This is a genomic window from Leucobacter massiliensis (assembly GCF_002982315.1).
In the GTDB taxonomy this organism is placed as follows: Bacteria; Actinomycetota; Actinomycetes; order Actinomycetales; family Microbacteriaceae; genus Leucobacter; species Leucobacter massiliensis.
This window is the reverse complement of record NZ_MWZD01000017.1, coordinates 680,661-737,351: the sequence shown is the minus strand read 5'-3', so window position 1 is coordinate 737,351 and position 56,691 is coordinate 680,661. Positions and strand designations below refer to the sequence as shown.

Genomic DNA, 56,691 nt, shown 5'->3' with positions numbered 1-56,691 from the left:
GGTCGTCCCAGAAGAACTGCGTGCCGTCGGGCGCCTCGACCCCGCGCAGTCGCTGCTCGCCCTCCAGCGTCCACCGGAATGCCTCGCTCGCGCCGATGGCGCCGGCCCGCCGCACGGCCGCAGCAGCGTCGTCGACGCGCAGGCCGATTCCGGCGAGCCGGGCCTCGGATCCGCGGTGCTGCTCGTTGAGGACGATCCGCGCCTCCCCCGCCTCCCACAGGCGCACGCGCTTGCTGCGGTGCTCGCCTGCGAAATCGAATCCGAGCTGCTGCAGCAGGCGGTCGACGTCCGAGAGATCCTCTCCCGCGATCTCGACGAAGTCGACGCCCCGCGGCGGCTGGAGCGGTTCGAGCCGGTCCTGCTCCCAGCCGCCCGCCACCGCGGCGCGGTCCGCCAGCCACCGCAGCGAGCGGTGCGCGTGGCGCGCGGTCGCGACCGGGTCGGTCTGGCGGAAGACGTCGTTGAAGACCTCGAGCGAGAGCGGGCCGCGATACCCCGCGCGGAGCACGTGACCCAGGAAGGCGGGGAGCTCGAAGCTCCCCTCCCCGGGGAAGAGCCGGTGATGCCGGCTCCAGGAGAGCACGTCGAGCTCCATCTCGGGCGCATCCGCCAGCTGGAGGAAGAAGATCCGGTCCCCGTCGATCTCCTCGATGGGGGCGGGGTCGAGGCCGAGCGAGAGGATGTGGAAGCTGTCGAGGCAGAGGCCCAGATTGGGCCGGTCCGCGAGCTGCACGATCCGCCACGCGTGCCGGTAGTCGCGCACGAAGCGCCCCCAGGCGAGCGCCTCGTAGGCGATCCGGATGCCCCGCGCGGCCGCCCGGTCGGCGAGCTCCGCGAGCTGCGCGGCCACGAGCTCGTCGTCGTCGGCCGTTGCGGTCGCCACGTTGCTGCACAGCAGCAGCAGCTCGGCTCCCAGGCGCTCCATCACCTCGAACTTCGCCTCGGCACGCCGGAGATTGTCCGCGAAGGTCTCCGCATCGACGCCCTCGACGTCGCGCATCGGCTGGAACATCTCGATCCGCAGCCCGAGTCGCGCGCAGAGCGCCCGGATCTCCTCGGGCGACTCGTACGCCGCGGTGAGGTCGGAGTCCATGATCTCGACGCCGTCGAATCCCGCGGCGGCGCAGGCGTGGAGCTTCTGGGTGAGCCCGCCCGAGAGGCAGACGGTGGCGATGGAGGTGTGCACGGTCTGGGAGCTCCTTGCTGCTGGATGGGGTGTCGGGATGTCGCGGCCCGCGCGCGGCTACCGCTGCGCCGTCTCCGGGGCGGCGGGGAGCCTGACGCCGAGCGTCGCGGTGGGCACGTCCTTCGTCTCGCGCGCCGTGAGCGCCGCGAGCGTCACGATCAGGCAGATCACGGCCGTGAAGGCCGAGATGACCACCCAGCCGCCCTGCTGCACGCCGCCGAAGGCAGCGACGATGGACGGGGCGAAACCGGCCATGAGGAAGCCGAGCTGGGTGCCGATCGCGAGCCCGGAGAAGCGCACGCGGGCGGGGAACATCTCGCCGTAGAAGGACGGCCAGACGGCGTTCGCCGCGGCGTAGCCGCAGGAGAAGGTGAGCACGGCCAGCGCGAAGGTGAGGAGGGTGCTGCCGCCGCTCATCGACAGCATGTAGAAGGGCATGAAGACCGCCGAGGAGATCGCCCCGTAGATGAACACCGGCTTGCGGCCGATCTTGTCGGAGAGCATGGCGAACAGCGGCTGGGTGCCGAGCGCGAAGACGTTCGCGACGACCACGAGCCAGAGGGTGAGGCTCTCGGCCAGCCCGACCTCCTTGCCGTAGGCCAGTGCGAGGTTGCCGAACACGGTGGAGACGGCCGCGATGAACGCGCAGAGGACGACGCGCAGCACATCTCGCCAGTGGTCGCGCATGAGCTCGACGAAGGGGATCTTCGCGAGGCGGCCCTCCGCCTTGGCCTCCTCGAACGCCGGCGGCTCGTGGAGCGTGCGCCGGATGTAGAAGGTGACGACCACGACGACCGCGCTCAGCCAGAACGGGATCCGCCAGGCCCACTCGTACTTGAAGGCGCTGTCGTCGGGAAGCAGGGTGATGGGCAGGAAGGCGAGGGCCGCGAGGATCTGCCCGCCCTGGGTGCCCGAGAGCGTCCAGGAGGTGAAGAAGGAGCGCCGGTGGTCGGGCGCGTGCTCGAGGGTCATCGAGGAGGCGCCGGCCTGCTCGCCCGCGGCGGACAGGCCCTGCATGAGCCGGCACAGCACGAGCAGGATGGGGGCGAGCCAGCCGATCTGCTCGAAGGTCGGCAGGCAGCCGATGATGAAGGTGGCGGCGCCCATGAGCACGAGCGTGAACATGAGGATCCGCTGGCGCCCCACGCGGTCGCCGAGGTGGCCCAGGATCACCGCCCCGACCGGGCGGGCGACGTAGGCGAAGCCGAAGGTCGCGAGGGACATCACGAGGGCCGCCTGATCGCCGCTCGGGAAGAACACGCTCGGGAAGATGAGGGCGGCGGCGGTGCCGAAGATGAAGAAGTCGTAGTATTCGACGGCGCTGCCCATGAAGCTGGCGAGCGCCGCGCGCACGGGGGTTTTCGCGGGGGCTGCGTCGGGTGTCGTCGTTGACATCGGCTGAGGTCTCCTAGTCGTGGGGGTGGGTTTCGAGGTCGATGAGCGAGCGGAAGCTGCGCAGCATGCGTGCCGGGTCGGCTTCCCGGCCGGTGATGAGCCGGAAGGCGTCGACCGCCTGGAACACGGCCATTCCGCCCCCGTCGAGGGTGGCGCAGCCGAGGGAGCGGGCGGCGCGCAGCAGCTCCGTGTCGAGCGGACGGTAGACGATGTCGGCCACCCAGAGCCCGGGGCGCAGCAGGCCGAGGTCGATGGGGGCTCCGGGGTGGGCGCGCATGCCGCGCGGCGTGCAGTGGACGAGGCCGTCACTGTGGGCGAGCGCCTCGGCGACGCCTGCGGGGGAGGCCGGCTCGACCCTGGCGCCGTGGCGCTCGGCGAGCTCGGCGGCGAGCGCGGTGGCGCGTCCGGGATCGATGTCGACGAGGGTGAGCCGTCTGGCTCCCAGTCGCAGCAGCGCGTCGGCGACGGCGGAGCCGGCGCCTCCGGCCCCGAGCTGCGTGACGTGACCGAGGGCCGCGCCGGGCAGGCCCGCGCGGAAGGCGGCGGCGAAGCCGGTGGTGTCGGTGTTGAAGCCGGCGCGGCCCTCGGGCGTGAAGAGCACGGTGTTCACGGCGCCGAGCGCGGCGGCGACGGGATCGACGCGGTCGAGGAGTTCGAGCACGGCACGCTTGCAGGGGTGGGTGATGTTGAGCGCGGTGAATCCGAGGCGTTCCGCCCAGTCGAGCACCTCGGGAAGCTGCTCGGGGCGGAGTCCGAGGCCGGGCAGGTCGATGGGGCGGTAGACGTAGGCGAGGCCCTGCGCCCGGGCCTCAGCCATGTGCATCGGCGGGGTGAGCGAGGGCGTGACGCCGTCTCCGACGAGACCGGCCAGCACGGCGGGCTGGGCTTCCGGTGCGGGCATGGCGCTCCTTCGCGTCTGGGCGGTGCGTTTCCGGCTAATGTACTAACCGGTACGTCCATGTTACGCGCAGATGCGCCGCCGTCAAGCCGGGCGCCAGATCCGACGGCGAATCACCCGTACGCACAGCACCGCCCCCGGCCCGCTGAGGGGTCGGGGGCGGTGCGCGTGCGGGGGATCAGGAGCGGAGCCCGGCCCGCCGGGATCCGCCGGAGGAATCCGCCGCGGCGCTCAGAGCGGGTACTGGCCGGGCTCCCGGCGCAGGGTGATCCACCGGGTCTCGGTGAAGGCCTCGACGTTCGCGGCGACGCCGCCGTGGCGAGATCCCGTGCCCGAGGCGCCCACGCCGCCGAAGGGCGCGTTCGCCTCGTCGTTGACCGTCTGATCGTTGATGTGGACGATGCCCGTGGGGATCCTGCGGGCCAGCTCCAGCGCGCCGAGCGCGTCACGGCTCACGATCCCGAGCGACAGCCCGTACTCCGTGTCCGTCGCGATCTCGACCGCTTCGTCGTCGCTCGCGTAGCGCACCACGGACGCGACCGGGCCGAAGACCTCCTCGCAGAAGGCCTCCGCATCGCGCGGCGGATCGACGAGCACCGTCGGGCGGTAGCACAGGCCCTCGTAGCTTCCGCCAGCCGCGAGCCGCGCGCCCGCGGCGACCGCCCGCTCCACGAGCCCGTGCACGCGGTCCCGCTGGGTCTCGTCGATCAGCGGCCCGAGATGCACCTGCCCCGCGGCTGGATCGCCGACCACCATCGAGTCGGCCTTCGCGGCGAGCTTCTCGACATACTCGTCGAAGATGGACTCGTGCACGATGTGCCTGCCCACGGTCATGCAGATCTGCCCCTGGTGCAGGTAGGCGCCCCAGGTGGCGAGGTTGACGGCCTGGTCCACATCGGCGTCCTCGCGCACGATGAAGGCCGAGTTGCCGCCGAGCTCAAGGTGCGCCCGCTTCAGGTGCCGCCCCGCCAGCTCGCCCACGCTGCGCCCGGCACGGGTGGAACCCGTGAATGCGATCACCCGCACGAGCGGCTCGGTGACGAGCGCCTCGCCCACCTCGGCCCCGCCGGGCACGAGCTGCAGCAGGCCGGCGGGCAGTCCGGCCTCCTCGAAGATGCGGACCATCGCGACGCCGCCGGTGATCACGGTGCGCGGGTCGGGCTTCAGCAGCACGGCGTTGCCGAGCGCGAGCGCCGGGGCCACCGCCCGGATGCCCAGGATCAGCGGCACATTGAACGGGGAGATCACGCCCACGACGCCGACGGGCACCTGCTCGGCGAGCGAGATGCGCGGTTCCTCGCTCGCCAGGATCGAGCCGAGCGGCGCGGAGGGCAGCGCGGCCGCCTCGTAGCACTCGGACGCCGTGACGTGCAGGGCGAAACCGGCGAGCGGCGGGATCGCCCCCACCTCGCGGATGTTCCAGCCGCCGATCTCCTCCGCGTACTGCTCCCACAGCGCTCCGGCTCGGCGGAGCACGGCCGCCCGGGCCGGGTGGGGCAGCGCGGCCCACTCGCGCTGGGCGGCGGCCGCGCTCTGCGCCGCGCGGCGCACATCGTCCGGCCCGGCGAGCCCCACTCGGGCCAGGGTCTCCCCCGTCGCGGGGGCCACGGAGGGGATGCTGCCCCCCGCGCCATCGACCCAGGCGCCGTCGATGAAGATGCGGCCCTCGAAGACCGAGGGCTCGATGAGCCGCGCCGACTCCGTCGTCGTTCCACTCATGGTGTCCGTCCTATTCTCTCGTGTGCGGATTGCGAACACCCCGGCTCCGTCGCCGGGGCGCGTCCTTCGGCCCCGAACACCCGCGATCACCCCGTCGCGCGGAGCGCCTCCCGCGCCGCCGGTCCCGCCGCGCCGCCGAACTCGGCACGCCGTTCCCGGTACACCGCGAGCGATCGCGGGGCCGGCCAGTCCTCGCCGAGGTAGTGCTCGGGGAGACGGGGGTCCCGCCGCAGCAGCGCGAGCCAGTCGGCGACGAGCAGCGTGCGCCCCACGAGCGGTTCGAGCTCGGCCACCTCGGGACCGGCTTCGCCCCACTGCTCGAGGAAGCGCTCGTGCGCGGCGCGCACCTCGTCGAGATCCCACGCGCCCTGCACGCGCCCGCCCATCGGGAACGCCGGCAGCTCCTGCGCGCGGAAGGCGACGATGTCGGAGTCGTCGAGCTCGTCGCGCAGAGCGCGGAGCGCGTACTCCGGATCGCGGTCCCCCGCCGCCACCCAGACGCCGTCGCGCAGCGCCGCGAACCCCGCCCAGGTGAGCGCGGAGCGCAGGCGGTGCCGCAGGCCGCGACGGCCCTCGGGCACCGAGAACGTCACGATCGTCCAGCCCTCCCCGCCGGGCGCGAAGGGCTCCCCCGCGTGGACGCGCGCGGAGCCCTGGTCGATCACCTCGCGGCCCGCGGCGGTGAGCCGGTAGACGACGCCGCGCTCGGCGCGATCCCGTTCGAGGAGCCCGTGGAGCACGAAGCGGTCCAGCGCCGCCCGCGCCGCCGGCCGGGTGACGCCGGCTCGCTCCAGGATGCACACGAGATCGACCGCGCGGTAGGGCCCGTCGAGCCCGTCGAGCCGCAGCTCGCCGATCAGGGCGAGCACGAGGCGCCGCGGGTGCGTGGGGGGCGGCACCGGCCGGGAACCGGTGGCCGCACCCGTCGCACTCATAGCACCAGTTCTACCACGCGTCATCGGCGGACGGCGTCACCGAGCTTCGCCCGCTGGATCTGCTCGTAGACGTGCGTGCGCAGCTCCGTGAAGCGCGGCAGCGCGCGCGTCGTGATCTGGTCGCGCTCGGAGGAGAGGTCGATGACGAGATCCTCCTGCACCCAGGTCGGCGACTTCGAGAGCACCACGACCCGCTCCCCCAGGTACACCGACTCGTCGATGTCGTGGGTGACGAACAGGATCGACATGCCGCGCTCCAGGTGCAGCTTGCGCACGAGGTCCTCGAGGTCGGCGCGCGTCTGGGCGTCGACCGCAGCGAAGGGCTCGTCCATGATGAGCACCTCCGGCTGATAGGCCACGGCGCGGGCGATCGCGACGCGCTGCTGCATGCCGCCGGAGAGCTGCCACGGGTACTTCGTGTCGGCGTGGTCGAGCCCGACGGCGACGAGCGCGTCGTCGACGATGCGGCGCATCTCGGCCTTCGGCAGCTTCTTGTGGCGCAGCGGCAGCTCGACGTTGCCGCGCACCGTGAGCCACGGGTAGAGGCTGCGGCCGTACTCCTGGAACACGAGCGCCATGTTCGGCGGCGGCCCGGTGACGGCCTTGCCGTCGAGCGTGACGCTGCCGCTCGTGGGCTTCAGCAGCCCCGAGATGCACTTCAGCAGCGTCGTCTTGCCGCAGCCGGAGGGGCCGACGATGCAGATCAGCTCGCCACGGCGCATCTCGAAGTCGATGTCGCCGATCGCCTCGACGCTCCCGGTCGAAGACTCGTAGACCTTGCGCAGGTGCTCGACCCGCAGCAGCGTGTCAGCCACGCTCCACCTCCCTTGTCCCGTGGTACCAGCGCAGCACGCGCCGCTCCACGAATCCGAATACCACCGCGAGCAGCACGCCCACGAGGCCGAGCAGCACGATGCCGCTCCACATCTCAGCGACGAGATAGTTGCGCTGGAAGAACACGATCCGGTAGCCCAGCCCCGACGAGGAGTAGAACATCTCCGAGATCACCATGAGGATCAGGGCGATCGACAGGGTCTGCCGCACCCCCGCCATGATGCGCGGGCTCGCAGCCGGCAGGATCAGGTAGCGCACTCGCTCCGCCCGGCTCAGCGAGAAGGACCGCGCGGTCTCCTGCATCACCGAGTCGGTGGCCTTCACGCCGTCGATGGTGTTCAGCAGCACCGGCCAGATGGCTCCCGCCACGATCACGACGACCTTCATCGAGTCGGTCGCGCCGATGAGCACGGCGATGATCGGGATGAGGGCGGGCGGCGGGATCGCGCGGAAGAACTCGAGCACGGGCGTGGTCAGCTCGCGCAGCCAGCGCACCCGTCCGATGATCGCGCCGGCGATCACGCCGACGGCGACCGAGAGCAGGATGCCGAGCACGAGACGGCCGAGGCTCGGCAGCACGTCCGCGAAGAACGCCGGCCCGACCCACGTCTGCACGAATGCGTCGAGGATGGTCAGGGGCCCGGGGAAGAACTTGCCGGGCGCGAGGGTGCCCCAGATGCCCCAGATGATGAGCAGCAGGACCGGCAGGCCGAGGGCGAAGGCGGTGTTCTCGCCGAGCTTGGCCCACACCCGCGAGCGCTGCCGCGGCACGACGACGGTGCTGGTGTAGAGGGTCATGCGGGGTCCTCCCCACGGACGGACTGGTGCCAGAACAGGGCTCGCCGCTCGACGACGCCGAAGATCAGGTTGACGACGAGGCCGATGAGGCCGGTCACGATGACGATCGCGAAGACGCCCACCTGGTCGCCGTTGCTGTAGTTGAGCATGAGCCGGTTGCCGAGGCCGGGGTTGCCGATCGTCATCTCGGCGGTGACCGCGAGGATCAGCGCGACGGATGCGGCGAGCCGCAGGCCGGTCATGAGGTAGGGGAGCGCCGTGGGCAGCACGAGGCGCAGCAGGCGCTCGCTCCGGGGCAGTCCGAAGCTGCGCGCGGTGTCGCTCGCGACGGCGTCCACATCGGCGACGCCGTAGAGCACCTGCACGAAGACCTGCCAGAAGCTCGCGAAGACGACGATGACGAGCGCCGCCTGGAGCGAGATGCCGTAGCTCAGCACGGCGAGCGGGATCAGCGCCACCGAGGGGATCGGCCGCAGGAACTCGACGACGGTGTGGGTGGCGCGTCGCAGGAACGGCACCATGCCGATGATCGTGCCGAGGACGAGCGCGAGGGCGGTGGCGAGCGCGAGGCCGATGGCCCACGCGGTGAGCGTGCGCCCCACATTGCGCCAGAACTCGAGATCGCGGACCTCGCCCGCGAGGCGCGCGAGCGTCTCGAAGGCGCCGGGGAAGTGAGCGGCGTTGACCGCGCCGGTGGCGGGGAGCGCCTGCCAGGCGAGGAGGAAGGCGGCTACCCCGAGCAGTCCCAGCAGGGGCTTGCGCAGGGAGCCGAGGGTGCGTCCGCCGGCGCCGGGCGGGGAGGTGGAGACGGTGGCCATGCCACTCCTTCGGACACGGCGGGGCCGCCCCGCCGCGCGCGCAGGGGCGCGACGGGGAGGCTCCGCTGGGCGGATTCGATCAGTACTGCTGGAAGATGGCCTCGATGTCGGGCTTCGTGTCCAGCGAGCCGTACTTCACGGCGAGATCCGCGAGCTCGTCGATCTGCTCGATGTCGAGCTCCGGGTCGAAGGTCGGGAGCGTGATGCCGGCCGCGACCTCCTCGGGGATCTCCAGGTGCTTGACGATCGCCGCGCGTGCGGCGTCGTCGTTGTTCTGCGTGAACTCCAGCGCCTCGGCCACGGCGGCGGCGTAGTCCTTCACGAGCTCCGGGTCCTTCTCGATGAGCTCGTCGGTCGTGATGTTCGTGAGGACCGTGAGGCCCGGGAGCACCTCCTGGTAGGGGTGCATCACGATGGTGCCCTCGGCGCCGATCTTGGACATGAAGGGATCCGGGACCCACGCCGCGTCGATGTTGCCGGCTTCGAGCTGGGCCTCCGCGTCGGGGAAGGCGACCTCGACGAACTCGATCGTGGAGGAGTCGCCGCCGTCCGCGTCGACCGCGGCCTTGATGGTCAGGTCGCCGGCGGCGCCGAGCGAGTTCACGGCCACCTTCTTGCCCGCCAGGTCGGCGGGGCGCTCGATGCCGGAGTCCGCGAGCGCGACGACCGCGTTCACGTCCTTGCCGGTGGGGAGGCTCGAAGAGAAGTTGCTGATGACGGTGACGCCGAGATCCTGCAGGCCGGCGCGGAACGGGCCGAAGGGCTGGCCGATGGCGAACTGGATGTCGCCGCTCATCAGGGCGGGGATCGCCTGGGCACCGCCCTGCGAGGGCACGACCTCGACCTCGAGGCCGTGCTTCTCGAAGATGCCCTCGTCGATGCCGACCTGCAGCGCGATCTGGTCGCTGATCGGCAGCGAGGCGACGCGCACCTGGCGCAGCTCGCCGCCTGAGTCTCCCGCGGAGCCGGTCGCTGCGGGATCGCTCGCGCCGGAGTCCGTGCACCCGGCGAGTGCGAGTGCGGCTGCGGCGAACATGCCGAATACGGCGATTCTCTTCTTCATTGAACAGACCTCTCAGGAGTGCAGTCGTCGTTGACCTGGATCCGCCCGCCCCCTGCGCGGCGGATCGCTTTCAAGTGTGCCCCGAAAACTCGGAGACTTCGTCCATTGTTGCACGATCGTCACAAATGTGTAAATCCACGCCGACCGTCACGGACCGCCCCGGGGCGGCGCTCAGCTCACCTCGACCACCACCCGGGAGCCCCGGCCGACCGGCCGGTACCCTGCGGCCGCGGCGGCCCCGGCCCCAGCACCGGCGGGGACGCTCGCCCCCGGGACGGACCCCGGAACCGCGGGCGCGCCCTCGATCACGCGCGAGACGCAGCAGCACATCTTCGAGTTCGGCGCCTTCTGCCGCTCGGAGTAGAACACGTCGCGGTGATCCACCGCCCCGTCGAGCGACAGGATGCGCACCTCGCACAGCCCGCACTCGCCGCGGCGGCAGTCGAACATCATGTCGACGCCGGCCCGCTCCAGGGCTTCGAGCATCGACTCGCTCGGCTGCACCTCGACGGTCACGCCGTACTGCGGCACCTCCACCTCGAAGGCCTCCGCCTCGAACCACCCCGAGTTGCCGAAGGTCTCGTAACGCAGGGCCGTGATGTCGCGATCGCTGCGCTCCCAGCCGCGCCGGATCGCCTCCATCAGCCGGATCGGACCGCACATGTAGAGCTCCGCGGTCGCGGGCACGGTGGCGAGCAGCCCGTCGACGTCCATGCGCCCCGACTCCTCGGTGATGTGCGGCACGAGCCGTTCGCCGTGCTCGGCGGCGAGCTCGTCGAGGTAGGCCATGCGCTCACGCGAGTGCCCCACGTAGTGCAGCGTGTAGTCGGCGCCCAGCCGGCGCAGCAGCGAGGCCATGCCGCGGATCGCGGTGATGCCGACGCCGCCGGCGACGAGCGCGTAGCCCGGGGCTCCCACGCGCAGGGGGAAGTCCTGCAGCGGCCGGGTGATCCTGATCCGGTCCCCCGCACGCAGGGTGTGCATGTACGCGGAACCGCCGCGCGAGGCCGGCGTCCGGAAGACGCTCAGCGCAATCCGCTCACCGCCCTCGCTGGCGCCCGCGATCGAGTAGGAGCGCTCATCGCTGCGGCCCTCGCCGAGCGTCACGACCACGTCGACGTGCTCACCGGGCCGGGCGGGCACCGGCCGCTCCGGCGCGAGCACGATGCGCCGGATCCCCTCCGCGATCTCTTCCGACTCGACGACCGTGGCGTCCTGCCACTCGATGTGCTTGTCGGCCATGCGCTACGCCCCGACCACCGCGGCGGCGGCCGCTCGCGCAGCGCTCGCCGTCAGCCGGTACTCCTGCGGCTTCCCCGTGCCGCGGCCCTCGGCCTCCAGCGCCCGCTCCAGCAGGCGCCGCACCCACATCCCGCCCGCGTCGATGTTCAGGTGGGTGAACTCGTAGTCGGGGTTCGCGTCGATCGCCTCCTGCTGCGCCTTCAGCATGGCCTCGTCCTCGCCGAAGACGCCGTGCACGCCGTTGCGCAGCTGGGTCGTGATGAGCTGGCTGTCGAGGCGGTAGTTGCGCATGAACGCCCAGAAGTAGTGCGAGCTGCGGTCGTGCTCGGGGCTGATCGTGTTCATGACGTAGCCGTTCACGCCGCGCGAGCGGTCGCCCTCGAAGGCGCCGGTGCCGGCCTCCGCGACGCCGACGTCGATGCAGATGGTCGACGGGTAGGTGTAGTGGATGATCTGCCAGCGATCGACCTTGCCCTCGAAACCGGGGAACTTGTCGCGCATGTTCTTCAGCCAGAACGGGGGCGCATCGATGTCGAACATCCAGCGGGTGACCGTCACGGTGCTGGCGTCGTGGGTGACGAAGAACTCCGATTCGCTCAGCTCCTCCTGCCCGATCGAGGAGGAGTGCACGAACTCCTCGTGCGTGAGGTCCATGAGGTTGTCGAGCACGAGCTGGTAGTTGCAGGGCGCGGCGATCGTCTCGCCGTCGCCGGCCCACTCCGGGGAGTCGAGCTGGTGCATGTCGGGGATCGTGGCGGGGTCCGCGAGCAGCGGGTCGCCGAGCCAGACCCAGAGGTACCGGTAGCGCTCGACGATGGGGAAGGAGGGCACGCGCGCGGAGGGGTTGAGCGTCTCCTGCGCGGGCATGCCCGTGCAGCGGCCGGCCGAGTTGAAGCGCAGGCCGTGGTAGGGGCACTGGATCTCGTCCGTGCCGACGAGCTTGCCCTGCGAGAGCGGCGCGAGACGGTGCCAGCAGGCGTCTGCGAGGGCCACCGGCCGGCCGTCCTGCGTGCGATACAGCGCGAGTGGGCGGCCGGCGATGGTGCGGGAGAGGATCCCGCTCGATGTCAGCTCGTGATCCCAGGCGGCCACGTACCAGGCGTTGCGCGGGTACGTGAGCAGCTTGGCGGTGGATGTCGATGACGCCTCGACGGTCATGGGTGCACTCCTTCGTGTCTGCCGGGCCCAGATCCCGGCCCAATAACTATATAGATAGTTATTGGGCGAGCATAGCGCACCCGCTCGGGCTACGCTGGGCGGAGGTCCCCGACCGTCGCCCCGCGCCCGCGCGGAGCCGATCCCGAACCCGACCCCGAAGAAAGCACCCGACATGAGCCTGCGATCCGCGCTCCTCGCCCTGATCTCCGGCGGGCCGATCACCGGCTACGACGCCGTGAAGCACTTCCACAGCTCGGTCGGCCATCTCTGGCACGCCCCCGACTCGCAGATCTACCCGGAGCTGCGGCGCATGCAGGCCGAGGGGCTGCTCGACGCGAAGGCGGTGCCCTGGGGCACGAAGCAGTCGACGAAGACCCAGTACTCCCTCACCGACGCGGGGCGGGCGGCGCTGCGCGAGTGGCAGGAGACGCCGCTGCGCTACAGCCCCGAGCGCGACCACGCGCACCTGATCGCTGCCTACTTCGAGTACGGCACCCTCGAGTCGGCGCGGGCCAGGCTCGAGGAGCACATCGCCTTCTTCACCGAGGCGCGGCGAAGCGCGGAACGGCAGGCGAACGACATCCAGGACCGCTCGAGCGCTTCGCTGCTGCGGCGCTTCGAGGTGATCGACCGCTCGGACTGGGATCGGAGCGCGGCCTTCAAGCGCTTCGCCTACGAGGGCAAGATCGCCCGCGCGGACGCCGAGATCGCGTGGGCCCGCCGCGGACTGCGCCTGCTCGACGCCCTCGCGGCGGAGGAGGCGGAGCACCCCGAGGCCCTCCCTGGGCGCAACGGCCTCCGTCCTGCCTCGCCGCAGCATCCGTCCCTGCCCCGTTCCGCCCCCGGGTGCTGCGCCGGTGTCACAGCGCAGCACCCGGGGGCGGAACGGGGCAGGGACGGATGCTGCGGCGAGGCAGGACGGAGGCCGTTGCGCCCAGGGACGAGCGACTGGTGGCGAAGCCGACGGCGACTACGCGGCAAGACGGGCCGCCAAGGGCCGCGCAGCAGGCGCAGGATTCAGCAGGCACACCCTACGGCCGGGAGGCGGCGAGCCGGGCGGCGCCCACGATGCCCGCGTTGTTGCGGAACGTCGCCGGGGCGACCGGCGCGCGCACTCCCGGGAACGGCAGGTAGCGGTCCGCGGCCTTGCTGATGCTGCCGCCGAGCACGAAGCGGTCCGGATTGAGCAGGCGCTCCACGTGGGCGACGTAGCGGGCGGCACGGGCGGCCCACGCCTCCAGCGAGATGCCCTCGCGCTCGATCGCCTTCGCCGAGGCGTGGCGCTCGATGGAGGGGTGTCCGTCGAGCTCCAGGTGCCCCAGCTCGGAGTTCGGCACGAGCACGCCGTCGCAGACGATCGCCGAACCGATCCCCGTGCCGAAGGTGAGCACCACGGTCACGCCCGGAAGGCCGCGCACCTCACCGAACGCGGTCTCGGCGATGCCCGCGGCGTCGGCGTCGTTGACCACGGTGCAGGCCGCTCCCGTCACCCGGCTGAAGAGCGCGGCGGCGTCGAGGCCGATCCAGGCGGGATCGACGTTCGCGGCCGTCAGCATCACGCCCTCGCGCACCACTCCCGGCAGGGTGACGCCGATGGGCGCACCGGCGACGGCCTCCGCTCCGGCACCGCCGTCCGCCGCGCCCAGCTCGGTGCGGATCGCGGCCGCCATCGCGCCGACCTCCGCCGCGATCGCCTCCGGGCGCCCGCCGGGCGGCGTGGGGACCCGGTGCCGCCGCCCGAGCAGGGCTCCCGTGGCGGGGTCGACTGCGGCGCCCTTGATGCCGGTGCCGCCCACGTCGATCCCGATCGCGACACGCTGCTCCATGAGCACGAGTCTAGTGTCCCGCGCCAGAGGTTCGTTTCCGAGGTCGCGTGCAGAGTGCGTGCATCGCAAGGCATGTGAGCGAAGGCTTGCTGGCGGCAAGTCGAGCGATCATGCCGCCGCGAGGTGCGTGCTCGGCGCGCGAGATCGGGAGCGAATTTCTGGCGCGGGACACTAGAACACCCCGCTACAGCGCGCGCAGGATCACCGCGCTCCCCTGCCCGCCGCCGCCGCAGATGCCGGCGGCCCCGAGCGATCCGCTGCCGTGCTCGGCGAGCTGCCGGGCGAGCGTTCCCACGATCCTGGCGCCGGAGGCCCCGATGGGGTGGCCGAGCGCGATCGCCCCGCCGTGCACGTTCACGATCGCGGGGTCCAGGCCCAGCTCTCGCGTCGAGTGCACCCCGACCGCGGCGAAGGCCTCGTTGATCTCGACCGCCGCGAGCCCGGACGCCGACGCGCCGGGCAGCTTCGCGAGCGCCGCTTCGATCGCCCGCGCCGGCTGCGCGTGCAAGTGCGTGTCGGGTCCGGCGACGAGCGCCGTCGCCTCCACGCGCGCGAGGGGAGAGACGCCGAGGCGCGCGGCCGCAGCCTCGCTCACGAGCACGAGCGCCGCGGCGCCGTCGGTGATCTGGGACGCGTTGCCCGCCGTGATCGTGCCCCCGGCGGAGAAGGCGGGACGCAGCGTCGCGAGCGTCTCGGCGCTCGTGTCCGCGCGCACGCCGTCGTCGGCGGCGACCACCGTCCCGCCGCGGCGCGAGGCGATGGCGAGCGGCGCGATCTCGCCCGCCAGCCAGTCCGCCGAGGCGGCGGCGCGGCGGTGCGACTCGGCCGCGAAGGCATCCTGCTCCTCACGGCTGAGCCCGAGCGGCCCGTTGCCGGTCTCGGTGAGCGCCCCCATCGCCACGTGATCGAAGGCGTCGGAGAGGCCGTCGCGATCCGCGGTGTCGACGAGCTGCGCGGGGCCGTACTTCACTCCGGCCCGCATCGGGATGACGTGCGGCGCGAGCGACATGGACTCCTGGCCCACCGCGACGACCACCTCCGCCTCCCCCGAGCGGATCAGCCGGGCGGCGTGCGCCACGGCCTCGGCACCCGAGAGGCACACCGCGTTGAGCGTGACCGCCGGAACCGAGAGCGGCACCCCGGCGCCCACCGCCGCCTGCCGGGCAGGATTCTGCCCGGCGCCGGCCTGCAGCACCTGCCCCGCGACGACCGCGTCGAGCTGCTCGGGCGCGACTCCGGCGCGCGCGAGCGCCGCGGCGATCGCGTGCGCGCCGAGCGCCGTCGCGGGCTGCGAGGCGAGCGCTCCGGTGAAGCGCGCGAAGGGGGTGCGGGCGTATCCCGCGACGAGTGCGGTCATGTGGTGCCTCCTGAGCTCGGAACGGGCGGGCGGTCGGGCGCTGTCCCTGCGGCCGAGGCGCGGCCCGCCTCCCGGTAGTCTGCCGCACCCGCGCCGGCCGGGGTCCGGCAGTCGCGCACAGCCGAGCCCGCCCGGGCTGTGCAATGGAGTCGAGCGCCGCCCGTGCCGGGCCCGCGCCGGAGGCGTCACGGCTACGCTGAGGGGGTGCCAGCATCACCCCGCCCCCAGGTGTCCCGCCGGCACGGCCGACGGCGCCTGCGGCGCGGCGCCGCCGCCGCCGGGACGGTGCTCGCGGCGCTGCTCGCCGGCGGCTACACCGCCGCGGTCGTGCTGACCCCCGCGCCCGCGCCCGCGCTCGAGGCGAGCGGGGACGCGCGGCGGACCTTCCAGGCGGACCCGGCCCCCGCGCAGGCGGCAGTGGACGCGCAGACCCTGCCGACCGCCGCGGGCTGGCTCGACGGCGAGGAGGTCTGGGTGAACGCGGGCGCCCCGGGGGCCGAGGATCCCCAGCCCATCGCCAGCATCACGAAGCTCGTCACCGCCCTCGTCACGCTCGAGCAGCAGCCGCTCGCGCCCGGCTCGGAGGGGGCCACTCATCTCTGGAGCGAGGCGGATCTCGCCCGCAGCGCCGCCTTCCTGGCCGAGGACGGCGTCGCCTTCCCCATCCCCGCCGGTACCGCGGTGACCGCCCGGCAGATGCTGACGCTCGCGCTCATTCCCTCGGCGAACGACTTCGCAGCGGCCTACGCGCTCTCCGTCTTCGGCGACGACGCCCGCTTCGCCGCCGCGGCGGCCGACTGGGCGGAGCGCCACGGTCTCGGTTCGCTGACCGTCGTCGAGCCCACCGGCATGGACGAGCGCAACGTCGCGAGCGCGGCGGACGTGCTGCGGATCGCGCGGCTCGCGCTGCGCGATCCCGTGATCGCGGAGATCGTGCGGCAGCCCAGCGCGGAGCTGCCCTGGGGTATCGGCGTCGTCGAGAGCACCAATCCCCTCTTCGGGGTGCTGCCGGGGGTGCGGGGCGTGAAGACCGGGCGCACGAGCGCCGCCGGCTACAACCTCGTCGCCGCGCAGGCGGCCGACGCCGGGGGCCGGGAGGCGGTCCAGCTCGCCGTCACGCTGGGCCGGCCCAGCGAGGAGTCGCGCCTGGCGTCGAGCCTCGACGTGCTCGGCGCGCTCCGGACGGCGCCCCGGCGGGTCTCGCTCGTCACGGAGGGCGAGCGCCTCGGCACCGCCGTGACCGCCGACGGCGCGCGGGTGCCCCTGATCGCGGCGGAGGCCGCGAGCGCCGTGCTGCTGCCGGGCGAAGCCGCGGAGCGCGTCGCCGAGCTCGCCCCGCCGCAGCCGGGAACGGCCGGGGCGGCGGCGGGGGTGCTGCGCCTGGACTCCCCCGCCGGCCGCCAGACCGTGCGGATCGTGACCGCGGAGCCCCTGGCGGAGCCGGACCTCTGGTGGCGGCTCACGCACCCCGGCGGCGCGTTCGATCTGCCCTGACGCGAGCACGCGGAGAAGCCGGCGTACCCCGCTGGGCGGCCCGGGGCGTTTTCCAGGTGACGCGTCTACAGTCGGGGACATGAACTGCCCCAGCGACGGAACCGTGCTGCTCATGAGCGAGCGGCAGGGCGTGGAGATCGACTACTGCCCCCAGTGCCGCGGCGTCTGGCTCGACCGCGGTGAGCTCGACAAGATCCTGGAGCGCGCGCAGGCCGAGTCGGAGCTCCAGGCCCCGCCCGCCTCCCCGCCGGCATCGCAGCCGCGAGGATACGACGAGCGGCGCTCCCCCGAGGACCGGCGCGACGATCGTCGATACTCGGACGACCGCCGCTACTCGGACGACCGCCGCTACTCGGACGACCGCCGCTACGGCGACGATCGTCACCGCGACGGCTACCGCGGCGATCCCCGCTACCGCAAGAAGAAGAGCCCCTTCGAGTTCCTCGGCGACTTCTTCGAGTAGGGGCTGCGCTCAGCCCACCCGCTCCCGCACGATCAGCCGCAGCGCGGCGAGGGACAGCGCCACCGACTCCACGTCGATGCGCTCGTCGTTGCCGTGCACGCCCTCCCGGTAGCGCTCGTAGCTCCAGCCGGGCGCGAGCAGCCCGAAGCCGTAGGCGGGAATGCCGAGCTCCCGCAGCACCCGGGCGTCCGAGCCGCCGGCCGCCATGATCGGGACCACGGGAGCCCCCGCGACTTCGCCGACGGCGCGCTCGATCGCGGCGAAGAGCGGTTCCCGCGGACTCGACGCGGTGGCGGCCCATCCCCGCAGATGCTGGATCTCCACCTGTGCGGCGAGCGGGCCGAGCACGGCCGCGAGCAGCTGGTCGACGTCATCGTCGCTCGTGCCGGGAAGGGTGCGGATGTCGAGGTCGATCGTGCCGACCGCGGGGATCACGTTGTGGGTCGCGCCGGCGCGCAGCACCGTCGGCGAGAGCGTGACGCGGGAGACGGCGTGCGCGTACCCGGCGATGCCTCCCAGCTGCGGCAGCGCGGCGTCGACGCTGACCGGGTCGCGCAGCCGCTGCGCGAGCACGGGATCGTCGATGCGGGCGTCGACGAATGCCCCCCACAGCTCCCCGAGCTGCGGCACGGGCGCCACCTCGCCCAGCCGTTGCAGCACCTCGCCGACCCGGTACGAGGCGCTCGCGGCACCGTAGGGGATCGAGGCGTGCCCGGGCTTGCCGCGGACCACGAGCCGCCGCCCGGCGGACCCTTTCTCGGCGACCTCGATCGCGACGTGCCGCCCCATCCGCATGCCGCCCGACTCCGAGATCGCCTCGCTCACGCGCACCGTCTCCGGATGCTCCCGCGCGAGCCAGTGGATCCCGTACTCGCCCCCGGCCTCCTCGTCGGCAACGGCCAGCAGCACGAGCTCGCCGCGCGGCCGCTCGGGCGCCAGCGCGAGCTCGCGGATCACCGTGGCGAAGGCCGCGGTGAGATAGAGCATGTCGACGGCTCCGCGCCCCCACACCTCGCCGTCGACGAGCTCGCCGCCGAAGGGGTTGCGCGTCCAGCCCTCGGGATCGACGGGCACCACGTCGAGGTGCCCGAGCAGGCCGAGGGACGGAGCATCGGGGTCGGTGCCGCGCACCCGCGCGACGAGCGAGGCCCGTCCCGGGGCGGACTCCAGCACCTGGGTCTCGAGCCGCCCGGTGGCGACGGCGGGCGCCAGGAAGCGCTGGAGGACCCGCACGCTGCGGATCTCCTGACCGGACTCGGGGCGGCCGTCGTTGACGCAGGCCTCACGGATCAGCGCGCGCAGCAGCTCGATCGCGTCCGATTCCAGCGCGCCGCCACCAGACACCGGTCTCCACCTCCGCTCGCCCGGGCCGCACCCGGTCCACCCCTCCACCCTACTCGCCCGCACCCGCGGACCCGCGAGCTGCTCGCGCCCGCGCTGCCCGCTGCGTCCGCGGGGCGCGCGCAGGCGGTGGCTCCGCACCCCTGCGGCAGGTGCTACGCCACGGAGTCGAGGATGGCGGAGACCCCCGCACGATAGACCGCCATGCCGTCGATCGCGAGCAGCGCGTCGCGGTGCCGGCTGACGAGCGGGAAATCGCTCAGCTCGACCGAGCCGAAGCCGCTGATCCACGGGATGGAGCCGTCGCGGGCGGCGCCCCGGCGCGCCATGACCTCCTGGGCCATCGCCGCGGACTGGGCGAGGGCGAAGCCCGAGACCGCGGCGTAGGCGCGGATCAGCTCGGCGCCGTCGAGACCGGCCTCGCTGAGGCGGGCGAGCACGAACTCGTCCCCCGCCACGTCGCCGGGGCCGGCCGGATCGAGGATGGCCCCCTCGGCGGCGATCGAGGGGTGCTCGAGGCTCAGCTCCGCGATGCGCAGCAGGTGCGCCTCCAGCCGCTCCCGCCACCCTCCCCCGCTCGCCTCCGCCTCGGCGACGGCGATGGCGCTGAGACGGTCGAGCGCGGCCCGGGTCAGCTCCTCCTTGTTGCGGAAGTGGCGGTACATGGCTGTGGCGTCGACGCCGAGGGCCTCGCCGAGGCGCTTGAAGGTGACCCGCGCGTGCGGCTCCTCGCGCGCGAGGCGGAGGATCGCGTCGACGATGACCCGCCGGTCCAGGCGTGCGCGCTTCGGAGCGCTCTCCTCGCTCATCTCGCCTCCTGCCGGCCTCGGGACCCGCTGCCAGTGTATCCGCCGGCACGGAGACAGGCTCCGCAGCGGGCGCGGCCGCATCGGCGGAGAGCCGGCCCGGCGAGCGCTTCGCCCCTCAGGACCGCTCGTGCAGGGTCTCCTCGCCCGAGCCGTCGACCACCTGCACGACGCGCAGCGCGTCGATGTCCTCGGCGCCGTAGCGGAAGACGTCGTCCACGAGCCGCTCGCGCTCGGCGTCGGTGAGCGTCTCGCTCGTCACGACGCGGACGCTGTCGGCCGCAACGTTCTCCACCTCGTCGATGTCGCGGACGGGACTCCCCTCGGGCACCGCGTCTCCGGCGTCGCGGAGGTTGATCTCGATCTGCTCCGCGATCCCCTGGCCGACCTCCTTCATGTCCTGCACTTCGCCAGAGCCCTCGCTCGGGACCGCTTGGGTGCAGGCGGAGGCACCCGCGAGGCCGACGAGCGCGATCGCTCCGGTCGCGGCGAGACGGATGGCCGATGCGGTGGTTCCGTGGGCGTGCTGAGTCATGCCCCGAGGCTAGGGCGTCGCCGGCTGCGGCGGGGAGGGGCTTGACTTCGGCGGTGGTAGCATTCTTCGCGTGATGAGTACGCTGTTCCCTGCCTCCGGGCGTGAGGAGGTCGGCGGCGGGTCTTCCGCCGTCGAGGCATGAGGCGCGTCCGCCGGCATCGCGGACGCACGAGACGACACCACATCCACTCCGGCGCGCGAGCCGCGAGGCACGCCGCGCGTGCCCGTTCCGACGGCCCGTCCCCGCGCCCCCGACTCCGGGAAGCCTCATGCTCGAACTCACCGAATCCACCATCCGCCGCTGCTTCGTCAACGCCTCGCGCAAGGAGGTCGCCTCGGCCGGCCTCCCCGCCGATCTGGAGACCCGCCCGTGGGCCGATCTCGACTACCTCGGCTGGCACGACCCCAAGTTCGCCAAGCGCGCCTACGTGGTGCTGCCCGCGCTGGACGGCAAGCCGATCGGCGTCATGCTGCGGCTCGGCGACGCCCAGCCGGCAGGGCCCCAGATCTGCGAGTGGTGCCGCGACCACCGCACCCTCGCCGAGGTCGCGTTCTTCAGCGCTCGCCGGGTCGGCGAGTCCGGCCGCCGCGGCAACACGGTCGGCACCCTCATCTGCCGCCGCTTCGAGTGCTCGTGGAACGTCCGCAACGACCCGCCGCTGCCCTACGACGGCTTCGACCAGGACGCGGCGCGCGCCGCGCGCATCGACGCGCTCCGGCTGCGCGTCGCCGCCTTCGCCGACATGCTGCTCACCGGGCGCTAGTCAGCCCTGCTGTGCACCGCGCAGCGCGGCCGCGCGGGCGCGGTAGGCCACCAGGGCCTCCGCCCGCTCCCGCGCGGCCTCCGGGTCGACGTCGTAGGCGTCGTAACCGGCAAGCACGGAGTCGAAGTGCTCGCGCAGCCCCTCGCGGGTCTCCGTGAAGGGCAGCACCCAGAAGCGCTCGTGCTCGATCGCCGAGCGCAGGTGCTCGGCGAGCTCGACGGGGTCCATGCCGCCCCGGTAGAGCTCGTCCTGCAGTGCGACGAACTCGGGCGAGTCGGTGAAGCTCGACCCCTCGGCGAACTCGTCCGGCCGGCTGTCGAGCGTGTGCGCGATGCCGCTCCGCACGCTCGCCGGGCACACGACGGAGACCCCGACGCCCTGCGGCGGGAGCTCGAGCGCGTAGCTCTCCATCAGGTTGATCACCGCGGCCTTCGAGGCGGCGTAGATGCCGGCCACCGGGCTCCCCTGGAAGCCGGCCATCGAGGCGACGGAGGCGATGTGGCCGCCGCGGCCGGCCGCGAGCATGCGCGGCAGCACCGTGGCGATCCCGTTGATCACGCCGCCGAGATTGACGCCCATGATCCAGTCGAAGTCCGCGAAGGTGGCCCGGTCGAGCCGGCCGAAGCCGTTGACGCCCGCGGTGTTGAAGAGCAGCGTGACGGGATCGCCGAAGCGGTCCTCCACGGAGTCGACGGCTGCCGTCCACGCGCCGCGATCGCGCACGTCGAGCGGCACCGGGTGCACCTCGATGCCCGCCGCCGACAGCTCGCCCGCGGCCCGCTCGAGCATCTCCGGCCGGACGTCGGCGATCGCGATGCGGCAGCCGAGGCGTCCGAACACCTCCGCCTGGCCGAAGCCGACGCCGGAGGCACCGCCAGTGATGAAAGCCACCCGTCCTGTGAAGTCCCGCACGCCTGATCCTCCTCGATCGCTTCCGCCCGCCGTCGCACCGCGGGCCCCTCACCCCAGTGTGCCCGAGCCCGCCCGGCCCGGCGCGTCTCACTGTGAGACCCGCCCGGGACCGGCTCGCGGCGTAGCTTCTTCGGTGATGCTTCGACGAGGAAGGAACGCATGATGACCGCTCCGAGTGAGTCCGCCCTGAGGTACGGCATCGATCTGGGGTTTCCCGTGGTCGACGAGAACGTGTTCCGCACCGTCGTCGGCCACTTCGCCTCCGGGGTCACCGTGATCACCACCGCCGACGGCGAGCGCAGCTACGGCACCACGGTCTCCGCCGTCTCCTCGCTCTCGGCCGAACCGCCGATGATGCTCATCTGCCTCAACCGCTCCAGCGCGACGCACGACGCGGTGTCGCGGGCGGGCCGCTACGCGATCAACATCCTCACCTCCCGGCAGGGCGAGCTCGCGCGGGCCTTCGCCCGCAAGGGCGACGACAAGTTCGCCGGCTTCGGCCACCACCTGAGTGAGCACGGCCTGCCCCTGCTCGACGACACCCTCGCCTCGATCGAGTGCGTGGTGGAGGAGACGGCGGTGGGGGGCACGCACACGATCTTCCTGGGCCGGGTGCTCGCCGCCGAGGCGCGCGACGGCGAGCCGCTCGCCTACTACCGGGGGGCCTTCGGGAATCTCGAACGCGCGCTCGAGACCGCGGCCTATGAGGGGGCGCGGGACTGGGTGCTGCGTCGCCGCACGCCGCTGCACGAGACGATCGAGGTGGAGGCGCTCGCCGCGGAGCTGCGGATCGAGCCGGCGCTCGTCGACAACGCGCTCATCCGGCTCGCGACCGAGTCGCTGGTGCGCGCGGTCGACGGGGGCCGGCACGAGCCCGCGCCGATGACGAGCGAGCTCGTCGACCAGCTCTACGACCGGCGCGCGACGATCGAGACGGGCGTGCTCGAGCGCTACCTCGCGGACGCCTCCGAGGAGGAGCTGCGCCACATCGCCCGCCTCGGTGAGCAGGTGATCGAGCTCGTGCCCGACTCGCCGGAGGTGCTCGACGAGTTCCTCGACCTCAACCTCGACTTCCACGCCGCGATCGTCGACCTCGCGGGGTCGAAGCAGCTCACGAGCGGCTACCGCGCACTCAACGTGATGACGGTCTGGCGCGAGACCTACGAGCCCGAGGACTGGGCGCAGCAACTCGGCCCGAGCTTCGTGCCGCGGCTCGTCGCCGCCGTCGAGGCGCGCGACACGGCGGCAGCACAGGCCGTGGTGCGCGAGCAGGTGGCCTTCGTGAAGGCGGGCGCGAAGCGGATCATCGCCGCCAACGGCGGCCAGGTGTAGGCGGGGTGCCGGGCGCGACCCCTGGCGCTCCTCCCGGCGCACCCGGAGTGCGCCCTGCGGCGTGCGCGCCGGGTCAGCGGCTGCTGCGCAGCTGGAAGCCGAACTGGCGGATCCGGCGGTACATGGTGGCGCGCGAGATGCCGAGCGCCAGGGCGGCCTCCTCGCGATTCCAGTTCGCCGCCTGCAGCGCCTCGAAGATCAGCTCCCGCTCGGTGCGCTGCAGGAGGCCCTCGCCGCCCGGGCGACGGCCGCTGCCCGCCATCTCCCGCGGCAGCTCGTTCACGGTGACCGCGTCGCCGCGCACCGCGACGAGCGCCGTCGCGAGCACCCGCCGCAGCTGGGCGATGTTGCCCGGCCACGGGTGCTTCGCGAGCACGCTCATCGCCTCCGCCGAGACGCGCACCTGGGCCGCGCCGAGCTCGCGCATCACCGAGCGCACCAGCTCCGAGAACTCGGCGCCGCGTTCGCGCAGCGGCTCGAGCTGCACATTCACCGGGAAGGTCTCGCTCCACTGCGGCGCGGGGGCCGCCGCCGTGGCGCCCACCCAGTGGGGGCTGGCGCGCACGAGCTCGAGCACTCGCGGCCGGAACTCGGGGTGCAGCACGTCGATGTTGCGGATCAGCACGCGGCCGGACGAGGTGAGGGCGCGCAGGCGCGCAAGCCAGTCGGCCCGATCCGCCTCGGCGCTACCGGCCTCCAGCTCGGCGGGGTGCGCCGCGAGGCGGATCCGGTGCGCCCGCCCGCAGCCCCGCTCGCCCGTGACCAGGGCGGGGAGCCCGAGCGCCACGGCCCGCTCGACCGGGTCGGCCGGGGTGGCGGAACCCGGGTCCGCGGCACCGGAGCCCCCTGCGGGGCCGCCCGGTGCGCCTTCCCGGGCGGCGCGGGCGGCGCGGCGGAGGGAGACGACGGCGCCGAAGCGGCCCCGCGAGAGTTCCACGGAACGGCAGTGCGCACGGAACTCCTCGCCGCCGAGGGAGACGCGCACCGTGCGCGTGGCGCCCTCGCGCACGGCGTCGAGGGCAGTGGCCCGCAGCGCCTCACCGTCCGCCTGGCCGCGCGCGAGCTGCTGGGCGGCGTTGTTGGCGACGAACAGCTGCTCGCTGACGCCGAGCACCGGCAGGGAGGGCCGCCGGGAGTGCCGCGAGAAGGCCTCGAACAGCGCGCGCTCGTCGGCGTCGACGGCCTCGGTCAGCCGCTCCTCGACGGCGTCCGCGATGCTCTGGGTGTAGGGCACGATCAGGTGGTTCGACATGCGCACGCGCTGGCACATCACCAGGAAGCCGGTGAGACGGCCGAAAGGGTCCCGGAGCGGGGCGCCGACCGTGACGAGCCCCTGCTCCGCCTCGCGGTAGTGTTCCTCGCCCACGACCAGGAAGCTCTCGAGGCGCTCGGCCGAGATGCCCGCCCCGTTCGTGCCGACGAGGGCCTCCCGGAACGTCGCGCCCACGCCGCCGCCGCGCGCGAGCCCCGCGCGCACCAGCTGCTCGTCGCCGACGGTCGGGGCGACCTGCACGCAGTCGCGATCCAGGAGCATCGCCCAGGCCTCGGAGCCGCGGCTGCGCTCGCCGAATGCCCGCAGCACGGGCGTCGCCGCCTCGGAGAGTCGCCGCGCGCGGGAGGCGCCCGGCACCAGGCTGGGCACCTCCGCCCGTGAGGGGTCGACGCCCAGCTCGCTGGAGCGCAGCCAGGAGTTGAAGATCTCGGAGGAGATGATGCTCCGGTCCGTCGCCCTCCGCGGGCTCCCCGCATCCGGCCCGCCTCTCAGGAACGCTTCGCGCTCCGCGGCGACTCGCCTGCGCCGGTCCGCGTCGAACCGCAGCGTCACCCCCGGCGGCGCGGCCGTCGCCAGTGCCGTTGATCCCATGTCTACCCCCTCGTGGACACGATGCCGCCCGCGCTCCATCGTCTGCGGGCTCCTCGATTCTAGGCGCCGGCCGCCGGTGCGCCCGAGCCGTTCCGCGGCCGGCCCCGCACCCTCCGCCAGATCGATCTGCATCCCACGGCGATGAGGTGGGTGAGGCCGCGCGGTTCGAACATCAGGATGAGCACCAGCAGCAGGCCGTAGATCACCACGGGGAACTGACCGACCGGGATGCCCCACGTGCCGTCGGGAGTCGAGGAGTCCGCCTTCAAGAAGGGGATGACGTCCGCGTAGCGCGTCGCGAGCACCGGGATGGAGCAGATCACGAGGCTGCCCAGGACGGGGCCCCAGGCCGTGGCGAGGCCGCCGACCGTGACGATGATGATGAAGTTCAGTCCCATCGCCAGGTTGAACTGCTCGGGGCTCACGAATCGCAGCTGAGCAACGTAGAAGGCCCCGCCGAGCGCCCCCATCGCGCTCGACACGGCGAAGACGCCCACCATGCTCCGCGACGGATTGACCCCGGCGACCCGGGCTGCCAGCTCCGAGTCCCGCAGCGCGACCACGGCGCGGCCGGCCGGGGACTTCATGAGCAGGTGCACGATGAGCATGCAGAGCGCCACGAAGAGCCACACCAGCATGAAGAGCCCCTGGTGGTAGCTGTACTCCATGCCACCGATCCGGAGGGCGGCGAAGTCGAGGCCGCCGAGCGAGAGGTTGAGGGGCGCCCTGCGACCGCTCACGCCGCCGGTGAGATCGCTCCAGTTCACGAAGATGTACTGGCCGATGAAGATCAGGCCGAGGCTGAGCACGATCTGGTAGACGCCTTTCAGGCGCAGGGCCAGGGGCGCCACGAGCACTCCGGCGAGCGCGCCGACGATGACGACGGCGAGCAGCCAGACGGGCAGCGGCAGGTCCATGATCGAGCCGAAGCCGACGGCGGTGAACGCGCCTACCGCGAGGAAGAACGGCTGCCCCATGTTGATCTGCCCGGCGTAGCCGTTGACCACGTTCAGGCCGATCGCGGCGATCGAGAAGAGCCCGACCGTGATCCCCAGGGACAGCAGGAAGGAGTCGGCGGTGCTCAGCGGGAGCACCACCGCGAGCGCGACGAGCAGCAGCGCCCCGAGGCGGGTGACGGGCCCCCGGAAGAGCCGGACCTCCCGCCGGATCCGCGCGTCGAACGCGCCCTGCGTGCGCAGTGCGCCGGTGCTCGCGTAACTGGTCTGGGACATGTCAGGCCCTCCGGAACTCTCGTGTGGCGAAGAGGCCACTGGGGCGGACGAGAAGCACGACGATCATGATGATCCAGGGCAGCACCGTCGCGAAGTGCTGTCCGAAGCTCGCGGGAGCGTAGCCCGCGGCGAGCTGCTGCACGATCCCGAGCAGGAGGCCGCCGGCCACGCAGCCCGGCAGGGACCGGATGCCGCCGAGGATGAGCGCGGGGAGGGCGGTGAATGCCACCACGTCGAGCGTGGGCCGCAGCCCGCCTCCGGCCTCCGTCGCCATCAGCACGCCGGCGGTGACCGCCGCGCCGGAGCTCATGAGCCAGGCGTAGGGGGCCACCCGGCGGGGGCTGATGCCCTGCACGAACGCCGCCTGGTGGTCGCTCGCGAGCGCCCGCATGCCGATGCCGATGCGCGTGTGCTGCATCACGACCCAGAAGATCGCGAGCACGAGCAGGCCGAGCCCGATCACCCACACATCGCGTGCGGAGACGCTGATGCCGCCCGGCCGGAAGGTGCTGAGCCCCCAAGGATCGCCGAGCAGGAGCACCTCGGCTCCCCAGCTGGACACCGCGGTCGCCTGGCTGAGGCTGAGCACGCCGATCGTCACGAGCAGGATCGCGAGACCCGCGGCGTGCTGGTCGGCGGTGCGGTCGATGCGCTGGAAGATGAGGGTGTGGATCACGAGGCCGAGCGCGGCGACGATGACGATGGCGAGGAGCAGGGCGAGCCAGAAGTTGAGGCCCATGTTCTGGTGGAGCTGGTAGAGCGAGTAGGCCCCCAGCAGCACGAAGGAGCCGGGCAGCAGATTGAAGTGCCCGGTCGCCTTCAGCAGCACCACGAAGCTCAGCGACACGAGGGCGTAGAGGAAGCCCAGCGCGATGCCGGAGATCAGGATCTGGACGAAGGTATCCATCAGGCGGTGCCTCCCGTTCGCAGTTCGGCGGACGCATCCGGTCCGCGTCCGTCGCCGGCCGCCGGGGCGGCAGCGGCCCGCGCCCCCTCGGAGCTGCCGAGGTAGGCTTCGACGACGCGGGGGTCGGACTGGATCTCGCTGGGGGTTCCCAGGCCGATCGGCTCACCGAAGTTCAGGGCGAGGATCCGGTCCGCGACGTCCATCACGAGGAAGGTGTCGTGCTCGATGAGCGCGATGGTGAGGCCCATCGCCTCCTTCAGCGCGAGCACGGAGCCCACGAGCTCCTCCGTCTCGCGGTGGTTGAGCCCGGCCACGGGCTCGTCGAGCAGCAGCAGCTGCGGCGAGGACACCGCCGCCTTCGCCAGCTCGATCCGCTTGCGAGTGCCGTAGGAGAGGCTCGCGATGGGCGTGTGGGCCAGCTCGGCCAGACCCATCACGTCGAGCACCTCGTAGGCGTGCTGGCGCGCGTCGATGTCGGCGCGGCGCGCCCGCCCGAACCAGAGCAGGCCCGAGGGGAAACCGGAGTCGATCTTCGCGGCACGACCCACGAGCACGTTCTCGAGCACCGTCATGGACGCGAAGAGCCCGAGGTTCTGGAAGGTGCGGGCGATGCCGCGGCGGGCGATCTGCTCGGTGCGGCGGCCGGTGATCGGGGCGCCGTCGAAGTCGATCTCCCCCGAGTACTTCACGAGTCCGCTCAGGCAGTTGAAGAGCGTGGTCTTCCCGGCCCCGTTGGGACCGATGATCGCGAAGAACTCGCCGCGGCGGACATCGAAGCTCACCCCGCTCACCGCCGTCACTCCGCCGAAGCGCACCGTCACGTCCCTGACCGTCAGCAGGATGTCGCTCATCGCGCACCTCCCCGGGCTCGTGCCTCGTGCGCGGCGCGGAAGGATCGGCGGCCCTCTCCCGCGATCCCGAGGTACAGCTCCTGGACCGAGGTGTCGGCGAGCAACTCGGCGCCGGTGCCGTGCTGCGCGATCGTCTTGCCGTCGAGCACATAGGCGTAGTCGGCGATCGAGAGCGCCATCGCGGCGTTCTGCTCGATGAGGAGCACGCTCGTGCCGCCGGCGTTGATCTCGACCACGAGCTCGCGGATGCGCTCGACGATGAGCGGTGCCAGGCCGAGCGAGGGCTCGTCGAGCATGAGCAGCGTGGGCCGTTGCATGAGCGCACGGGCGATGGCGAGCATCTGCTGCTCACCTCCCGAGAGGAGGCCGGCGAGCTGCCGACGGCGCTCCGCGAGGATCGGGAACATGCCGTACATCTGCTCCCGCGTCTCCCGGGTCTCCCCCGCCGCACGGCTGAAGCCGCCGGCGATCAGGTTCTCCTCGACGGTCAGATCGGGGAAGACCCTGCGCCCCTCCATGACCATCGAGATGCCGCGCTGCACGCGCGCTGCGGGGGTAGAGCCGCGCAGGTCCTGGCCGTCGAGGAGGACGGCGCCGGAATCGAGCGAGCCGCCCGAGTAGGGCAGCAGCCCCGAGATCGCGGAAAGCGTGGTGGTCTTCCCGGCGCCGTTGACGCCGAGCAGCACGACGATCTGGCCGCGGCGCACGACGAGATCGATGCCCTGGAGCGCCTGCACGGCGCCGCCGGAGTAGGTGACGGAGACATCCGTCAGTTCGAGGAGGGGCCGCTCGCGCGTGCCCTCGGGGACGTCGGTGGACAATGGAAACCTCCCGGTGATCCGGCGGGGCCGGCGGGGCGGGCGCCCGGCGTCGGTGCCGGGCGCCCGCGCCGGCGGCTACGGACGGATGGACTCGATGTAGTCGTTCGTGACCTCGGACTCGTAGTAGTAGCGTTCGAGCGCGAGCCCCGTGGGCACGTCCGGGTCGATGCGGAACATGGACAGCTTGGACGGCGGCACGTTCCCGGCCGCGGTCTCGCCGACGACCACGTCGCCCCCGGCCAGGCCGAGCTCGTCCTCCCAGGTGCCGATCCCGGCCGCCGCCGCCGCGATTCCCTCGCGGCTCAGATCACCGGCGTCGATCGCCGCGGCGAGGATCTCGGCCGTGAGCATGCCGTTGACGTAGCCGGTGAGGTGCGCATTCGCGGTCGGCACGAAGTCGGGGTTCACGGCGGTGAGGTCCTCGATCATCATCGCCTGTCCGGGCGCGTCGGTGCCGAGCCACTCGTCGCCCGGCACGGAGATGATCGCGTGCTCGGCCAGCCAGTCGGCGCCCGGGCCGGTCGCCAGGGTGACGTTGTAGGAGGAGTTGCCGGCCAGCACGAGCGGCGCGTAGTCCTGCTGCACCGCCTGGACGGCGAAGGTCTGCAGGAAGGAGCCGGTGCCGCCCGTCATGACGACGTCGCACTTCCCGTTCTTCAGGGCCGTGATCTGCGCGGTGAGCTGATCGGTGTTGGGCGCGAAGGTGGTCTCGACGCCCTTCGTGAGGCCGAGCTCCTCGACCGTGAACTCGAAGTTCTCGACGACGTACGCTCCCAGGGTGTCCTCGACGGTGAGGGAGCAGAAGGTCGCGTCGCCGACGTCGTAGTTCTCGATGGCGTAGGGGATCAGGCTCGAGGCGTGCGCGCTCGTCATCGGCAGGCTCGGCACGATGTGCTCGGCGAACTGCAGATTGGGGGTCGTGCCGCCGGGGATCAGCGTCACGCCGTCGGTCTCGATCGAGGGCAGCATCGCATCGATGATCGTGGAGCCGAGCACGATCGAGATCATCGCGACGTCGTCCTTCATGCCCTCGTAGAGGGGGATCGCGGTCGCGGCGTCGTATTTCGTGTCCTGGTTGACGACCTCCACCGTCCAGCCCTCCAGCGCGCCGCCCTCGGATGTGGCGCGGTGGAAGGCGGCCTCGATCCCCTCGATGTTGGTGATCGCCCCGGCGAACACGCCGGACACCGGCACGAGGGTGCCGATGCGGATCGTCTTGGCGTCGACGTCGACCCCGGGGCCGCCCACGAGCTCGCCAGAGGCGCCGCCGCCCCCGGTGCTCCCGCCCGTGGGCGTGCCCGCGCAGCCGCTGAGGGCGAGGCCGGCGACGGCGAGGAGGCTCGCCCATCCGGCCAGTTGCGTGTTCTTCTTCATCGGAGACTCCTTTGTCATGTGTGCTGCGGGGGAAGTTCATGGGTGGCGAGCGCCACGGTTCCGGGGCAGGGGCGCTCAGCTCGGGGAGGGCACCAGCGGGAGGATGATGCGCGAGGGATGCTCCGCGTCGTGCAGGATGCGCTGCGTCGCCGGCACCCGCTCCGAGGGGGCGATCTCGCCGTGGTTGCCGGAGCGGCCGCTGTTCACGTCCCAGTTGGGGAAGCTGGAGGAGCAGACGTCGACGCGGATCCGGTGGCCGGGACGGAACAGCCAGCCCGTCGCCCACAGGTCGATCTCGTACTCGCAGACCCGGCCGGGCTCGACGGGCTCGGCCCGGTTCTGGCCGTTGCGGAACTTCGCGCGGACGACGCCGTCGACGATCCCGATCGCGCGGCCGTCGGGATGCACGTCGATGAGCCGCGCGACGAAGTCCGTGTCCTCCGCGGTGGACGCGGCGAAGACGATCGCGCGCACGGGGCCCACGGCCTCGACGGGGGCTTCGAGCGGCTCGCCCACGAAGCGCAGCACGTCGTCGCGGTCGTCGAGGGGGCGCTGGTCCCGCGGGCCCGGAGCCCACTCGCTGCCACCGTCGACGCCGCCGGCGAAGATGCCGGACTGGCCGCCGCGCATGGGCACCGGGTCGGCCGGATCGTGCACGTAGCCCGACTCGCCGCCGTCGGCGGGCGCGGGCTCGGGGGCGAGCGCCCCGCCCGGCTGCAGATACCAGGGGGTGAAGGCGGTGCCGGTGAGCGGCCACCGGGTGTCCTCGCGCCAGCGTCCGGCGTTCATCACGTACACCCGCACCGGCGGACCGGGGATCTCGCGGCCCGCCGCCGCCGCGGCGGCGAACTCGGCGACGCGCTGCTCGAGGCCGATCCCGGCCGCCGAGGCGCTCGCGCCGAAGCTGAGGTCCCCGATGACCCCGCTCTGGTCGATGTGCTGCCAGGGTCCGAGGATCAGCCGCTGGCCCGCGCGCGCCTCGGGGGTCGCGGCGTGCTCGGCGAGATGGGCGAAGTTCGCGACGGTCCCGCCCAGGAAGAGATCGAACCAGCCGCCGATGTGCAGGGCGGGGACCGCGATCCGCGAGCGGCGGTCCCGGTAGCTCAGCGCGGGCCAGTAGTCGCCGGTGGTGTCGTGCTCGATCCAGCGCCGCCACGTCGGCAGCACCTCGCTGAGCACCGGCGCGTCGATCAGCGCGCCCGAGCCGACCGAGGCCCAGGGGTCGGCGGCGTGCGCGCCGAAGCGCGGCATGAGCTCGCCGAGCGGCTCACCGTGCTGGGCTCGGTACTGGAGGCTCTGGATGGTCTTCATCGTGTACCAGCCGGTGAGCTGGCCCAGCTGGAATGCGCCGCCGCGGTAGGCGAGTCGGGTCTGGTAGTCGTCGGGGGCGACCACGGGGATGATCCCCGCCAGGCCCGCCGGCCGGTTGACCGCGGCGGCGAGCTGCACCATGCCCGAGTAGGACGCCCCGTACATCACGACGACGCCGTTCGAGTAGGGCAGGGCAGCGCACCACTCCACCGCCTCGACGGTGTCGCGCTCCTCGTTCTCGAAGGGCACGAACTCGCCGTCCGAGGCGGCGGTGCCGCGGCAGTCCTGGATCACGACCGCGAAGCCGGCCTCGAGGAGCGCCCAGATCGGCAGGCCCCGCGTCAGCGGCTCCCCGTAGGGGTTGCGCACCAGCGCGACCGGGCCCTGCTCGCGATCCGCCATCCGGTGCACGACGGAGCGCAGCACGGTGCCGTCGCTCGCCGTCATCTCGACGCCGCTCTCCACCAGCCGGGTCGACGCGACCCGCACCTCCTCGCCCATCTCCGGCCCGGCCATGCTCAGCGCGCCTTCTCGCCGGCGGCGACGCGCGCGTCGTAGCGCTCACGCACCACCGGGGCGACCCGCTCGGCGAACAGCCGCAGGCTCTCCTCCGCCATCGCGTGCGGCATGCCGCCGAAACACGGCGCCACCACCAGTTCGAAGCGTCCCATCACGTCCTGGATCCACGACAGCTTCTCGATGAGCTGCTCGGGCGTGCCCGAGAGCGCCGCGTCGGCGTAGTCGCGACCCGCCTGCTCGACCCCCCGCTCGCGCAGCGACGCAGCCTTCTCGGCGTAGCGCTCGTAGCCCTTCTGCGTCGCGAAGTGGCCGCCCAGGAACTCGTAGTGCTCCACGTTCTGCTGCCAGAAGTTGCCGAGGTACTCGTACATGCGCGCCCGGGCGAGCTCGGCGTCCTCGTGGCAGTACATGTTCACGTTGATGCAGATGGGCTGCGGCTCGTCGTCGTAGCTGTCCCGCCACAGCCGGTTGTAGACGTCGAAGGTCTCCGCGAGCTTGTCGACGGGGCGGAGGATGAACGACATCACGCTGACGCGGTTCTTCACCGCGGCGATGATCGAATCCTCGGAGCCGGCGACCGTGTACATGCGGTCGGCGAAGCTCTTGATGGGGCCGGGCTTGAGCTGGCGGCGCGGCTGCGGATAGTGCGGGCCGTCGCCCTCGATGAAGCCCGTCTCGAGGGCGCCGACGATCATGGGGATCATCTCGTCCATCCGCTCGCGCGACTCGCCGACGGGGATGCGCAGTCCCTCGAACTCGACGCGGGCGACGCCGCGGCCCATGCCGAAGATCACCCGCCCGTCCGACATGTTGTCGAGCAGCAGCAGCTTGGAGGCGACGCGCAGCGGGTCGTTCCAGGGCAGGATCACGGCGCCGGTGCCGAGCCCGATGCGCTCCGTCTTCGCCGCGATATAGGACAGCCACTGGAGGTTGTCTGGCATGAAGGAGTAGTCGGTGAAGTGGTGCTCGACGGCCCAGACGCTGTCGTAGCCGAGCTCCTCGGAGAGCACGGCGAGGCGCGTCTCCCCGCGCACCACGTCGTATTCGGAAACGCTCGTGTCGAAGCGGCCGAAGCCGAAGTTCACTCCGATGTGCATCCTCGATGCTCCTTTGCATTCGTCGAGGCCCGCACCGGGCGGGGTGCGCGCCTGAGGGCGTGTCAACAGGCTAGTGAGACGCCCCTCCGGCTCGACGTCTCATCGTGAGACAGGACCCCGGGCCCCCCCGCCTCGGCGATCGCGCCCACAGAATAGTACTGGCACGACCATCACCCGCCGGCGAGGAGCACGCGATGACCCAGCGAACCGCGATCGTATTCGACGAGCCCGGCGGGCCGGAGGTGTTCCGGGTGGAGCAGGCCCCGGCCCCCGATCCCGGGCCGGGAGAGGTGCGGCTGCGCGTGGCGGCGTCGGGCGTGCACCCCACCGATCTGGTGTCGCGCAGCGGGGCCCGCCCGCTGAACGGGCCGGGGCCGCACGTGATCGGCATGGCCGTCTCGGGCGTGGTGGAGCAGGCAGGGCCGGGGAGCACGTGGCGGCCGGGCACGCGGGTCATCGGGATGGCGCTGCCGTCGAGCCGCTACGGGGGCGGCTACCAGTCGCGGCTCGTCGCGCCCGACGACACCCTGGCCGCCGTGCCCGATGACCTCGATCTCGTGACCGCAGCCGCGCTGCCGATGAACGCGCACACCGCGATCCAGGCGCTGCGCGAGCTGGGGCGCGGACCCCGCGCGACGCTCGGCGTCGTGGGGGCGGCGGGTGCGCTCGGGACGGTGCTCACCTCGCTCGCGGCGGCCCGCGGCATGCGCGTCGTGGCGCTCGCGCGGGCGGAGGACCGGGAACGGGTGCTGGAGCTCGGGGCCGATGCCTGCGCTGCGGCGGCGGATGGAGCGGGAGCGGATCCGGCGGCCCTGCTGCTGGACGCGGCCGGCGGGCCGCTCGACGCGGTCGCCGATCTGGCGGTGCTCGACGGCGCGCTGCTGCCCGCCGTCGCGGACGGCGGCACGCTCGTCACGCTGCGCGGCTGGCGCGGCGAGGAGCAGGACCGGGTGCGGATCGCTCCCGTGGCGGTTCCGGAGGAGTGGCACCGGGGTGCGCAGCTCGCCGAGGCGCTGCACGGCCCGCATCTGAGGCGCCCGCTCCGGAGCTTCGCCCCGCACGAGATCGCGCAGGCGCACCGGATGCTGGCATCCGGCGGCCTGCGCGAGAATCTCGTGATCGTGTTCGATCCCGAGCTCTAGACGGCCGCGGCGGCCCGTTCGCCCGTGCCGGCGGTGGCCGCGTAGTGCTGGCGGAACTTCGGCATCACCTCGCGCGCGAAGAGCTCGATGCTCGCCCGCGAGACCTCATGGCTCATCCCGCCGAAGGAGGGCTGCAGCACGAGCTCGAAAGTCCCCATCTGCTCCTGGATCCAGACCAGCTTGTCGAGGATCATCTGCGGCGTGCCGTAGAGGGCGGCGTCCGCGTAGTCCTTGCCCGCCTTGCTGACGCCCTTCTCGCGGATGATGGCGGCATTGTCGGCGTAGCGCTCGTAGCCCTTCGTGTTCGCGAAATGCACGCCGTCCATCTCGTAGTGCGTGACGTTCGCCTCGAAGAAGCTGCCGACGTACTCGTACATGCCGTCGATCGCGGTCCGCTCGTCCTCGTGGCAGTACATCGCGACGTTGAGCGAGACGGGAGGCGCCTCCTCGCCCCAGACCTCCCGGTAGGTGTCCTGGTACGCCTGGAAGGTGGGGAGCATCTTGTCCACGGGGCGCAGGATGAACGACATCAGCCGGCACCGGTTGTTCACCCCCGAGATCATCGAGTCGTGCGAGCCCGCCACCGTGTAGATGCGGTCCCGCCACGAGGCCAGCGGGCCGGGGCGCACCGTGGTCGGCGGCATGGGGAAGTAGGGCCCGTCACCGGACATGGTGCCGGTCTCGATCGCCTCGAGGATCATCTTCGAGGACTCGTCGAAGCGTTCGCGCGTCTCCTCGAGCGGGATCCCGAACGGCACGAACTCCTGCCGCGAGAGCCCCCGGCCCATGCCGAAGAGCACGCGCCCCTCCGAGAGGTGATCGACCATCAGCAGCTTCTCGGCGACGCGCACGGGCTGCGTGTGCCACGGGAGGATCACGGCGCCGGTGCCGAGCTTGATGGTCTTCGTGCGGGCAGCGACATTGGCCAGCCAGACGAGGTTGTCGGGGCAGAAGGAGTAGTCGCTGAAATGATGCTCGACCGCCCAGACGCTGTCGTAGCCGAGCTCCTCGCCGAGGACCGCGAGCTCCGTCTCGCTCCGGTAGACCTCGTGATCCGAGACCTCCGGGTCGACCTTGCCGAAGCCGAAGTTCAAACCGATGTGCATCTCATACGCCCCTTCGCTGTCGTGCGGCCCGACCGCGGACGCGATCGGGCGAGTGTGCCCCTCCACGCTAGGAACGCGCTCCGAAGACCCGAGCTATCAGCTTGAGACGCCGGCGGACGGCGGAGCCCCGGCCGCGAGAGACTGGGGCGAGGAGCGACAGAACGGAGGACCCGATGGAGGGGATCCAGGACTGGGACGGCCGCGTCGCCGTCGTGACCGGCGGCGCGAGTGGGATCGGGAGGGGCATCGCCGAGGCCTTCCGCGGGGCGGGGGCGACGGTCGTCGTCGCGGACCGCGACGAGGCCGCGCTCGGCGCCGCTCGCGAGGGGGGCTTCGGGACGTTCCGCACCGATGTCGCCGATGCGGAGAGCGTCGCCGCGCTGGCCCGCCACGTCGTCGAAGAGCACGGTCGCGTGGACCTGCTCGTCAACAACGCGGGGGTCGGGCCCAAGGCGCCGCTCACCGGCTTGACGCTCGCGGACTGGCGCTGGATCCTCGACGTCAATCTGATGGGCGTCATCCACGGGGTGCACGCCTTCCTGCCTCAGCTGATCGCCAACGAGCACGGGGGCTGGATCGTCAACACCGCCTCGATGTCGCGCTTCTTCACGCCGCCGGGCTATGCGCCCTACGTCGCGAGCAAGGCCGCCGTCGAGGGCCTCAGCCTGACGATCGCCCAGGAGCTGGAGGCCGGGGGTCACCGGGTGGGCGTGACCGTGCTCCACCCGGGAGCGGTGCGCACGAACATCCGCAACAGCTTGCGCAGCCGGCCGGAGGACGCCGGTGAATCCGGCCTCGTGGACTTCGACATCGCGGAGAAGATCACCGACGAGCGTATGTGGGTGCAGCCGGAGGATGCGGGCGCGATCGTGCTGCGCGCGGTGCGCGGCGGCGACCGCTTCGCCTTCACCCACCCGGGCATGGTCGGCGACGTCGAGGCGGTGCTCGCCGAGACCCGGGCGGCGATGCTGAAGTACGCCTGAACGGGAGCGGATGGGGCGGCCTGCTGCAACCCCCCTCCGCATCCGCCCGCGGCCTCGGTACGCTTGCCGTGTGGGGTCACCGGGGACGCGACTGACCCGGCTGCTCGCCGCGCGAGACCCGGGGCGGGAGCGGCTGGTCTCGGCGACGGCGATCACCGGCGGCGTGCTCGGCAGCGTCCTCCTCGGATGGGTGATCGTGGAGCGCTTCCACGCGCATCCGGGGATGCTGTCGATGTCGGTGTTCCTGTCGATGCTGGCCGGCAGGGCGGTGCGGGATCCGGCTCCGCTCGCGCGGCTCGTCACGACCGCGCTCCTGCTGCCCACTGCGCTCGCGGCGATCCTCCTCGCCGTCGCCGCCGACGGCGTCCAGCCACTGGCGGTCATCGGCTTCATCGCGATGTCCGGCGTCGCGGTCTGGGTGCGCCGCTACGGTCCGCGGGCGAGCTCCCTGGGCATGATCGCCTTCATCGCCTTCTTCTTCACGCTGTTCATGCGACCTGAGGGCCAGGCGCTCGGGGTGTTCCTGCTCATCGCCGCCGGCGCGATCGCGGCGCAGCTGCTGGTACGCGTCCTGCTGCTTGCGCGGCGCCCCAGGCGTGAGCTGCGCGTGCTGCTGCGGGAGCTGCGGGCGGCCTCGCTGGCGGCGCTCGTCACGGCCGCGCAGGCGGATCGTCCGGGGGCGATCCACGCGCCGCTCGCCCGGCTCGACGAGGTGGGGCAGGCGATCACCCGCTGGCAGACGCGGAACCGGACGGAGCGGGTGATCGGGCGCCGCGCGGACACCCTGGAGACGCGGGTCCTCGACGCCAGGCTCGACACCGAGGAGGCGTGCTACGCGCTCCTCAGGGCGCGTCAGCCCGGCCGACGGTGCGACGAGACGGCGGCCGCGATCGGGCAGCTGCAGTCGGTGCTCGCGAGGCGCGCGGACCCGAGCCGGATCGCGGCAGCCGTCGAGTGGGCGGGGCGGATCGTGGATCCGGCGGAGTCGCCGGCTCCGGGCGGGCTGCCCGCCGCCGCGGATCCGGCGGCGTACCTGCTCGCGCGGGCGGTCCTCACCCACGCACGGCTGCGTGCGATCGACCCCTCCCGGGAGGCTGCCGAAGCGGCGGTTCGCGAGGGGGACGGCACGAGCACGGCGGGCCAGGAGGGCGCGGACTCTGGCTCGGACTCGGGCGCGGGCACGGAGGGGGCCGGGGCGCACGCTCCGTCCGCGGCGCCGTCCGCTCCGTCCGCAGCCTCCCCGCCCGCAGCAGCGCGCCCCGACACCGCCACGCCGGCTGCCGCCCCGCGGGGCCCGCGGTCCTGGCGCGACTGGTCCGTGCCGAGCCGCATGGCGGTGCAGGCGATGTCCGCCGCCGCGCTCGCGAGCGCGGCGGGCCAGGCGATCTCCGCGAGCCGCTGGTACTGGGCCGTGATGACCGCCTTCGTGCTCTTCATCGGGGCGACCACGCGGGACGGGATCCTCACCCGCGCCGTCCGCAGGGTCACCGGCACCCTGGGCGGGATCGCGCTCGGCACCGTCGCGGTCGCGCTCACCGGGCACACCACCTGGGCGCAGCTGCTGATCGCGCTGCTCGCGGTCTTCGGCATGCTCTACCTCGGGCCGGTGAACTACCTCTACTCGGCTCTCTGCGTCACCACGATGTACCGCATGCTCGGGATCCTGAACCCCGATCTGCTCGGCCTGCGCCTGGCGGAGACGCTCGCCGGTGCCGTGATCGGCGTGCTCTCGGCGTACCTCGTCCTCTCCTCGAGCTCGCGCCCCGCGCTCGTAGCGCAGGCCGAGGGCTACTTCGACGCGCTGCGCGCGCTGCTGGACGCCGCCGCCGCGACGCTCGCCTCCCCCGCCTCCCCCGCAACCGCGCCGGCGCCGCCGGCCGCCCTGCACGATCTGGAGGCGCGGCAGACCGAGATCGACCGAGCCGTGTCGGGCATGTCCGCGGCCTTCCTGCTGCGCAATTCGCGGCGTGAGAGCCAGGCCGTCCACCTGATGCACGTGGCGACGCGCGCCTCTGCGCGGCTCGTGCAGTCGGTGCGGCTGCTCACGGAGTCACCCGGCCCCCACGGCGCGGGACCACCGGCCGCGTCGTCCCGCACGGTGGCGGAGGCGATCCGGATCGTCGAGCGCTCGGCGGAGGCCGCGCGGGCCGCGCTGGGCACGGGCGGGCCGGCGCCGCCGCCGGCGCCCGAGGAGCCTCGCGTGCTGCTCGCCCTGCGGTCCCCGGAGGGGCCCGCACCGGGTTCCGCGGGCGCCGCCGCGATCACCGCGCTGGCGAGAATCGACTGGGCCCTGCGCCACGCCGCCGAGCTCGCGGACGGCGGGTCCGCCGCAGGGGGCGGCGAGGACGGTGACCCGGGGGCGGGCGGACGCTCACGGGAGGGCGCGGGCGGGCGTTCCCGGAGGGCGCCCGCCCGCGGTCGATCAGTCTTGCTCGGCGACGGTGTCCTGCGTGACGAGCGTGCCGGGCAGCTCGTACTGGCTCTGCTCGGGGGCGTTGCCCGCGGCGTTCTCGGCGATCAGCTCGACGGTCTTCTGGGCGATCCCGGCCCAGTCCTGCTTCACGGTGGCGGTGAAGGGACCGCCCTTCGCGATCTCCGCGAGCGCGAAGTCCTGGCCGTCGATGCCGACCACGGGCACGCCGGTGATCTTCGCGGCATCGAGCGCCTGCGTGGCGCCGAGCGCGGGCTCGTCCCAGCCGCCCCAGATGCCCGTGACCCGGTCGCCCTGCGCCGACATGATGTCCTGCACCGACTTGCGGGCATCGTCCACGGGGCCCGGCACCTCGACGTGCTTCGACTCGAGGATCGTGATCCCGGCCTCCTCGAACACGGGACGGGCGCCTGCCGCACGCGCCTTCACGCCGGGGTGGGGGTCGTGGGTGAGCATGACGATCGAGCCCGTGCCGCCCATGGCGTCGATGAGCGCCTGCGCGCTCTGCTCGCCGAGGTCGGTGTTGTCGCTCGTCACGTTCGCGGCGATGCCGTCGGCCTCGGCGGCATCGATCGCGAACACGGGGACGCCGGCGTCCGCGGCCGACTTCAGCCCGAGCGAGACCTGGGTGGGATCCCCCATGCCGAGCACGATGGCGTCGGGCTGCTGGGCCGCGGCGTTCTGGAACGCGCTGTTGAGCTTGTTCATGTCGCCGGCGGTGTCCTCGACGCTGACCTGCCAGCCGCGGGCCTCGGCGTCCTCGGTGAAGAGGTCGATGACCTCCTTCGTCGAGGCGTTGCCCAGGTAGGGAGTGACGACGGCGACCGTCAGCGCGTCATCGTCGCCGGCACCGCCCTCGGGGGTGGAACCGCCGGAGCAGGCGGCGAGGAGCATGCTCGCCGCGGCGAGCACTCCCAGCGCGGCGAGGGTTCTGGTCTTGTGCATGGTGCGTGCCTTTCGTAAGCGATGGTGGGGGGTGCGGCTCACTCGACTCGGGCGAGCCGGTGGAAGGTGGGGGCGAGGCCGTCGTAGAGGGCGCGATGGATGCCGACCAGGCGAGCGTAGCCCGTCCGGGCCTCGGAGGGGGCCGTCTCGACGTCCTCGGGGCCCGCTGCGAAGCGCGGGGCGAGGGAGTTCGGGATCCCGAGCGCCGCGGCGACCGCGCGCAGCGCCGAGTGCGATCCGGGATCCTCGGCCTCCCGCGTCACCACGGTCGCGTCGAAGACGTCGGCGAGGATGCGGCGCCACGCCGGGCTCGCGGAGGCGCCCCCGATGAGCGGGATCCGCCGCTGACGGATGCCGAGTTCGTCGGCGACGTGCCGCAAGCCGAGGGCGACGCCGGTGAGCACGGCGAGGTGGAAGTCCACCGCTTGCGTTCCCTCCCGGACGCCCACGAAGGCGCCGCGGAACTCGGGGTCGCGCACCGGCGTGCGCTCTCCGGCGAGACCCGGCAGCGCGAGCGGGCGCACCGCCAGGGCTCCCGGCTCGTCGAGCCTGGGCGCCGCGAGGGCCTCCACCGCCGCGAAGTCGAGGCCCGGCAGGAAGGTGCGGCGCGACCAGTCGGCGGCGGAGCCCGCCGCCTGCACCGCGCCGATGCGCAGCCGCGCTTCCCAGCCGGGCAGCACGAGCGAGTGGATCGGGGAGGCCTCAGCGGCCGGCTCGGCCTCCGTGACCGCGGCGAGCCACCCCGTCGTGCCGAGGTACAGGTAGGCGTCGCCCGGCTCGCTGCCCACGAGGCCGTCGGTGGCCGAGCCGGCGTCGCCGAGGGCGTGGACCACGGGGATGCCGGGGCGCAGTCCGAGCTCCGCCGCCGCCTCGGCGTGCAGCGGCCCGAGCCGCGCGTCGCCCGCCGTCACGCCGACGAGGCGCGGCAGCTGCTCGGCCCGGGCACCGGCGGCGCGTGCGACCTCCGGGCTCCAGCCGCGGGCGTGCACGTCGAGCAGGCCCGTCGTCGAGGCGGTCACGAGATCGCAGGCCGCGACACCGGTCGCGCGCCAGCCGACGTAGCCGGGCGCGCCGAGCAGCAGCTGCTCGGCGGCGGCCAGCGTCTCCGGCTCGTGCTCCGCGAGCCAGGCGATCTTCGCGGCGACGTTCGACGCGTCCTGCTGGTTGCCGCTCAGCCGCTCCCAGTCCGCCAGTGCGGCCCGCAGGCGCTCGTGCTGCGCCGTCGCGCGGGTGTCGGAGTAGAGCATCACCGGCCGCAGCGCCGCCCCCGCCGCCACGGGGATCAGATCCTGCATCTGGCCCGTGAGGCCCACCGCGTCGATCCGCGCGCCGAGACCGCTCTCCGCGATCGCCTCGGCGGCGGCCTCCCACCAGTCCCCGGCCCGCTGCTCGGCGGCGCCGTCCGGGCCCGCCTGCGTCGGGTAGGCGGCCTGTGCCCGCGCGAGCACCGTCCCGTCGGGGTGCGCGACGACGAGCTTGACGCTGGAGGTGCCGAAGTCGAGGCCGGCGAGCACGGTCATCTCAGCGGCGCTTCCGGCTCAGGCGGCTGAGGCTCACGGCGAGCACGATGATGAGGCCCGTGAGGATCTGCTGCACGTAGCTGTTGACCTGCATGATGTTGAGGCCGTTGCTCAGCACGCCGACGATCCCGAGGCCGACGACGGTGCCGCCGATCGTCGGCTGGCCCGCGCGGGAGAGCGTGATGCCGAGGAACACCGCGGCGATCGACGACAGCATGAAGGGGTCCGCTGCCGCGGGGTGCGCGGAGGCGAGGCGTGCGGTCAGCACGACCCCCGCGAGCGCGGCGCCGCAGCCCGAGACGAGGAACGCGGAGAACCGCACGAAGCGGGTCTTCACGCCCGAGAGCCGCGCGGCCTCCGCGTTGCCGCCGACCGCGTACCAGCTGCGGCCGATCACCGTCTTCGAGAGGACGAACCAGACGATGAGGGCGAGGACGACGGCGAGGACGACCGGCACGGGCACCCCGGCGAGGCGCCCCTGCCCGAGCCACACGAAGCCCTCGGGCAGGCCGAAGACGGTCGTGCCGCTCGACAGCAGCAGCGCGAGGCCGGAGAAGGAGGTCATGGTCGCGAGCGTGGCGATGAAGGCGGAGAGGCCGAGGTACGCGACGAGGAAGCCGTTGATCGCGCCGGCGATGGCTCCGGCGGCGAGCGCGATGAGCACGGCGAGGGCGGGGTGCGTCCCGCCGACGAGGAGCTGGGCGGTGATGACGCCCGTGAGGCTCGCCAGGGACCCCACGGAGAGGTCGAAGTCGCCGACCACCATCACCACGGTCTGCACGGCGGCGATCATCGCGAGGATCGCGATCTGCTCGAGGATGTTCGTGAAGTTGATCGGCGTGAAGAACACCTGGGGTTTCAGCGCCGCGAACAGCACGATCAGGCCGAGCAGGCCGATGAGCGTGCCGTAGGAGGCGAGGCGGGCGGGCAGCGCGGCGCGGCGCGGCTGCGCTGCCGCTGCGGTCTCGGTCGGAGTGTTCATGCGGTCTTCCTGTAGCAGAGGTGGAGGATGGATTCTTCCGTGGATTCGGCGGCCGGCACGGTTCCCGCGAGCCGGCCCTCGTGCAGCACCGCGATCTCGTCGGCGAGGCCGATCAGCTCGGGGATCTCGCTCGAGACCACGATCACGGCGACGCCGGCCTCGGCGAGGCGGCGGATCAGCTGGTAGATCTCGGCCTTGGTGCCGATGTCGATCCCGCGCGTCGGCTCGTCGAGCAGCAGCACCCGGGGAGCACGTTCGAGATATTTCGCGAGCACCACCTTCTGCTGATTGCCGCCCGACAGCTCGTCGACCGGCTGCCGGATCGAGGTCGCCTTGATGCGGAGCTCCGCGGCACGGCGCTCGGCGGTCGCCCGCTCGCGGGCCGCGCGCATGACGCCGAGGGTGCTCAGGGCGCGGAGGTTGGCGAGCGCGATGTTGGACTGGATCGTGTCGCCCATGACGAGCCCCTGGCTGCGCCGCTCCTCGGGCACCAGGGCGATCCCGGCATCCATGGCCGCGGTCAGCGAGGCCCGCGTCACGTCCGCTCCGGCGAGCCGCACGGCGCCGCCCTGCGCGCGCTCCGCGCCGGCGATGATCTTCAGCAGTTCGCTGCGGCCCGATCCGGCGAGCCCGGCGATGCCGAGCACCCGGCCGGCTGCGGCGGCGATGCTGACGCCCTTCAGGGTGTGACCACGCAGCTCCTCGACCTCGAGCACCGGCTCCCCGGGGGCCTCGGCCCGCGGCGGGTACACCTGGCCGTGCTCGCGGCCGATCATCGCCGCGACCACGTCGTCGGTGTCGGTCTCGCCGATTGGCTTCGTCCACACGTGGCGGCCGTTGCGCATGACCGTGGCCGTGTCGGCGAGGGCGAAGACCTCCTCCAGCCGGTGCGAGACGTAGATGATCGCGGTGCCCGCGTCGCGCAGCGCCCGCAGCACGGCGAAGAGCTGTTCCGTCTCGGTGTCGGTGAGCGCGGCGGTCGGCTCGTCGAGGATCAGCACCCGGGCGTCCCGCGCGAGGGCGCGGGCGAGGGCGATCATGGTCTGCTGCACCGCGGAGAGCTCGCCGACGGGCGTGTCGAGCGGGATGCGCTGGCCGAGGCGCTCGAGCTGGGCTGCGGCGTCGCGGTCGAGCCGGCGGCGGTGCACCAGCCCGCGCGCCCCGTCGCGGCGCATGCCCAGGTAGATGTTCTCGGCCGCGGCGAGACCGGGCACGAGGCTCAGCTCCTGCGGCAGCGCGACCACGCCGAGCGCCTGGCCGTCCCGCACCGAACGCAGCTGCCGTGGTTCGCCGTCGACGAGCACGCGACCGGCGCTCGGGGCGATCACGCCGGAGAGCATCTTGATGAGGGTGGACTTGCCCGCGCCGTTCTCGCCGAGCAGGGCGTGGATGCTGCCCGGCCGGAACTCGAGGGTGATGTCGGACACGACCCGCACGGGGCCGTAGTCCTTGCTGATCCCCCGGGTGGCGAGCACGGCGGGGGCGTCGTGCGGTGACGTCATCGTCATCTCCTGTCTTCTGGCCGCTCAGCGGCCGCCGCGCATGAAGGGGAGCGAGCTGTCGGCGAGCGCTTCGGCGTCGCTCGACAGCTGCAGGGACATGCCGCCGTGGTTGGCGTGCCGCTCGGCGGAGACCACGACCGCGTCGCCGGCCGTCAGCGCACGGTCGTCGGTGACGGGCACGCCGTCGGCGCTGAAGGTGAGGCGCGAGGAGAGCAGGGCGGGCTCGCCGGCGCGGCGGCCGAGGAGCCGGGCCGACTCGGCGTCGAGGCTGGTCGCCTGCACCGTCTCGCTCGCGCGCTCGACCCGGATCCCGTGCGTCGTCTCCAGCATCTCGTAGAGCGAGCGCTCGGCGAGCGCGGCCGGATCGAGGGCGGCGGCGAGCGCGGGCGGCAGGAGCGAGGTCTGCAGGATGAAGGGCACGCCGTCGACGAAGCGCAGGCGGATCAGCTCGACGGCCTCGGGCGCGTCGAGGCCCATGCGCTGCTGCTCGATCGGCGAGATCTCGATGGGGGCGAAGCCGAGCACCTCGGTGCTCAGGGTGCGCCCGCTCGCCTCGACCTCCGCGGCCAGGCTCGCGAGCCGGCCGAGGGGAAGCCTGAACTGGGCGCCGCGCACGTAGGTGCCCTTGCCCTGTTCGGTGGTGAGCAGCTCCTGTTCGGTGAGCAGCTGGATCGCCTGGCGCACCGTCATCACGGTCACGCCGAAGCTCTCGGCGAGCTCCTTCTGGGAGGGGAGCGTCTGGCCGGCCGTGAGCTCCCCGTCCGTGATCGCCAGCGTGATGGCCCGCGCGATCGCGACGTACTTCGGCAGCCCGTCGTTGCGGCTGAACGAGATGCGCTGGGGGGTCCAGGCGGCGGTCACCGGATCACCTCCTCGGCTCCGCGCAGCGTGCGGCCGACGAGGGCGGGGGCGACGCTGTCGACCAGCGCCGTCACCGCGTCGGGCCCCTCGTCGGCGGCGCGCACGAGCTGCGTGCCGATGATGGCGCCGTTGGCGCCGGTCGCCATGAGCGCCTCGACCTCCTCGGGTCCGCGCACGCCGAAGCCGACGCACACGAAGTAGCGCCGCTCGCCCAGCGCCTCGGCGAGCTCGGCGAGGCGCTCGGCCGCCTTCTCGGGGTTGAAGGCCCCGCCGGTGCGCAGATCGGCCGACTGCAGGTAGATGACGGGCTCCTCGATCGGGCTCGCGGCCAGCAGCTCGAGGTCCTCCTGGAGATACAGGAAGAGGACCGGCTCGATGCCGCGGGCGCGGGCGCGCTCGCCGAGGGCGAGCTGCTCGCGCATCGGGTGCTGCGGCAGCAGGTACGCGTCGATGTCGGCGGCGACGAGCTCGTCGAAGAAGGCCTCGGGACCGATGTGCGCGAAGGTCGAGGCGTAGGCGAGCGCGACGATCGTGTCCGCGTCCTCGGAGCGGCTGCTCGCCGCGAGCCGGAGGGCTGCGGGGATGCCGTCGAGATGGGCGGAGGCGCGCTCCGCCGCGGCCTGGATGAGGGGCCCGTCGAGCTCGGGCGCGGGGCCGGGCATGCTCACCTCGAGGGCGTCGAGGCCCGCACCGAAGGCCGCCTGGGCGACCGCGCGGAAGGCGTCGGGCTCGGGGAAGCCGGCGGGGAGGAAGCCCATGAGCATCCCCCGGCGCTCGGACTCCAGCTGTGCGAGGCGGCGCCTCATTCTCGTGCTCATCGTTCTCCCTCGAACCCGCTCTTCTAGAACACTAGAGAACTATAGGTGAGCGACGGTCGCTCCGCAAGCGCACCCCGCGCACTCCTCCCGGGCACCGGTGCGCGCCCTCGCGGGAGCCGAAGCCGCGGCCAGGCCGAACCGCAGGCGCGCGGATGCGCGGGAGCTCACCCGCTCAGCCGCCGAAGGGCAGCAGCCACGGCACCGCGAGCACCGCGACGAGCAGCACGACCAGCGTGAACGGAGCGCCCACGCGCGCGAAATCGGCGAAGCGGTAGCCGCCCGGGCCGAGCACGAGCGTGTTCACCGGAGAGGCGACCGGCGAGGCGAAGGCGGTCGACGCCGCCAGCGCCACGGTCATCGCGAAGGGCGCGGGCGATGCCCCCAGCTGCTCGGCCAGGCCGATCGCCACCGGCGCCATCAGCACCGCCGTCGCCGTGTTCGAGATGAACAGCCCGATCAGCGCCGTCGCGGCGAAGAGGACCGCGAGCACCACGGGCGGCGCGGCGGAGCCGAAGGCCCCGAGCAGGCCCCGCACGGCGAGCTCGATGCCGCCCGTCTGCTTGAGCGCCGTCGCGAAGGGCAGCATGCCCACGATCACCAGCAGGGTCGGCCAGTGGATCGACCGGTAGGCGGAGGCCATGTCGATGCAGCCGAGCAGGCCCAGCAGCAGGCAGGCGGCGAGCGCGGCCACCACATTGGGCACCACCCCCGAAGCCATCGCCGCGACCATGAGGGCGAGCACGGTGAGCGCCGCGGGAGCCCGATGGGCCGCCGGAGCACTCTGCTCCGCCTCCCCCGGCAGCTCGAGGGCGACGAAGGAGCCGCCCCGGGCGCCGAGCCGGCGCACGCGCGGCCACGGCCCCAGCACGAGCACCGTGTCGCCGAGCCCGACGCGTTCGCGCGCGAGCGGCCCGGGGACCGCGCGGCCTCCGCGACGCAGGCCGATCACCTCGACGCCCGCGTCTGCGTCGAGGCCGAGCTCCGCGACGGTGCGCCCGAGCAGCGGCGAGGCGGGGGCGAGCATCAGCTCCGCCAGGCCCGTCTCCCGCGATCGCTCGTCGAGCAGACTGCCCGCGAGCGGCAGCCGTTCCAGCCCGACCCGGCCCCACGTCTCATCCTCTCCCGGCAGCGTGTGGGCGAGATGCACGAGCAGCACATCCCCGCGGCGCAGCGCGAGGCCCGGCTCCGCCGGAACGATCCTCCCCCCTCGGCCGAGCAGGCCGCGACGCTCCACTGCCAGCACGATCACCCCGGAGCCGAGCGCCGCCTCCGCCAGCCGCGCACCCGCGAGCGGCGAGCCGCGGGCGATCCGCAGGCGCCGGTCGCGATCGTCGAGACGGTAGTCGGCGATGAGCTCGGCGAAACCGCGCGAGCCGGGCGCACCGGGCGGCGACGTCCCCTCCGCCGCGCCCGGCCCGGCGAGCCAGCGGCGCGCGAAGAGCATGTAGCCGATCCCGAGCACGAGGACGATCAGGCCGAAGGGGGTGATCGTGAAGAAGCCGAAGCCGCCGTGACCGGCGCGCGCGAGCTCCGCGTCGACGACCAGGTTGGGGGCCGTGGCGATCAGGCTGAGCATGCCGCTGATCAGCGCCGCCATGCTGAGCGGCATCATGAGCTGCCGCGGCGAGACGCCCATCCGGCGGCAGATGCTGAGCACGACCGGGATGAAGATCGCCACGACCCCCGTGCTGCTCATCACGGCCCCCAGCGCGGCGACGGCCACCATCAGCAGGACGATCAGCCGGGCGGTGCTCGTCCCCGCGAAGCCCGCGATCCGGTCCCCCAGGCGATACGTGATGCCGGTGCGCGAGAGCGCCTCGCCGATCACGAACAGTGCGGCGATGAGCACGACGTTGGGATCGGCGAACCCCGCGAGCGTGTCGGCGACGCTGAGCACCCCGGTCAGCGGCAGCAGCGCCAGCATGAGCACCGCAACGACGTCCATGCGGGGCCGGTGCATGGCGAACATCACCGTCGCGGCGCCCAGCAGCACCAGCACCAGCAGCAGGGACCAGTTCATGCGGCACTCACCACCCGTCCGACGGCAACAGCGCGGTCGTCTCCGGCGCCGGGCGCGCACCGGAGCCCGTGTTCACGCGGCCAGCCTAACCCACCCCCGGCGCCCTGTCAGGCTCCGCCGCGCGGGGCGCCGGGGGCCCGGGCCGCGGCTCCGGCGGGCGGGGACCGGCGCTCGCGGGCGCCGCCGAGAGCGGCGGCCACGGCGCCGAGCGCCGTAAGCGCCACCATGCCGGCCGCCGCCGGCACGGCCGTGTCCACGCCCCACAGGCCGCCCAGCGGCGAGGCCGCCGCCCCCACCGAAAACTGCACCAGTCCGAGGGCGGCCGACCCCCCGCCCGCCGCAAAGGCCGCACGCCCCAGCGTCAGCGCGGAGCCGTCGGACATCGCGGCCGCGCAGCCCGCCGTGAACACGCACACGAGCGGCGCCCAGGCCCACAGGGCGCCCGGCCCGTCGAGCGCGCCCGCGAGCGCGAGCACGAGCAGTGCGCAGGCCGCGCCGCCCGCGGCGAGCTGGGCGAGCCGGAGGGCGCCGTGCGCGCCGAGACGGCGCGCGATCCGGCCGTTGAGCCAGGCGCCCGTCACGAAGGCGATGGAGCCCAGCGAGAAGCTCAGCGCGTAGGCGAAGGGCGAGGCCCCGAGGACCCGCTGCACGATGAAGGAGGAGGAGCCGATGTAGACCATCAGCGCGCCGTAGGCGAAGGCGAAGGCGAGCACGTAGGCGAGGAAGGCGCCGTCGCGGGCGAGCCGGCCGAGATTGCCGAGCAGGCGGCGGGCGCTCGCGGGATGGCGGCTCGCGCGCGGCAGCGACTCGGGGATCGCGAACAGCGCGACCGCGAACATGGCCGCGGCGATGACGGCGAGCCCGAGCAGCGCTGCGCGCCAGCCGCCCCAGGAGGCGAGCAGCGCACCGAGCGGGCTCGCGACCACCGGGCCCAGGCCCATCATCGCGATGAGCGCGCTTACCCCACGGACGGCCCGCTCCCCCGAAGCCAGATCCGCCACGACCGCCCGCGAGAGCGCAGCGCCCGCGGAACCCGAGAGCCCCTGCAGTGCCCGCAGCGCGAGCAGCCAGCCGAGGGACGGCGCGGCGGCCGCCGCGAAGCCGGTCGCGGTGAAGACGCCGAGCGCGAGAAGCAGGGTCCGCCGCCGCCCCAGCGCGTCGGACACGGTGCCGATGGCCAGCTGCCCGAGCGCCGAGCCGAGGAGGTAGGCGGTGAGCGTCAGCTGCACCGCCGCCGGCGTCGCGTCGAAGTCCGCCTGGAGAGCGGGGAAGGCCGGCAGGTAGAGGTCCGTGGAGACGGCGCCCGCGGCGCCCACGAGGCCGAGCGCGGCGAGCAGCCCGGGCGTGAGCTCGGGGCGTTCGCGGGATACGGTACGGTCCACGCCTCAGCCGGCGGCCGCGCCGTCGGGCCGGACGCCGCGCTTGGCGAGCTGGATCTGCTCGTACACGTGGTGCCGCAGCTCGGTGAAGCGCGGCAGCGCGCGCGTCTCGAGCTGGTCGCGCTGCTCGGGCAGGTCGACCACCACGTCCTCCTGGATCACCGTCGGCGAGGAGGAGAGGATGATGACCCGGGATCCCAGGTACACCGACTCGTCGATGTCGTGGGTGACGAAGAGCACGGTCACGCCGAGGCGCTCGCGGACCCTGCGCAGCAGATCCTCGAGGTCGGCGCGGGTCTGCGCGTCGACGGCGGCGAAGGGCTCGTCCATGAGCAGCACCTCGGGCTGATAGGCGATGGCCCGCGCGATCGCGACGCGCTGCTGCATGCCGCCCGAGAGCTGCCAGGGGTAGGACCTCGGCACGTGCGAGAGGCCGACGCTCTCCAGCGCCTCGGCGACCTGCGCGGCCCGCTCGGCCTTCGGCACCCCCGCGTTCTTGAGGGGCAGCTCCACGTTCTCCGCGACGCGCAGCCACGGGAACAGGGACCGGCCGTACTCCTGGAAGACGACGGCCATGTTCTTCGGCGGCGCGGTGACGCGCACGCCGTCGAGGAGCACCTCGCCGCCGCTCGGCTCGAGCAGCCCCGCGATGCACTTCAGCAGGGTGGTCTTGCCGGCCCCCGAGGGGCCCACGAGGCAGGTGAGCTCGTTGCGGCCCAGGTCGAAGGTGAGGTCGCGCACGGCCTCGATGTCGCCGCCGTCGCTGTGGTAGACCTTGCGCAGGCCGCGCACCGACAGGATGGCCTCGTCGGCCGGGAGGGTCCGGCCGCGGCCGGCTGCTTGCTCAGGAGGCATTGTCGAGTTCCTTCTGTCCGGAGTACCAACGCAGGATGCGGCGTTCCACGGCCTTGAAGACCATCGAGACCGCGAAGCCGATGAGCCCCAGCACGAGGATGCCCGCCCACATCTGGGGCACGGCGAAGCTCCGCTGGAACTGCACGATCGAGAAGCCGAGGCCGGAGGAGCTGAAGCGCATCTCGCTGATGACCATGAGGATGATGCCGATGGGGAGCGTCTGCCGCACCCCGGCCATGATCTGGGGGGTCGCGGCCGGCAGGATCTGGTAGCGCACGCGCCGGATTCCCCGGATCCCGTAGGAGTGGCTCGTCTCCGTCTGCACGGCGTCCACCGCCCGCACGCCCTCGATCGTGTTGAGCAGCACCGGCCAGATCGCGCCCACGGCGATGACGGCGACCCGCATGTCGTCGCCGATGCCGATGACGAGGGCGAACACGGGGATGAGCACGGGCGGGGGCAGCGCCCGGAAGAACTCGAAGACGGGTTCCGTGAACGCCCGCAGGCCCCGGTTCAGGCCGACGATGATCCCGACGGCGATGCCGAGCAGGATCGCGAGCGCCGTGCCGATCGCGAAGCGCGCCAGGCTCGGCAGCACATCGGGAAGGAGGCGCTCGCCGATCCAGGTTTCGAAGAGCTGCGTCACCATCGGCACCGGCTTCGGGACGAAGACGCTCGTGGTCCCCTCGGAGGCGAGCCACCACAGCGCGACGAGCAGGACGGGGAGCGCGAGGGCGAAGGCGAGGGCGGTCAGCGTGCGTTTCACAGGAGCTCTCCCCTCACCGACTGGTGCCAGGAGAGCAGGCGGCGCTCGCCCCAGCGCACCCCCGCGTTGATGAGCAGGCCGAGCAGCCCTGTCGCGAGCACGAGTGCGTAGGTCGAGGCGTACAGCCCCGATTCGGAGGCGAGCGCGATGTGACGGCCGAGCCCGGGTGAGGAGCCGATCACCAGCTCGGCGGTGACCGTGAGGATCAGGGCGACGGAGGCGGCGAGCCGGACCCCGGTGAGCAGGTAGGGCAGCATCGTCGGGAGGATGACGTCCCGCACCCGCTGCCAGCGGGTGAAGCCGTAGCTGCGGGCGGTGCTCATCGCCACGGAGTCGACGTCGGCCACGCCGTAGAGCACCTGGATGAAGATCTGCCAGAACGCCCCATAGGTGATGATGAGCAGGCTCTGCTGCAGCGGCTGCGCGATCGCGAGCACGGCGAGCGGGATGAGGCCCACCGAGGGGATCGGCCGCAGGAACTCGACGGTCGAGCGGGTGGCCCGCTGCAGGAACGGCGACAGCCCGATCACGATGCCGAGCGGCGTCGCGAGGAGGAAGGCGATGAGCATTCCGAGCAGCCACGCGAGCACCGTGTAGCCGACCCCGGACCAGAATCCCGTGAGCGCCAGATTGGCGCCGAAGGCGGCGAGCACCTCGCTCGCCGGGGGCAGGTACTCGCCGTTGACGAGCCCGGTGCGGGAGGCCAGCTCCCAGATCAGCAGGAAGGTGAGGACGCCGGCGGCGCCGAGCACCGGGCGGCTGCGCGTGCGCCGCCGCCCGGTGCCGGCCCGCCCGGACGCGGCCGCCGGAGCGGCCGCGTCGTGGGGGGCGAGAGAGGTCATCGCGGGGAGCTCACCCGCCTCACTTGACGATGACGGTGTCGAGGTCGGGCTCGCTCTCGATGAACTTGAACTTCAGCGCGAGATCGCTGAGGTCGGTGAGCACCTGCGGGTCGAGATCGGCGTCGAGGCGCTCCAGGCGCAGATCCGCGGCGGCGGCCTCCGGCATGCCGGTGAACTCGGCGATGGTCGCGGCGAAGCCCTCCGGATCGTCGTTCGTCGCGCTGAAGACGTCGGCGACGGCCTCGCGCCACTTCGTGACCAGTTCCGTGTCCTCGGAGACCGGGCCGGAGGCGAAGGTCACCATGGTCGGCAGTCCGGGGATGGCGTTCTGGTTGGGGTATCCGAGCACCGTGTACTTTGCGGGATCGGCCTTCGCGGCGGAGAGGAAGGGCTCCGGGATCCACACCGCGTCGACGTTCTTGGCGTCGAGTTGCGCAAGGGCGTCGGGGAATGCCAGCTCGATGAAGTTCACCGCGCTGGGATCGCCGCCGTCGGCCTCGACCGACTCCATGATGGTGAGGTCGCCCTGGGTCTTGACCGCGTTCACGGCGACCTTCTTGCCCGCGAGATCCTTCCACGAGTCGATCCCCTCGCCGGTGCGCACGACGACGGCGTTGATGTCCTCGCCCTCGGCCATCGAGAAGGAGTAGCCCGAGAGGATGCGCACGTCGACGCCCTGGCTGGCGGCCGTGATGACGGAGAGCGGGTTGCCGACGCCGATGTCGATCTGGCCGGTCGACACGGCGGGCAGCATGGCCGCACCGCCCTGGGCGATCTGGGTGGTGACGTCGAGGCCGTGGTCCTCGAAGATACCCTGATCGATGCCGTACTGCACGGCGGCGGCGGGGGCGATCGTGAGCAGGCCCACGGTGATGGGGGTGAGCTCCCCGCTGTCGGCGGGGGCCGTGGTATCGGCAGAGCCGCCGCTCGGCGAGCCGGAACTGCAGGCGGCGAGGGTGAGCAGGCTCGCAGCCGCGAGCGCGGCGGCGGACAGGAAACGAGTACGTCGGGACATGGCTTCAGTGACTCCTTCGTGACTGGTGGCGCCAATCGGCATCGAACGTGCATCAGTGAACACGCATAGTTTTCGCATGTCAAACCCCGTTATCGCTCTGAGACGCGGAATGGCTCCGGAACCCGCGCTGCCGAGCCCCGCGAGGCACCCACGTCCGCCCGCCGTCGCCGCCCGTGGCGCAGGATCGCCTGTTGACTTTACCTATCTCCATAGGTATTCTCACGATTGCGTAACGACGCGCAGCCGACCGGAAGGATGGCACCGTGGCAGACCCCACCCCGCAGGCGAGACTCGCCTCCGACTACTCGCTGGAGATGACTGGCAAGGACATCCCGAGCCTCGAAGAGGCGCGGGATGCGATCCCGCCCGGCACGCGAGTGAACATCACGTTCCTCGGTAACGAGGACCTCCCGATGCGCACCGCCGCCGCCGCGGCCGTCGCCGCTTCGGGCTTCACGCCGATCCCGCACGTCTCCGCCCGCCGCCTCGCCTCCGAGGCGCAGCTCGAGGAGTTCCTCGGCGAGCTCCAGCGCGTCGGCGCGAGCGAGCGCATCTTCGCGGTCGGCGGCGACCCGGCCACGCCGGAGGGCCCCTACGACAGCGCCCTCGACGTGATCCGCTCCGGCGTGCTGCAGCGGTACGGCGTGCGCGAGGTCTCGATCTCCGGCTACCCCGAGGGGCACCCCGACATCCCCGAGGAGGTGCTCTGGGAGCATCTCGAGCTCAAGGCGGCCGCGCTGCGCGACGCCGGCCTCGGGGCCGTGATCCTCACGCAGTTCGCCTTCGACACGGAGCCGGTCATGGCGTGGGTCCGCGGCGTGCGCGAGCGCGGCATCGACGTCCCCATCCGGATCGGCACCCCCGGCCCCGCCGGCATCAAGCGGCTGCTGAGCTTCGCGCGCCGCTTCGGGGTCGGCGCCAATGCGACGATCGTGAAGAAGTACGGCTTCTCGCTCACCAACCTGCTCGGCACGGCCGGCCCAGACACCTTCGTCGACGACCTCGCCGCCCTGCTCGACCGGGAGCCCTCGGCAGGCGAGGTGAAGCTGCACATGTACGCCTTCGGCGGCCTGCGCGCCACGGCCGAGTGGGCGCGCGACTACCAGCGGCGGGCCGGCTCGTGAGCCCGCACACCGCACCCGCCCCGGTCCTCGCCGACCACGCCTGCCTCATCGTCCACGGCCCCGATCAGCCGGGGATCGTCTCGGCGGTGGCGGCGCTCCTCACCCGCAACCGCGGCAACATCGTGACGCTCGACCAGTACTCCTCCGACCCCGTGGGCGGTGACTTCTTCCAGCGCGTCGTCTTCCACCGCCCCGAGCTCGTCGCCGCCTTCGGCGAGATCGAGGCGGATCTCGCGGCTACGCTCGAGCCCTTCGGCCTCCAGTGGAAGCTCACCGACCTGTCGGTGCCCAAGCGCATGGCGATCCTGGCGTCCACGAGCGACCACTGCCTGCTCGATCTGCTCTGGCGTCACCGTCGCGGCGAGCTGCCGGTGACGGTGCCCATGGTGATCTCGAACCACACGAACACCGCGGAGGACGTGCGCACCTTCGGCGTGCCCTTCTTCCACGTGCCCTCGCAGGCCGGGCCCGACAAGAGCGCCTCCGAGGCGGAGATGCTGAAGCTGCTCGCGGGGAACGTGGACTTCGTCGTGCTCGCCCGCTACATGCAGGTGATCTCCGGCGACTTCCTCGACCGGCTCGGCGTGCCCGTGATCAACATCCACCACTCCTTCCTGCCGGCCTTCATCGGCGCCGCCCCCTACCGCAAGGCGAAGGAGCGGGGCGTGAAGCTCATCGGGGCGACGGCCCACTACGTGACCGAGGACCTCGACGAGGGCCCCATCATCGAGCAGGACGTCGTCCGCGTCACGCACGGCGACACGGTCGCCGAGCTGCAGCGCCGCGGCGCCGACGTCGAGCGGGCCGTGCTCTCGCGCGCGGTCGCCTGGCACGCCGAGGAGCGCGTGATCCGCCAGGGCAACCACACCATCGTCTTCTGAACACCACCATCACCGAACAGGGAGGTTCACACCGTGGGATACCAGAACTTGCAGGAGCTGCTCGACGCGAGAGGCTCGGCGGTCGAACTGCTGCGCAACTCGCAGATCGGCTCGTACATCTACCCCGTCGTCCCCGCCGATTTCCAGAACTGGATCAAGGAGCAGCGTGCGTGGCGCGAGACGGCGGTGCTCTACGACCAGTCGCACCACATGGACAACCTCTTCCTGCGGGGCTCCGACGCGATCAAGCTCATCAGCGACACCGCGGTGAACTCGGTCGCGAACTTCCCGGTCGACCGCGCGAAGCAGTACGTGCCCACCAGCTCCACCGGCGGCGTCATCGGCGACGGGATCCTGTTCCACGAGGCCGAGGACGAGTACGTCTACGTCGGCCGCTCGCCCGCCGCCAACTGGCTGCTGTTCCACGGCGAGACCGGCGGCTACGCGAACCTCGACATCGAGGTCGACCGCCGCTCGCCCTCGCGCCCCTACGGTGACGCCGTGTCCCGCCGCTACTACCGCTTCCAGATCCAGGGCCCGCGCGCCTGGGACGTGATCGAGAAGCTCAACGGCGGGCCCCTCGAGCAGATCAGGTTCTTCAGCATGTCGACCATGCGGATCGGCGGCAAGACCGTGCGCACCCTGCGCCACGGCATGGCCGGCGCCCCGGGCCTCGAGATCTGGGGACCCTACGCCGACCACCACGAGGTGCGCGACGCGATCGTCGAGGCCGGCGCCGAGTTCGGCCTCGTGCCCGTCGGCTCCCGCGCCTACCCCTCGAACACCCTGGAGTCGGGGTGGATCCCCTCGCCGCTGCCGGCGATCTACTCGGGCGAGGCCGAGCGCGCCTACCGGGAGTGGCTGCCCGCCGACGGCTACGAGGCGACCGGCACCCTCGCCGGATCCTTCGTCTCCGACGACATCGCCGACTACGAGCTGAGCCCGTGGGCGCTCGGCTACGGCTCCTTCGTGAAATTCGACCACGACTTCATCGGACGCGACGCGCTCGAGAAGCTCGACCCGGCGACGCAGCGCAAGAAGGTGACGCTCGCCTGGAACGCCGAGGACCTCGGCAAGGTGTGGACCTCGCTGCTGAACGTCGACGGCCCGCAGTACAAGTTCTTCGACCTGCCGCTCGCCAACTACGGCTCGGCGAACTACGACAGCGTCGTCGACGCGGACGGCACCGTCGTGGGCTACTCGATGTTCACGGGCTACAGCGCGAATGAGCGGCGCGGCCTGTCGCTCGCCACCGTCGACGCCGACGTGCCGGAGGGCACCGAGCTCAAGGTGGTGTGGGGCGAGCCGGGCGGCGGATCGAGCAAGGCCTCGGTGGAGCCGCACGAGCAGATCGAAGTGCGCGTGGTGGTGAGCCCGGTGCCGTACTCGACGGTCGCGCGGCAGGAGTACCACGGCGGCTGGCGCACGGGCTACACCTCCTGAGAACGCCGTCTCGGGGTGCGGACCGATGCAACGGGCCGCACCCCGCGTCCCGCGGCTCAGAGCTCGTAGTCGATGGCCGTGCGCGATCCCTCGATGCGGACGGTGCTGAGGTACGCGATGAGCTCGCGGTGGGCCGGGTGGGGGACGTAGGCCTCCACGGAGGCGAGGTCCTCGAAATCGCCCACCAGCGCGAAGTCGGAGTTGCGGGGGTCGTCGAGGCAGTTGGCGTGGACGTCGAGGGCGAGCAGCCCGGGGATGACACCGACGAGCGCGCGGCTGCGCCGCCCCACCTCGGCGAGCTGCTCCGCGCGCAGGGCGGGATCGTCGGAGATGAAGCGGAAGAGAACGATGTGACGGATCATGTGCGGGTCCTTTCGCCGTACGTTTTCCTCAGAGCTCGCAGGAATGGCTCGCGACTCCCGCGATCCGTCGCACGCGCGAGCTCTCAGACTCGATCAGCATAGGCAAAGGAGCCGGAATGTCCCACACCAATCTGCAGGCGCTGCTCGACGCGGCGGACGACACGGTGCAGCTGCTGCGCGACTCGCGCCTCGGCACCTACATCTACCCGGTGGTGCCCACCGAGTTCACGAACTGGCGCCGCGAGCAGAAGGCCTGGCGCCACACGGCGGTGCTCTACGATCAGACGCACCACATGGTCAACTTCTTCCTCTCGGGTCCCGACGCGCTCCGGCTGCTCAGCGACACGGGCGTCAACAGCTTCGCGAACTTCCCGGTCGACACCGCCAAGCAGTTCGTGCCGACGGCCTCGAACGGCGGGGTGATCGGCGACGGGATCCTGTTCCACGAGGCCGAGCTCGACTACGTCTTCGTGGGTCGCGCGCCCGCCGCGAACTGGCTGCAGTTCCACGCCGAGACCGGCGGCTACGACGTCGAGTTCCGCTACGACGACCGCTCGCCCTCGCGCCCCTACGGGCAGGCCGTGCACCGCGAGACGTACCGCTTCCAGATCCAGGGCCCGCGCGCGTGGGACATCATCGAGAAGCTGCACGGCGGGCCGCTGGAACGGGTGAAGTTCTTCCACATGGGCCACCTCGAGGTCGCGGGGCGGCGGGTGCGCACGCTGCGCCACGGCATGGCGGGCGCCCCGGGCCTCGAACTGTGGGGCCCGTACGCGGAGCACGGGATCATCCGAGATGCGATCCTCGAGGCCGGCGCCGAGTTCGGCATCGAGCCCTGCGGCTCGCGGGCATACTCCTCGAA

Annotated in this window: 49 protein-coding genes and 2 pseudogenes (2 of these 51 running past the window's edge); 12 read left to right on the top strand and 39 right to left on the bottom strand. The window is 72.6% G+C overall.

Annotation, left to right across the window (positions count from 1 at the left end):
• The 11 genes from B4915_RS10215 to B4915_RS10165 form a co-directional block, all read right to left on the bottom strand.
• Window positions 1–1,186: the 5' portion of a sugar phosphate isomerase/epimerase and 4-hydroxyphenylpyruvate domain-containing protein gene (locus tag B4915_RS10215; protein ID WP_105805664.1), read on the bottom strand. Its footprint begins 584 nt before the window's first position; only the first 1,186 of its 1,770 coding nucleotides appear in the window; the start codon lies at window positions 1,184–1,186; the stop codon falls past the left edge of the window.
• A gap of 57 nt (window positions 1,187–1,243) precedes the next feature.
• On the bottom strand, window positions 1,244–2,581 hold the full coding sequence (locus B4915_RS10210) for an MFS transporter (protein ID WP_105805663.1): 1,338 nt from the start codon (window positions 2,579–2,581) through the stop codon (window positions 1,244–1,246).
• Between the two features lie 13 nt (window positions 2,582–2,594).
• Entirely contained in the window at window positions 2,595–3,482 is an 888-nt protein-coding gene (locus tag B4915_RS10205) for a shikimate dehydrogenase (protein ID WP_105805662.1), read from the bottom strand.
• Between the two features lie 228 nt (window positions 3,483–3,710).
• On the bottom strand, window positions 3,711–5,198 hold the full coding sequence (locus B4915_RS10200) for an aldehyde dehydrogenase family protein (RefSeq protein WP_105805661.1): 1,488 nt from the start codon (window positions 5,196–5,198) through the stop codon (window positions 3,711–3,713).
• A gap of 86 nt (window positions 5,199–5,284) precedes the next feature.
• Window positions 5,285–6,133, bottom strand: coding sequence for a PaaX family transcriptional regulator (locus B4915_RS10195; protein ID WP_181158537.1), 849 nt, complete (start codon window positions 6,131–6,133; stop codon window positions 5,285–5,287).
• Window positions 6,134–6,153: 20 nt separating this feature from the next.
• Window positions 6,154–6,948: an ABC transporter ATP-binding protein gene (locus tag B4915_RS10190; RefSeq protein WP_105805659.1), complete on the bottom strand. Its 795-nt coding sequence runs from the start codon at window positions 6,946–6,948 to the stop codon at window positions 6,154–6,156.
• Window positions 6,941–7,765: an ABC transporter permease gene (locus B4915_RS10185; protein WP_105805658.1), complete on the bottom strand. Its 825-nt coding sequence runs from the start codon at window positions 7,763–7,765 to the stop codon at window positions 6,941–6,943. Before B4915_RS10185 ends, B4915_RS10190 begins: the two co-directional genes overlap by 8 nt.
• The gene (locus B4915_RS10180) at window positions 7,762–8,583 is read right to left on the bottom strand and encodes an ABC transporter permease (protein WP_105805657.1); all 822 of its coding nucleotides are present in this window, start codon (window positions 8,581–8,583) and stop codon (window positions 7,762–7,764) included. Before B4915_RS10180 ends, B4915_RS10185 begins: the two co-directional genes overlap by 4 nt.
• A gap of 79 nt (window positions 8,584–8,662) precedes the next feature.
• On the bottom strand, window positions 8,663–9,646 hold the full coding sequence (locus tag B4915_RS10175; RefSeq protein WP_105805656.1) for an ABC transporter substrate-binding protein: 984 nt from the start codon (window positions 9,644–9,646) through the stop codon (window positions 8,663–8,665).
• A gap of 171 nt (window positions 9,647–9,817) precedes the next feature.
• The gene (locus B4915_RS10170; RefSeq protein ID WP_105805655.1) at window positions 9,818–10,888 is read right to left on the bottom strand and encodes a PDR/VanB family oxidoreductase; all 1,071 of its coding nucleotides are present in this window, start codon (window positions 10,886–10,888) and stop codon (window positions 9,818–9,820) included.
• A 3-nt stretch (window positions 10,889–10,891) separates the two neighbouring features.
• Entirely contained in the window at window positions 10,892–12,046 is a 1,155-nt protein-coding gene (locus B4915_RS10165) for an aromatic ring-hydroxylating oxygenase subunit alpha (protein WP_105805654.1), read from the bottom strand.
• A gap of 172 nt (window positions 12,047–12,218) precedes the next feature.
• On the opposite strand from B4915_RS10165, the pseudogene B4915_RS15060 reads away from it, so the two are divergent.
• Window positions 12,219–12,452: pseudogene (locus B4915_RS15060) on the top strand (PadR family transcriptional regulator); the annotation flags it as partial.
• A gap of 625 nt (window positions 12,453–13,077) precedes the next feature.
• Here the strand turns inward: B4915_RS15060 and ppgK are convergent.
• Window positions 13,078–13,872 carry a polyphosphate--glucose phosphotransferase gene (ppgK, locus tag B4915_RS14950; RefSeq protein ID WP_105805653.1) on the bottom strand — a complete coding sequence of 265 codons (795 nt, stop codon included), beginning with the start codon at window positions 13,870–13,872 and terminating at the stop codon, window positions 13,078–13,080.
• A gap of 184 nt (window positions 13,873–14,056) precedes the next feature.
• Window positions 14,057–15,229, bottom strand: coding sequence for an acetyl-CoA C-acyltransferase (locus B4915_RS10150; protein WP_105805652.1), 1,173 nt, complete (start codon window positions 15,227–15,229; stop codon window positions 14,057–14,059).
• Window positions 15,230–15,433: 204 nt separating this feature from the next.
• Here B4915_RS10150 and B4915_RS10145 point away from each other — a divergent pair, with 204 nt between their 5' ends.
• The gene (locus tag B4915_RS10145) at window positions 15,434–16,723 is read left to right on the top strand and encodes a D-alanyl-D-alanine carboxypeptidase family protein (protein ID WP_181158536.1); all 1,290 of its coding nucleotides are present in this window, start codon (window positions 15,434–15,436) and stop codon (window positions 16,721–16,723) included.
• 79 nt (window positions 16,724–16,802) lie between these two features.
• Entirely contained in the window at window positions 16,803–17,186 is a 384-nt protein-coding gene (locus B4915_RS10140; protein ID WP_105805650.1) for a TFIIB-type zinc ribbon-containing protein, read from the top strand.
• A gap of 9 nt (window positions 17,187–17,195) precedes the next feature.
• On the opposite strand, the gene B4915_RS10135 is transcribed toward B4915_RS10140, so the two are convergent.
• From B4915_RS10135 to B4915_RS10125, 3 genes are all read right to left on the bottom strand, one after another.
• Window positions 17,196–18,530 (bottom strand): M20/M25/M40 family metallo-hydrolase, encoded by a 1,335-nt coding sequence (locus tag B4915_RS10135; RefSeq protein WP_245907430.1) that lies wholly within the window; start codon window positions 18,528–18,530, stop codon window positions 17,196–17,198.
• 152 nt (window positions 18,531–18,682) lie between these two features.
• Window positions 18,683–19,336: a TetR/AcrR family transcriptional regulator gene (locus B4915_RS10130; RefSeq protein WP_105805648.1), complete on the bottom strand. Its 654-nt coding sequence runs from the start codon at window positions 19,334–19,336 to the stop codon at window positions 18,683–18,685.
• Between the two features lie 115 nt (window positions 19,337–19,451).
• Window positions 19,452–19,868, bottom strand: coding sequence for a hypothetical protein (locus B4915_RS10125; protein WP_105805647.1), 417 nt, complete (start codon window positions 19,866–19,868; stop codon window positions 19,452–19,454).
• 269 nt (window positions 19,869–20,137) lie between these two features.
• Between B4915_RS10125 and B4915_RS10120 the strand changes: the two genes are divergently transcribed.
• A complete protein-coding gene (locus B4915_RS10120) occupies window positions 20,138–20,632 on the top strand; it encodes an FBP domain-containing protein (protein WP_105805646.1) in 495 nt (164 codons plus the stop codon).
• Here B4915_RS10120 and B4915_RS10115 read toward each other — a convergent pair whose 3' ends face one another.
• Window positions 20,633–21,523, bottom strand: coding sequence for an SDR family NAD(P)-dependent oxidoreductase (locus tag B4915_RS10115; protein ID WP_219845103.1), 891 nt, complete (start codon window positions 21,521–21,523; stop codon window positions 20,633–20,635).
• Between the two features lie 183 nt (window positions 21,524–21,706).
• Between B4915_RS10115 and B4915_RS10110 the strand changes: the two genes are divergently transcribed.
• Entirely contained in the window at window positions 21,707–22,876 is a 1,170-nt protein-coding gene (locus B4915_RS10110) for a flavin reductase (RefSeq protein WP_105805644.1), read from the top strand.
• A gap of 73 nt (window positions 22,877–22,949) precedes the next feature.
• Here the strand turns inward: B4915_RS10110 and B4915_RS10105 are convergent, their stop codons facing one another.
• From B4915_RS10105 to B4915_RS10070, 8 genes are all read right to left on the bottom strand, one after another.
• A complete protein-coding gene (locus tag B4915_RS10105) occupies window positions 22,950–24,740 on the bottom strand; it encodes an AAA-type ATPase lid domain-containing protein (RefSeq protein WP_105805643.1) in 1,791 nt (596 codons plus the stop codon).
• A 59-nt stretch (window positions 24,741–24,799) separates the two neighbouring features.
• Window positions 24,800–25,972, bottom strand: a complete 1,173-nt coding sequence (locus tag B4915_RS10100; RefSeq protein WP_105805642.1) for a branched-chain amino acid ABC transporter permease — start codon at window positions 25,970–25,972, stop codon at window positions 24,800–24,802.
• A gap of 1 nt (window position 25,973) precedes the next feature.
• Window positions 25,974–26,879 carry a branched-chain amino acid ABC transporter permease gene (locus B4915_RS10095; RefSeq protein WP_105805641.1) on the bottom strand — a complete coding sequence of 302 codons (906 nt, stop codon included), beginning with the start codon at window positions 26,877–26,879 and terminating at the stop codon, window positions 25,974–25,976.
• Window positions 26,879–27,730: an ABC transporter ATP-binding protein gene (locus tag B4915_RS10090; protein WP_105805640.1), complete on the bottom strand. Its 852-nt coding sequence runs from the start codon at window positions 27,728–27,730 to the stop codon at window positions 26,879–26,881. The genes B4915_RS10095 and B4915_RS10090 overlap by 1 nt, the downstream gene beginning before the upstream one ends.
• Complete coding sequence (locus B4915_RS10085; protein ID WP_219845102.1) at window positions 27,727–28,551, bottom strand: ABC transporter ATP-binding protein; 825 nt, start codon at window positions 28,549–28,551, stop codon at window positions 27,727–27,729. The genes B4915_RS10090 and B4915_RS10085 overlap by 4 nt, the downstream gene beginning before the upstream one ends.
• Window positions 28,552–28,626: 75 nt before the next feature.
• The gene (locus B4915_RS10080; RefSeq protein WP_105805639.1) at window positions 28,627–29,925 is read right to left on the bottom strand and encodes an ABC transporter substrate-binding protein; all 1,299 of its coding nucleotides are present in this window, start codon (window positions 29,923–29,925) and stop codon (window positions 28,627–28,629) included.
• A gap of 75 nt (window positions 29,926–30,000) precedes the next feature.
• Window positions 30,001–31,752, bottom strand: a complete 1,752-nt coding sequence (locus B4915_RS10075; protein ID WP_105805638.1) for a CocE/NonD family hydrolase — start codon at window positions 31,750–31,752, stop codon at window positions 30,001–30,003.
• A 2-nt stretch (window positions 31,753–31,754) separates the two neighbouring features.
• Window positions 31,755–32,852 (bottom strand): LLM class flavin-dependent oxidoreductase, encoded by a 1,098-nt coding sequence (locus B4915_RS10070; protein ID WP_105805637.1) that lies wholly within the window; start codon window positions 32,850–32,852, stop codon window positions 31,755–31,757.
• 194 nt (window positions 32,853–33,046) lie between these two features.
• On the opposite strand from B4915_RS10070, the gene B4915_RS10065 reads away from it, so the two are divergent.
• Complete coding sequence (locus tag B4915_RS10065) at window positions 33,047–33,994, top strand: quinone oxidoreductase family protein (protein ID WP_105805636.1); 948 nt, start codon at window positions 33,047–33,049, stop codon at window positions 33,992–33,994.
• On the opposite strand, the gene B4915_RS10060 is transcribed toward B4915_RS10065, so the two are convergent.
• Entirely contained in the window at window positions 33,991–35,100 is a 1,110-nt protein-coding gene (locus B4915_RS10060) for an LLM class flavin-dependent oxidoreductase (RefSeq protein WP_146120074.1), read from the bottom strand. The genes B4915_RS10065 and B4915_RS10060 overlap by 4 nt on opposite strands.
• 173 nt (window positions 35,101–35,273) lie before the next feature.
• Here B4915_RS10060 and B4915_RS10055 point away from each other — a divergent pair, with 173 nt between their 5' ends.
• Window positions 35,274–36,083, top strand: a complete 810-nt coding sequence (locus B4915_RS10055) for an SDR family oxidoreductase (RefSeq protein WP_105805634.1) — start codon at window positions 35,274–35,276, stop codon at window positions 36,081–36,083.
• 10 nt (window positions 36,084–36,093) lie between these two features.
• Window positions 36,094–37,800: pseudogene (locus B4915_RS15120) on the top strand (FUSC family protein); the annotation flags it as partial.
• Window positions 37,801–38,505: 705 nt separating this feature from the next.
• Here B4915_RS15120 and B4915_RS15115 read toward each other — a convergent pair.
• The 12 genes from B4915_RS15115 to B4915_RS09995 all read right to left on the bottom strand — a co-directional run bounded on the left by B4915_RS15115 (window position 38,506) and on the right by B4915_RS09995 (window position 52,019).
• Window positions 38,506–39,408 carry a sugar ABC transporter substrate-binding protein gene (locus B4915_RS15115; RefSeq protein WP_425436368.1) on the bottom strand — a complete coding sequence of 301 codons (903 nt, stop codon included), beginning with the start codon at window positions 39,406–39,408 and terminating at the stop codon, window positions 38,506–38,508.
• A gap of 89 nt (window positions 39,409–39,497) precedes the next feature.
• Window positions 39,498–40,979: a xylulokinase gene (locus tag B4915_RS10045; protein WP_105805632.1), complete on the bottom strand. Its 1,482-nt coding sequence runs from the start codon at window positions 40,977–40,979 to the stop codon at window positions 39,498–39,500.
• 1 nt (window position 40,980) lies between these two features.
• Complete coding sequence (locus B4915_RS10040) at window positions 40,981–41,961, bottom strand: ABC transporter permease (RefSeq protein WP_105805631.1); 981 nt, start codon at window positions 41,959–41,961, stop codon at window positions 40,981–40,983.
• Complete coding sequence (locus tag B4915_RS10035) at window positions 41,958–43,463, bottom strand: sugar ABC transporter ATP-binding protein (protein WP_181158535.1); 1,506 nt, start codon at window positions 43,461–43,463, stop codon at window positions 41,958–41,960. Before B4915_RS10035 ends, B4915_RS10040 begins: the two co-directional genes overlap by 4 nt.
• A 24-nt stretch (window positions 43,464–43,487) precedes the next feature.
• Window positions 43,488–44,324 carry a GntR family transcriptional regulator gene (locus B4915_RS10030; protein WP_105805629.1) on the bottom strand — a complete coding sequence of 279 codons (837 nt, stop codon included), beginning with the start codon at window positions 44,322–44,324 and terminating at the stop codon, window positions 43,488–43,490.
• Window positions 44,321–45,142: a tryptophan synthase subunit alpha gene (locus tag B4915_RS10025; RefSeq protein ID WP_105805628.1), complete on the bottom strand. Its 822-nt coding sequence runs from the start codon at window positions 45,140–45,142 to the stop codon at window positions 44,321–44,323. The genes B4915_RS10030 and B4915_RS10025 overlap by 4 nt, the downstream gene beginning before the upstream one ends.
• Window positions 45,143–45,314: 172 nt before the next feature.
• A complete protein-coding gene (locus B4915_RS10020; protein WP_105805627.1) occupies window positions 45,315–47,162 on the bottom strand; it encodes an SLC13 family permease in 1,848 nt (615 codons plus the stop codon).
• Between the two features lie 107 nt (window positions 47,163–47,269).
• Window positions 47,270–48,544: a Bcr/CflA family efflux MFS transporter gene (locus tag B4915_RS10015; protein ID WP_105805626.1), complete on the bottom strand. Its 1,275-nt coding sequence runs from the start codon at window positions 48,542–48,544 to the stop codon at window positions 47,270–47,272.
• A gap of 3 nt (window positions 48,545–48,547) precedes the next feature.
• The gene (locus tag B4915_RS10010) at window positions 48,548–49,396 is read right to left on the bottom strand and encodes an ABC transporter ATP-binding protein (protein ID WP_105805625.1); all 849 of its coding nucleotides are present in this window, start codon (window positions 49,394–49,396) and stop codon (window positions 48,548–48,550) included.
• Window positions 49,386–50,162 carry an ABC transporter permease gene (locus B4915_RS10005; RefSeq protein ID WP_105805624.1) on the bottom strand — a complete coding sequence of 259 codons (777 nt, stop codon included), beginning with the start codon at window positions 50,160–50,162 and terminating at the stop codon, window positions 49,386–49,388. The genes B4915_RS10010 and B4915_RS10005 overlap by 11 nt, the downstream gene beginning before the upstream one ends.
• Window positions 50,159–51,004, bottom strand: a complete 846-nt coding sequence (locus B4915_RS10000) for an ABC transporter permease (RefSeq protein ID WP_105805623.1) — start codon at window positions 51,002–51,004, stop codon at window positions 50,159–50,161. The genes B4915_RS10005 and B4915_RS10000 overlap by 4 nt, the downstream gene beginning before the upstream one ends.
• A gap of 19 nt (window positions 51,005–51,023) precedes the next feature.
• The gene (locus tag B4915_RS09995) at window positions 51,024–52,019 is read right to left on the bottom strand and encodes an ABC transporter substrate-binding protein (RefSeq protein ID WP_181158534.1); all 996 of its coding nucleotides are present in this window, start codon (window positions 52,017–52,019) and stop codon (window positions 51,024–51,026) included.
• Window positions 52,020–52,282: 263 nt separating this feature from the next.
• Here B4915_RS09995 and B4915_RS09990 point away from each other — a divergent pair, with 263 nt between their 5' ends.
• Genes B4915_RS09990 through ligM (B4915_RS09980) form a run of 3 tightly spaced genes read left to right on the top strand, consistent with a single transcriptional unit; the run spans window position 52,283 to window position 55,467 of the window.
• On the top strand, window positions 52,283–53,143 hold the full coding sequence (locus B4915_RS09990) for a methylenetetrahydrofolate reductase (protein WP_342747299.1): 861 nt from the start codon (window positions 52,283–52,285) through the stop codon (window positions 53,141–53,143).
• A complete protein-coding gene (gene purU, locus B4915_RS09985; protein WP_105805621.1) occupies window positions 53,140–54,024 on the top strand; it encodes a formyltetrahydrofolate deformylase in 885 nt (294 codons plus the stop codon). Before B4915_RS09990 ends, purU begins: the two co-directional genes overlap by 4 nt.
• 33 nt (window positions 54,025–54,057) lie before the next feature.
• Window positions 54,058–55,467 carry a vanillate/3-O-methylgallate O-demethylase gene (ligM, locus tag B4915_RS09980; protein WP_105805620.1) on the top strand — a complete coding sequence of 470 codons (1,410 nt, stop codon included), beginning with the start codon at window positions 54,058–54,060 and terminating at the stop codon, window positions 55,465–55,467.
• A 56-nt stretch (window positions 55,468–55,523) separates the two neighbouring features.
• Here the strand turns inward: ligM (B4915_RS09980) and B4915_RS09975 are convergent, their stop codons facing one another.
• Entirely contained in the window at window positions 55,524–55,829 is a 306-nt protein-coding gene (locus tag B4915_RS09975; RefSeq protein WP_105805619.1) for a Dabb family protein, read from the bottom strand.
• Between the two features lie 116 nt (window positions 55,830–55,945).
• On the opposite strand from B4915_RS09975, the gene ligM (B4915_RS09970) reads away from it, so the two are divergent.
• A protein-coding gene (gene ligM, locus B4915_RS09970) for a vanillate/3-O-methylgallate O-demethylase (protein ID WP_105805618.1) crosses the window boundary here: on the top strand, window positions 55,946–56,691 show its 5' portion. The gene runs 661 nt beyond the window's last position; only the first 746 of its 1,407 coding nucleotides appear in the window; its start codon is at window positions 55,946–55,948; its stop codon lies off the right edge, out of view.

Excerpts from the sequence above, each read along its gene's own strand:
- B4915_RS10210 (WP_105805663.1), bottom strand. The coding sequence starts at position 2,581 with ATGTCAACGACGACACCCGACGCAGCCCCCGCGAAAACCCCCGTGCGC.
- B4915_RS10205 (WP_105805662.1), bottom strand. The coding sequence starts at position 3,482 with ATGCCCGCACCGGAAGCCCAGCCCGCCGTGCTGGCCGGTCTCGTCGGA.
- B4915_RS10200 (WP_105805661.1), bottom strand. The coding sequence starts at position 5,198 with ATGAGTGGAACGACGACGGAGTCGGCGCGGCTCATCGAGCCCTCGGTC.
- B4915_RS10195 (WP_181158537.1), bottom strand. The coding sequence starts at position 6,133 with ATGAGTGCGACGGGTGCGGCCACCGGTTCCCGGCCGGTGCCGCCCCCC.
- B4915_RS10185 (WP_105805658.1), bottom strand. The coding sequence starts at position 7,765 with ATGACCCTCTACACCAGCACCGTCGTCGTGCCGCGGCAGCGCTCGCGG.
- B4915_RS10180 (WP_105805657.1), bottom strand. The coding sequence starts at position 8,583 with ATGGCCACCGTCTCCACCTCCCCGCCCGGCGCCGGCGGACGCACCCTC.
- B4915_RS10175 (WP_105805656.1), bottom strand. The coding sequence starts at position 9,646 with ATGAAGAAGAGAATCGCCGTATTCGGCATGTTCGCCGCAGCCGCACTC.
- B4915_RS10170 (WP_105805655.1), bottom strand. The coding sequence starts at position 10,888 with ATGGCCGACAAGCACATCGAGTGGCAGGACGCCACGGTCGTCGAGTCG.
- B4915_RS10165 (WP_105805654.1), bottom strand. The coding sequence starts at position 12,046 with ATGACCGTCGAGGCGTCATCGACATCCACCGCCAAGCTGCTCACGTAC.
- ppgK (WP_105805653.1), bottom strand. The coding sequence starts at position 13,872 with ATGGAGCAGCGTGTCGCGATCGGGATCGACGTGGGCGGCACCGGCATC.
- B4915_RS10150 (WP_105805652.1), bottom strand. The coding sequence starts at position 15,229 with ATGACCGCACTCGTCGCGGGATACGCCCGCACCCCCTTCGCGCGCTTC.
- B4915_RS10140 (WP_105805650.1), top strand. The coding sequence starts at position 16,803 with ATGAACTGCCCCAGCGACGGAACCGTGCTGCTCATGAGCGAGCGGCAG.
- B4915_RS10130 (WP_105805648.1), bottom strand. The coding sequence starts at position 19,336 with ATGAGCGAGGAGAGCGCTCCGAAGCGCGCACGCCTGGACCGGCGGGTC.
- B4915_RS10125 (WP_105805647.1), bottom strand. The coding sequence starts at position 19,868 with ATGACTCAGCACGCCCACGGAACCACCGCATCGGCCATCCGTCTCGCC.
- B4915_RS10120 (WP_105805646.1), top strand. The coding sequence starts at position 20,138 with ATGCTCGAACTCACCGAATCCACCATCCGCCGCTGCTTCGTCAACGCC.
- B4915_RS10110 (WP_105805644.1), top strand. The coding sequence starts at position 21,707 with ATGACCGCTCCGAGTGAGTCCGCCCTGAGGTACGGCATCGATCTGGGG.
- B4915_RS10105 (WP_105805643.1), bottom strand. The coding sequence starts at position 24,740 with ATGGGATCAACGGCACTGGCGACGGCCGCGCCGCCGGGGGTGACGCTG.
- B4915_RS10100 (WP_105805642.1), bottom strand. The coding sequence starts at position 25,972 with ATGTCCCAGACCAGTTACGCGAGCACCGGCGCACTGCGCACGCAGGGC.
- B4915_RS10095 (WP_105805641.1), bottom strand. The coding sequence starts at position 26,879 with ATGGATACCTTCGTCCAGATCCTGATCTCCGGCATCGCGCTGGGCTTC.
- B4915_RS10090 (WP_105805640.1), bottom strand. The coding sequence starts at position 27,730 with ATGAGCGACATCCTGCTGACGGTCAGGGACGTGACGGTGCGCTTCGGC.
- B4915_RS10080 (WP_105805639.1), bottom strand. The coding sequence starts at position 29,925 with ATGAAGAAGAACACGCAACTGGCCGGATGGGCGAGCCTCCTCGCCGTC.
- B4915_RS10075 (WP_105805638.1), bottom strand. The coding sequence starts at position 31,752 with ATGGCCGGGCCGGAGATGGGCGAGGAGGTGCGGGTCGCGTCGACCCGG.
- B4915_RS10070 (WP_105805637.1), bottom strand. The coding sequence starts at position 32,852 with ATGCACATCGGAGTGAACTTCGGCTTCGGCCGCTTCGACACGAGCGTT.
- B4915_RS10065 (WP_105805636.1), top strand. The coding sequence starts at position 33,047 with ATGACCCAGCGAACCGCGATCGTATTCGACGAGCCCGGCGGGCCGGAG.
- B4915_RS10060 (WP_146120074.1), bottom strand. The coding sequence starts at position 35,100 with ATGCACATCGGTTTGAACTTCGGCTTCGGCAAGGTCGACCCGGAGGTC.
- B4915_RS10055 (WP_105805634.1), top strand. The coding sequence starts at position 35,274 with ATGGAGGGGATCCAGGACTGGGACGGCCGCGTCGCCGTCGTGACCGGC.
- B4915_RS15115 (WP_425436368.1), bottom strand. The coding sequence starts at position 39,408 with ATGCTCCTCGCCGCCTGCTCCGGCGGTTCCACCCCCGAGGGCGGTGCC.
- B4915_RS10045 (WP_105805632.1), bottom strand. The coding sequence starts at position 40,979 with ATGACCGTGCTCGCCGGCCTCGACTTCGGCACCTCCAGCGTCAAGCTC.
- B4915_RS10040 (WP_105805631.1), bottom strand. The coding sequence starts at position 41,961 with ATGAACACTCCGACCGAGACCGCAGCGGCAGCGCAGCCGCGCCGCGCC.
- B4915_RS10035 (WP_181158535.1), bottom strand. The coding sequence starts at position 43,463 with ATGACGTCACCGCACGACGCCCCCGCCGTGCTCGCCACCCGGGGGATC.
- B4915_RS10025 (WP_105805628.1), bottom strand. The coding sequence starts at position 45,142 with ATGAGCACGAGAATGAGGCGCCGCCTCGCACAGCTGGAGTCCGAGCGC.
- B4915_RS10020 (WP_105805627.1), bottom strand. The coding sequence starts at position 47,162 with ATGAACTGGTCCCTGCTGCTGGTGCTGGTGCTGCTGGGCGCCGCGACG.
- B4915_RS10010 (WP_105805625.1), bottom strand. The coding sequence starts at position 49,396 with ATGCCTCCTGAGCAAGCAGCCGGCCGCGGCCGGACCCTCCCGGCCGAC.
- B4915_RS10000 (WP_105805623.1), bottom strand. The coding sequence starts at position 51,004 with ATGACCTCTCTCGCCCCCCACGACGCGGCCGCTCCGGCGGCCGCGTCC.
- B4915_RS09995 (WP_181158534.1), bottom strand. The coding sequence starts at position 52,019 with ATGTCCCGACGTACTCGTTTCCTGTCCGCCGCCGCGCTCGCGGCTGCG.
- B4915_RS09975 (WP_105805619.1), bottom strand. The coding sequence starts at position 55,829 with ATGATCCGTCACATCGTTCTCTTCCGCTTCATCTCCGACGATCCCGCC.